Genomic DNA, 56,880 nt, shown 5'->3' with positions numbered 1-56,880 from the left:
GATGATGCTCATGGTCATGATGGTGATGGTGATCGTGGTCATGATCATGGTCGTGGTCGTGATCTCGATCCTTGACGAACAGTGCAAGACCGCCACGCTCGACTTCCGCGTAATGCCGTTCTGCCTCATCGTCCGAATGTCCGACACGTTTTAATGTCTCACGGAGCGGTGGTTCTTTAGAGAACGTTGATTTGACTTGATCAATCCAACTTGCACCCGATGCTTCGTCTGCCGCGTCATCTCGACCGACGACAGAAAAGTCCGAATCATGATGTCCTTGCTGTTTCAATTCTTCAATTTTTCGTTCCAGACTCGATTGATCCTGATAAATCCCAACAAACCGTTTCGCCATCACATGACACCTTCCTTTTTCATATGAATTCAAACTCGCTCTGTTTTTACCCTTGTTCGCTTGCCATCAAACGAGATTTCAGGAACGAAAAAACGGACCACTTCGAAAAGTAGTCCGTCAAAAACTTAGAGTTGTTGCGGTGAATCGACCAATGTGATCGTTCCTTCGTTTTTCTGAACGAATCGCTCGTAGACGAAATCATTCGCAAATAACAGAACGGCATTCTCCCAGCGGTCATAGACAAGAACCGTCCGTGAATCCGTCAATTTTTTGACAGCAGCGACTTCTGCTGGCTTGATCCACTTCGCGACTTGGAAGTTCGCGGCATCCTTCAAGATGTCAACGCCATACTCACCTTTGAGCCGGTGCTCGAAGACTTCGAATTGGAGTTGTCCGATCGCTCCGAGGATGATTTCGTTGTATTCCGTCTTGTAGACCTGGATCGCACCTTCTTGCGCAAGCTGTTCGACACCTTTTTGGAACTGTTTCGACTTCAAGGCGTTTTTCGTGTAGACCTTCAGGAAGAGTTCCGGTGCAAACGTTGGGAGTGCTTCATATTGTAACGATGGATCACCGTTCGTGATCGTATCACCGATTTGATAATTGCCTGAGTCATACAAACCAATGACATCTCCTGCGAACGCTTCGTTGACCGTTTCTCGCTCATCCGCCATGAATTGTGTCGATTGCGACAGCTTCATCTTCTTGCCTGTCCGTGTCAGGACGACGTCCATCCCACGATCGAACTTACCTGTACAGATCCGGACGAACGCAATCCGGTCGCGGTGGTTCGGGTTCATGTTCGCTTGAATCTTGAATACGAAACCACTGAAGAAGTCTTGCGCCGGCTCGACTTTTCCTTTGTTCGACTCACGTGGTGTCGGTGAAGGAGACAAGTTCAAGTAATGTTCAAGAAGTGGTGTGACACCAAAATCGACGAGTGCTGATCCGAAGAAGACCGGAGTCAGTTCACCTTTTGCGATCAATTCTTCATCGTATTCGTTACCTGCGCCGTCGAGTAAGTCGACTTCATCCATCAACGTCTCGTACATTTCCGAGTTGATCGTCGTCGCGAGTTCTTCGTTCGCGAGACCTTCCTCTCCGAGTTCGATCGTCTTACGATCATTTTTGAAGCAGTGGAATTGTCCTTTGACGCGGTCGTAGACCCCTTCGAACTGTTGACCTGAACCAGCTGGCCATGTCACAGCAACCGACGGGATACCGAGGACTTCTTCGAGTTCTTCCATCAATTCGAGCGGATCACGCGCTTGACGGTCCATCTTGTTGATGAACGTAAAGATTGGAATACCGCGCATTCGACAGACTTGGAAAAGTTTCTTCGTTTGCGACTCGATCCCTTTCGCCGCATCGATGACCATGATTGCTGAGTCAACCGCTGTCAGAATCCGGTACGTATCTTCACCGAAGTCCGAGTGACCCGGTGTATCCATGATGGAAACGATTTTTTTATCATATTCGAATTGCATGACCGAAGACGTAACAGAGATTCCGCGTTGTTTTTCAATTTCCATCCAGTCCGATTTCGCGAATTTCGAGTTTTTCCGTGCCTTGACAGAACCTGCCTCACGGATCGCGCCTCCGTGTAGGAGGAATTTTTCAGTTAGTGTCGTCTTACCCGCATCCGGGTGGGAAATGATGCCGAAAATCCGACGCTTTTCGACTTCCGTTTGTAGAATGTTTGTCATGTATGGTAGTTCCTTTCACCGATATATTCAAAAGTCCGATCAATCTTTTTCGCAACTAGTCTATCATACCGAATTTTCAAGGTCTCGTCCATTTCACTTCATTGACTCAATTTTCAGATTTAAAGTTGACAATTCATCACGATCTTCTTTACGATGACTAGGAAGTTCACTATTACAGAAGGAGGAGACGTACAATGGTATTCCATCAAGCCCGGACATCTGTCCACACTGTCTTTGTATCGGCTACAACTGTACGTCACCCAATCGTTTAATTTTTAATTAAGCAGGGTGTGCGTATGCGTATACGTGCATGCTGCCCTCTTATATTTGGACGGGTATGCCCATATTTGTGCGTATCCGTCTTTTCTATTGTCTAAAAACGGAATATAAGGGGTTTTCACTATGTTTAATGCACTCAAACAGCTTGATCGCAACATCTGGATCCGGTTCGTCGGGGAAACGATCACCGGGATCATGATGTTCATGATTGCACCATTTTTAGTTCTCTATTACGCGGATAGACTCGATTCTTACTTTTTAGTCGGCGTCATCATGGCGACTGGACCGATCATGTCACTCGTCGGCGCCGTTCTCGGTGGCCACTTCGCTGATAAATTCGGTCGAAAACCACTGATGGTTCTCTCGATCATCGGTGACGTCATCGCGCTAATCGGTTTCTCGTTCGCCGATTCATTCGGACCGCTGCTCGCTTTGAACGCGTTGCTCGGTTTATCGAGTTCACTGTTCCATCCGGCAGCAAGCGCGATGGTCGCTGACGTCACACCACCAGAACGCCTGAATGAATCGTTCGGTCTGCTTCGGATGGGACATAATGTCGGCGCGGCGTTCGGACCACTTCTCGGAAGTGCTGTCCTGTTCGTCGATCGTTCGCTCATCTTCTACTCCGCTGCCTTCGTCTTTTTCCTATATGGACTCGTTCTTTACTTCTTCATCGAAGAAACGAAACCGGAGTATATCGAAAAGACAGACGAAGTCAAAGTATCACCGCTCACTGTATTGCGGAAGGATCACGTCTTTTTAATCTTCATCGGTGCGGGTGTCTTCATTTCGATGGGGTTTGCCCTCGTCGAAAGTATGTTACCGGTCTTCTTGAAAGAAGCACTGCCAGGATTACCGACGAAACAAAATCCGTTTCCTTACTTGATGGCACTCAACGGAATCATGGTCGTCTTATTCCAGTTCCCGATTGCTGCTCGCTTGTCAGGGAAGGCATTCGGAAAAGTCATGTTGCTTGGTGCCTCGATCTTCGGAATCGGCATGATTTTCCTCGCATTCTTGCCGTCTTACCTGTTCTCACTCGGAACGAGTTATGTCGTGCTCGTGACAGTATTGCTTGCGATTTATGCGTTCTATACGCTCGGTGAGATGATCATGTCCCCTGTGCAGATGACATTCATTGCCTTAATCGCCCCGGAACATCTCCGCGGAACGTACAACGGTGCTGCGAGTCTTCAGTGGTTGATCGGTGGCGTCACCGCCCCACTGCTCGGATCCTTATTCCTTGATTCCGGAAAAGGTGATTTTGCGCTTGGATTCGTCGGACTGCTCTGCTGTGTATCAGGTGGGGTCTATCTCGCACTCGATCGTTCGATTCAACGCGCGAAACGCTTAACGAAATCAGCTTAAAAAAGCGATGTGTCATGCTCCGACTTTTGTCAGAGCGTTACACATCGCTTTTCTCGTTAAGATGGTAATTGATTTGCCGCTACGAACGGACCGAACAGGACCGGTAGCGGATCGAGTCGTTGCTGGATGTCTGCAATGAAGTTCGTCGATCCACTGACGAAAACGATCGGATCATTCGCTGTGATCATCGTCAGGAATTCCTGCATCTGCTGTTCCCATCCTTCTTGACGAATGTGGTGGACGATCATGCCTTTCGTTGTCAAGGAGAGGACATTTGCTAACATTCGTTCTGCCAGTTCTTCAGCTGAGACATGTAATAAGGTCGTTTTCCGACCGCTTAAGAGAGCATGCCTTGCTTCATCAATGACGGCTCCTAGATGATGTTCTTCTGCGATCAATAAGATATCTTGTTGCCGCCAATTTTCAGCACGGCGGTATTTACAAAAATGCCGACACGTATCGACAAGTTGATGATGGACGATGGACCATGCTTGAAGCAAAAGAGCATCTTCCTCAAGTGCATATTCAATCTGAACGGCTTTTAAAATTTCATGACTGATGATGTCCGGGTACGTCAGCAGAAACGATTTCGTCTGATTGATTTCGTTCAATAAAATCAATTTGAACAGTTCACTCGATTCATGCTGATTGGTAATTTGGTTCAGTAATTGACTTAGGCGTAAAATCCGCAGAGCCCGAGTTCCTTCCTGAGCCCCCGCTTCTCGAAGCGCGCGCAATTCTTCTTCGTACGTCGCCTCGAGCGAGTCATAGAAGCGCGTCGCGATCCGCAATCCCTTTTGCTCCATCGATGGACCGAGCTGTTGCAAAAGGTGTAATGCCTGATCGAAATGCATAATTTAACCTACCTTTCACCGTCCATTATGCGTGAATCCATCCGCAAAAACAATCTCTAAAATGCATCTTATTTTTTGCACATTGAGAGTTGCTAATGCTTGTGTCTCCCCCTATATTATGTGTTAAGTAGGTGATGAAAATGCGCATGACACGTTATACGGATTATGCGATTCGGTCCCTGCTGTTCGCAGCAGCCCATCCCGATCGTTTAGTCCGAATCCAGGAAGTAGCGGATTGTTACGACATTTCTAAGAATCATTTAATGAAAGTAGTCTATCGCTTGGGACAGAGTGGTCTGATTGATTCTGTCCGTGGTCATGGAGGGGGGTTCCGTTTAGCAGGTCCTCCGGATGCAATTCATATAGGTGACGTCGTACAACTCTTTGAACCAACCGTTCATTTTCTCGATCCGCAAGAAGGTATTTGTGAAGTTCCTTCGCTCGATCCGGCACGTGATGCTTTCGATGATGCCATTGCGGCGTTCCATCAAGTACTCAACAGTTATACAGTACACGATTTGCTACATCCGACAGCTAATACTCATCCCCAAATACTTGAAATGATTCCGAACCGCGATTGAGCCGGTTCGGAATCTTTTTTTATTGCGTCCTCGCTCAATTGCGATTTCTCAAAACGCTCGTGGTATACTTATATAAGAAAGGAGGGGTACAGATGAACCCTCAAGAAGAACTCCATCTTTTATATCTTCGCTTAAAGGAAGAAGAACCCTCCGTTACACGCGGTGAGGCCTTATGGGCCATCTTTGAGGAAACAGCTGATGATTCACTCCGCTTCCTCTCCTTATGGACGTTTTCACAAAATCAATTTGATCTAGGACACTTCCGATCATTTCTCGTGTCCTTCACGCTCTTGATGGAATGGATCCGAAAAGACGAGATGACACTGACTCCAAAACAAGAACTTGATTTGTACTGGAACTATAAGTCCTATTTGATCTATATGGCAGAACAAGAAGACGTGACGGTATCGCTTCTCGAAGAAGATCTTGACCGATTCATCGATTTTTGTGACGCGCATGGATTCGCGCGCACACGCGACTATATTAGCTTCATGGTTTACAGCAAGCTCGGTGACGAGGAGCAAGCCGATCACTATTTATCGGAATGGGTCGACGCACCAAGCGACGAACTCAGTGATTGCCCATCCTGTGAAGCCTTCAGCCGGATGACATATGCAATCGAACGTGGATTCGAAGATCGCGCCTTACTTCTTTATGCGGCACTGCGACATGAACGCGGTTGTTCACGGATGCCAGATCAGGCTCATCCATACATCCTGCCATTATTCCTTAGTCGCAAAAAAGAACGTTTTGATTGGAGCGAACGCTTGATTGAAGAAGTCAAACGTGGTGAAACACTCTTTACCGGTGGCGATGAACCTTATCATTTATATGCGAAGATGTATTACGACACAAACTATACCTGGTTGATGGAGGAGAAAAAACAGTTGATTCCATTCCTAACCGATCGTGGATATCTCCAGTTCCTACTCGCTCACTATGCATTTGCCCATCGACAATCCCTTGGTGAGGAAGCGTCGTATCTCGCAGCGCTCCGGACGAACTTATATGAAATCGCTCAATCTCTTGATCGTCGGATCGAAGGTGTCTTCTACTTGAATCTTGTTGAGCGTGAACTGAAACGGATCACCCAGTTCGTTGCTTAAATCTCATTCGTAAAGGAAGTGTCTTCATGTTAGATCATGTCCAACTCGCTATGCCGAAAAATGAAGAAGATCGCGCCCGTGCATTTTATGCCGGGCTTTTACATATGAAGGAAGTCGATAAACCTGCTGGTGTTCAAAAAAGTGGTGGTGTTTGGTTCAAAGACCACGGTACAGCGCTTCACCTCGGCATCGAGGAGCCATTCTCTCCTGCCAAAAAAGCGCATCCCGGATTGACCGTCGCTACATTTGAAGAATTGAGTGATCGCTTGCAAGACGCCGGTTATCCCGTTGAGCATGATACACGACTTGCTCCGCGCCGTCGTTTCTTTACAACGGACCCATTCGGTAACCGATTGGAAATCATTTCCGCTCATCTTCCGACCTTAACGCCGAAGAAGCTGACAGATGGTTCTCATGTCCGTTTAGTCGCCCCCGCTTCGAGCCTCTCGACAGTCGAGCTGAAGATCATTGACGGTGCAATCGAGACACTCGAATCATTCGGATTACGCGTCTCAATCAGTCAACATGCGCGTGCTGTCAATCCGTTCGGCTCCAGTGATCCCGAGTTACGCGTTGCAGATCTCCACGCCGCGTTCGCTGATCCGAACGTCGATGCGATCCTTTGCGTTCGCGGTGGGTTCAGTACGAATGAACTCGTCGATTTACTCGATTATGAACTGATTCGGACGCATCCGAAGATTCTTTGTGGCTTCTCTGATATCACGGCGCTCAGTCACGCCATTTTGACGAATACAGGTTTAGTGACATACTCTGGACCAATGTTACGGGCTTTCCGTGATCGTGACGCCTATACGATTGATTATTTCAAACAAGTCTTATTCGCAACGGACCCGGTTACAATCAAGCCGTCGATTCATTGGCGGGATTCGGATCGCGGACATGTCATCACGTTACCGAACAAAGGACCGATACTCTTATCTCCGGGACAAGCGAGCGGTCGTCTGATCGGTGGAAATCTTTGCACCTTGAACCTCCTTCAAGGCACGTCGCACTTCCCTGATTTGCGGGATACCATCTTGTTCCTTGAAGACGATTACGAAGTCCACCCAGCGACGTTCGCCCGTGATTTCGCCTCTTTGATGGCGCAACCAGGCGCGGAGACAATTCGTGGGATCGTCTTCGGACGGTTCCAACTCGCGACGAAGATGACGGAAGAACATCTGCGCTACTTGATTTCACTTTACCCATCACTAAAACAGATTCCGGTCCTTGCGAATGTCGATTTTGGACATACGAGTCCTTTGTTTACGTTCCCGATCGGTGGACAGGTTGACCTTCATGACGAGGTCATCCGACTTCATATTTCTTAAATATCAAAAGAAGGAGACGCGGCAATCCGCATCTCCTTCTTTTTTAATAGTCGAGCAATCTCGAAGCGTCGATTTGACGTTTCGACCCATCCGCGAACATCTCGAGTGTCGCAAAAATCTGGTCATTTGCCCATTCATAGTGAAGTAATGTGAAGTCTTCGAGTGTCGAGACCGTCTTGAACGTTTTCCCGACCGTAAACGCACGCTTCCGGCTCGCATCTTCTGCCGGAACGGTGACGAAGATGACTGTAATCTCCTCACCCTTTGTATCATAATAGAATTCAACGATCCGACCGTCCGCTGTTTCAGGTAAGACACCTTTACGGGGCTGTCCGGTCTCGTCCAATTGTACATATGGTTGCAGCATTTTTTCGCCTCACTTTCTCCGTCATTCATCATAGCACGTCCACCTGATTTATGCTAATCTATATTTGATGTGAAAGGGGGATGAGTCGCGCATGGAATGGTTCATGAACGGGATTCTGCTCTGGGGCTTTATCATGATTACACTCATGGCAATCGGCGGATTTTTCATGTTCCGGAAGTTCCTCAAGAAGTTGCCGAAAGAAGACGGTAAATCGATGATGGACTGGGAAGATGAGTACATCGACAAGACACGACACCTTTGGACGGATGAGACGATGGAGTTATTGAACGCTCTCGTCATGCCGGTCCCATCGGCATTTCGTGATGTCGCACGCCGCAAGATTGCCGGGCGGATCGGACAGTTCGCACTCGAGGAACGGGCGACAGAGATGACATCTGAACTGGTCGTCAAAGGGTATATTTCTGCGACGCCGAAACGCGATCATAAATTCTTGAAAAAAGCTTTGACGGAGCACGCCATCGACTGGCGAGACTACGCATTATATTTCCAAAATTGAAGGATGCACGAAAAAACCGCCGAAGTCACCTTCAGCGGTTTTTTATTGGGGTAAATGTGCTACAGACACGGTGCCCGATTTCACCTTTTTGAATTTGAGATACATCGCGAAGCGCCACGGGGCAATCATACCGAAGGCGACGAGATAAAAGATCCCACCCGTCTCGAAGATGTCGATTTGCCCTCCGATAAAGAATTTCGCAATCGTCCGAATGAATAAGATGCCGAATAAGACGATGAAAAACGCTTTCGAACGTTGCAGATAAATCTGCCCTTCCGCTTCATAAAAATTGGATGTCTTGATCAAAAAGATACTGAAGATGGCTCCAATGAGCAACGCTTCTGCTACCTCCGTCCATGTCAGACGGGAAGCTGGGTATAAAAACTGTAGCATTCCCGTTGACATCGCAAACGGTGGGATCAAGATTTTTTTAGCGTTCGTCGGTTTTGCTGATGCCTTCACGCGAATAAAGCTGATCAGCAAACCCATGACGAGCGCTACCCCAGTTGATATCCAAATCATCCGATCACTTCCTTGATTAAAATCCTGTGAATCCGACGATGTCACTCATCCATGCCGCGAATTTACTGAGACCGTCAAAATACAGCATGACACCGAAGACCATCATCAAAGCTCCACCGAATTTCGTTAATTTCAGACTATACTGCACGAACAGACGCGAACGACCTACGAAAAATGCCATTAATAAGAAAGGAATCGAGAACCCAAGGACGTACGCGAGCATGTAGAACATACCTTGGCTCGGATTGGTCGCAGCTAATCCGATGACTCCTGCGAGAATCGGACCTGTACACGGTGTCCAACCAGCCGCAAAACCGATTCCGACGAGTACCGTTCCGACGTATCCCCCTTTTCGTTCCCCAAGATTCAGTTTCTTTTCACGCATCAAGAATGTCGGTTGCCATAACCCGACGAGAACGACACCGAACACGAAGATGACGAGTGCCCCGACCATCCGTAACGTATCCCGATATGTGATAAAGACATCTGCGAACAAGGATGTCGAGAGTCCGAGCACAGCGAAGACCATCGCAAATCCAACGAGGAAAGCTAACGTGTGAAACAGGGATCGCCTTTCCCGTACCCCTCGTTCCTTCAAATCCGTGACCGACACTCCTGTAATATAGGAGAGAAATACAGGATACAGCGGCAACGTACACGGAGAGACGAATGATAACAAACCGGCTCCGAACGCTAACCACAATGAGAGCTCCATATGAGCATCCCCTTTCTTTACTACTATAGAAGAAGTTCCTTCTCTATTTTGCCAAACTCCTCTGCATTTAGCACCTATTATCTCATAGAAAGTTGCAAAAGATTCGTGTCCGCCAAAATTACAAAAAAATTACATTTCGTCAATTTTACTGAAATCTCGTTGCATCTAGTAAATGGACTTGCTAGAATATGGATACGACACCAATGTAAGGGAGACCGCTATGACGACACAACAACTATTGACGTTAGCCATTGAAGCCAAACGTAGCGAATTATATCATCAAGCTGACCAGTCCAGCATCACCTCCCCGCGTGTTTTGCAACTTAGCCATGAACTCGACGTCCTACTTTTAGAATATTCACGGACGGTCCAAAACTATACCATTCACGGTTCAAACGAACCGCTCTTATCCTAATGCACGATCTAGTCAGCATTCGAGTGCGAATGCTGACTTTTTTATGACTTCTTATTTCTGATGGAGGTGCTTTATGTCTACTCTTACGTTCTTAGCTAGTTCCCGTCCCTTTTATGTACCTGACGATCTTCCTCGATTATACGTAGATGAAGTCGAACCGCTTGAATATGTATCCTTGAAGTAAGGACGATTCACGATGTCTTACCTTTATACGATTGATGGTGCTGATCAATGGGAGTTCATGATTTACTTAGAGCGTTATATGGAAGAAGGAGATGTCCTCGAATTACTCTACATTGAAAATCAAAATGACAGCATGCATGACCATCTACCGTCCGCTCCACTAGTAGAGCCGATTGACATCAATATTCAACAACGAACGTACCAAACGATTCACGGCACGTTTCAGCTTTCCGCTAACGATTGGATGCAGGAATTGTACCATCGTTCCTATCTGACAGCGTTTGGTGTGACGACGATCGTCAAGTATTGATCTGCATATCACCTATTTCACTTTTTCATCACTAGACGATAAAAGGATGACATAGTTTCTATATTTAAGTCTTTTTCCTTTTAAATTGTTCGAATATTTCATCGAAAGTAAGTCAAAAGACCTATAAATGTCTATTTTTCATAATTATTATGTCCTACCGATGACAAAAACCCTTCTTTTGCAATCTTCTTGTCATACAAGCTTAGTTTGTAACTCGAATGACATTGACCTGTAAACGCACAAGTCAGATTTGCCGTGTAAAGTAGGAACAGTAAACACAGCATATGTCAGGAGGACATCAATAATGAAAAAAGCAGTTTTCGCTGCCGGTCTTGCAGCAACAGCTCTATCAGTAGGATTTGCCCAAGAGACAGAGGCTGCCTCAGAAACGGTAACAGTAAATACACCAGTACTCAACGTACGCACAGCACCTACAACTGCATCAGCAGACGTAGGCAATGTATATAAAGGTCAAACATTAAATGTCGAAGGACGTTCTGGCGCATGGATCCAAACACACATTAACGGTCAAAAACGTTATGTCCATGGCGCGTATACGTCTGCAGCAGGCTCATTCGACTTTAAAAAAGCTACAGTTACTACGGCAGTATTAAATGTCCGTACACAACCAACGACAAGCTCGAAAGATGTCGGTAACCTCTACAAAGGTGAAAAAGTCAACGTAGAAGGTAAAGTCGGTGCATGGATCAAAACAACAATCGACGGTAAAACACGCTATGTACACAGTGCATATACAACACTCGGTAGCGTAGCGAAAGCACCAGCAGCTCAACCAGCTGCGAAGCCAGCGGCTCAACCGGCTGCGAAGCCAGCACCAAAAGCAGCAGCTCAACCAGCAACTGCAACAAAACAATCAACACCTGCAAAATCAGGTACAAAAGTGACGATGAACGTCAGTGCTTACACGAACGATCCATCTAACAATGGTAGCCAACTCTACAACGGTCGTGCGTTGACAGCAAGCGGTTATGACGTTACAAATACGATCACGTACAATGGTATGCGTATCGTAGCAGCTTCTTCGCAATATCCAATCGGTACACGTATGCACATCGAAGGCATTGGTGAAGCAATCGTACTCGACCGTGGTGGCGCAATCCAAGGTAACCGTCTTGATCTTCTCGTTGGTTCACAACAAGAAGCACTCAACTGGGGTCGCCAAAACGTCACAGTTACAGTCTACTAATCAAAACAAACAACCTGCCGGGCGAGATCGCCTGGCAGGCTTTTTTTATAGCTATTTTTTTAAGAGACCGTTACATGACCAGATTGCAGTTGATACATCTTCTTATACAATCCATCTTGCGCGATCAATTCTTGATGGTTACCTTGCTCGATCACTTCCCCTTGATGCAATACAAGAATCAAATCAGCATCTTGAATCGTTGATAATCGGTGGGCAATGGCAATCGTCGTCCGACCCTCACGCATCCGTTCGAGCGCCACTTGGACTTTTTCTTCCGTTTCCGTATCAATCGAACTTGTCGCTTCATCGAGAATCAGGATTTTCGGATCCCGTGCCATTGTGCGTGCGAAGGAAATCAACTGACGTTCCCCAGCGGAGAACGTCGCCCCCCGTTCCGCAACGGGACTGTCATATTGCTGATCGAGTTGATTGATGAATCCGTCGGCTTGTACGAATTTAGCAGCCGCTTCGACACGATCAAAGGAAATCGAACTATCGAATAATCGAATGTTATCCGCGACCGTTCCCGTGAACAAGAATGAATCCTGCAGGACGAGTCCGACATGCTGTCGTAGTTCTTCTTCTGATAACTGCTCGAGCGGTTGACCATCGATCAAGATCCGACCCGATTGGTACGCGTAAAAACGCATCAAGATATTGATGATTGAACTTTTCCCACTTCCCGTATGACCAACGAGCGCAATCGTCTGTCCTTTTTTCGCCTCGAACGAAATCCCTTTCAAGACATCCTTCTCTCCGTCATAACTAAAGCGCACGTCTTCAAAGACGATATGTCCTTCCGACACTCGTGCATCCCCTTCAAGTTGTTTCGTTGGTTCTGGCTCATCCGTATCGAGCACCTTGAATACACGGTCTGCTGAGACGACAGCTTGCTGGAACTCGGACAACCGTTGCATGATTTGCTGAACCGGTTGGAAAATTCGCTCCATGTAACTGATGAAAGCGTAAACGACACCGACTTGGACTGTTTGCGAGAATGATAAGACACCAAAGTACGTCACAAGTGTCGCAATCGAAATGGCGAGTAACAATTCGATGATGGGTCGTAGTAACCAGCTATCAAGCTTTAAGTTCTTGTAACGACCGTTTTGATGAGCGACGTTCGTCTCTTCGAATTCTGCCATTAGACGCTTTTCTTGGCGGAACTGCTGGATGATCGCCATCCCGTTGATCGATTCATTCAGTTGGGCATTGATTTTCGACAGTAAATCGCGGACTTCCGCGTAATACTTCGTCGAATACTTCCGGTAAATCCAAATGATGAAATAAAACAATGGTAACAACAATAACGCAATCGTCGCGAGTCGCGGTTCTAACAGATAGAGGAAGATATATGTCCCAATCAACTGGACACCGCTTTGCACGAATGTCGATAAGACACCGATGTAAAGTTCTTTAATCGCTTCCGTATCGTTCGTGATCCGGGAGACAAGTACCCCAGCAGGCGTTCGATCAAAATAAGCGAGTCGTAAGTGCATGACGTGTCGGAATACATCGATACGCAAGCGTTGAATGACTTGTAAGGCAATCTTTTGGAACTCAAATGCTTGCAAGTAATCGACAATGATCCCTGTTGTATGCAATAACAAGTACGCCGTAAACAAAAGTGCAACTTCCTTTACCGGATACGTACCCGGTGCGACATATTCATCGATAAAAATCTTGACGAGATACGGTCCCCCGAGTTTTGCCGCTGTCGTAATGAACAGCAGGATGAAAGCGATGCTGACTTGCTTTTTGAACGGTTTGACGAAATCAAGCAATCGTTTCAGGACGGCTTTTTCATTGATATCATGATTCATTCAGAACGCCCTCCTTGTTCAACGAGTGATTCTAGTTGCTGGCGATCGTACGTCTCTTTATACCAACCGTCATGAGCGAGTAATTGCTCATGTGTTCCTCGCTCGATGATCCGACCGTCTTCAAGGACGATGATCTCATCGGTATGCGACACAGCCGATAATCGGTGGGCAACGATGATTTGCGCTTGATCGTGATCCGCCGTACGGAAGTGGTGGATGATCGCTTCTTCGGTTTTCGCATCGACCGCAGACAAGGCATCATCGAGTACTAAAATCGGACAATCCGCTAATAATGCTCGGGCAATCGAGATCCGTTGTTTTTGACCGCCAGATAACGTCACCCCACGCTCCCCGACCATCGTCGCGTATCCTTCCTTAAATCCAAGAATATCCTCATGGACTGCTGCAATACGTGCCGCTTCCATGATGTCTTCCATTGATGCATCCGGTTTTGCAAAGGCAATATTATCGGCAATCGACGCGGAGAATAAGAAATGATCCTGTGGAACGATCGCTACTTGACGACGGACGGTGTCACGCGTCAATTGTTTGATGTCTCGTCCACCAATCGTGATGGCGCCTTGTTTAACGTCATATTCACGCGATAACAAACGAACGAATGTCGATTTCCCGGCACCCGTCTTCCCGACGATTCCGAGCGATTTACCGGGCTTCAACGTCACATCGATCTCTTGAAGGACCGGTTGCGTGTCATAGATGAATCGTTTAATCCCGACATGAAGTTCTGATGATGAGACACTCGTTGCTGCTTCCTTCGCATCTTTAATTTCTGGTTCGATCGCAAGCATCCGTTCGATCCGGTCATAGGAAGCACGACCCCGTTCAACGATGTTGAACAACCAACCGAAGGCGAGCATTGGCCACGTCAATAAACCAAGATATGTAGTGAAGGAAACGATATCACCAATCCGGATTTCGCCTTGTCGTAACAAGTAGGCGCCATAGCCGACCGCGATGATATACGATAGACCGACTAATCCAAAAATCGTCGGATCAAACAGTGCATCAATTTTCGCCACACGACGATTCTTTTGAACGACGTCATCAGACAGATCGGTAAACGTCTGCACGTCGGATTCGACTTCCCCTGTTGCTTTTAAGACACGGATACCACTGATGCTCTCCGCGACCTTATCGTTCAAATCAGAGAACGCTTCTTGCGCGTCATGAAAACGGGAATGTAACATCTTACCGTAGCGTGACGTCAAATAGACCATCAGTGGCATTGGCAAAAGTGACACGAGCGTTAATTTCCAGCTGATCGTCGTGACCATCGTGATGATGACAAAGCTCCCCATCGTCACCGAGTCGACGAGCGTTAGAATGCCGGCCCCCGCTGTCATCGAAACAGCTTGTACGTCGTTCGTCGCATGTGCCATCAAATCTCCACTGCGATATTTCTTATAGAACGATTGATCCAAATCTGAAAAATGACCATACAGTTGACTGCGTAACAATCGCCCGAGGCGAATCGATGCACCGAAAATGTGAAAACGCCAAAAATAACGAATGAAATACGTCGCGACCCCGATGAGTAACAATGTACTAGCTAGACGAATCAAATCATTCTTCGTCAAGCTTCCTTCACTCAGACCATTGACTGTCGTTCCGATGACCTTCGGTGGAATAAGTTCTAACCCTGCCACAAAAATCAAACAGATGACCCCAAGACTATACGCTTTCCATTCTCGTCGGAAAAACCAACCGAGTTTCCTGAAGACTCCCATTCAAGTCTCCCCCCTTTTTTAAATCCTATGATTATTTGAAATAGTCTCACATTTTAGATTAGTTCTCTTTCTAAAAAATAGCAAATAAAAAGGAGACCATTTAGTCCCCTTTCGTACAGCTTATTTTTTAGGTGATTTCATTGAACCACTCATTGAACGCATCACTTGGTTGACTTTCTTTTGTGATGGCTTTTGACCCATTTGCATCATCAATGTCTTAATCATATCTTCGTTGATTGGTGGGTTTTGCTCCAAGTAGTTCATCATGTATCGACGAGCGATATAGAAACCAAGGGCGACACCTGCTACCAAGCAAAGAAGGGCAATTAAAATCCAAATCCATGTAGCCAAGTTGCTTCCTCCTCTAACTTAAAACGTCGCTTTTTACTATACTATAATTCCAATTGTTTGCATAGATGATAATAGATGAAAAACGAGTCCGACGTAAGATCGGACCCGTTTTTCCGGAAATGATTATCCGAGTTGCTTGACAGTCGCTAAAACGTTCTCAACAGACATGCCGTATTCTTTCAAGAGGAAGTCTCCAGGAGCAGATGCGCCGAAACGATCGATTCCGATGACCTGTCCTTCTGTTCCTACATATTTGTACCAACCGAGTGAAGCCCCTGCTTCGATTGCTACACGTTTCGTGATGTGTTTCGGAAGAACCGATTCTTTATACTCTGCTGATTGTGCTTCGAATACTTCCCATGATGGAAGTGAAACGACAGCTGCTGATTCACCAAGTTCTTTTTGTGCTTCGACAAGAAGGTGAACTTCTGAACCAGTACCGAGCAAGAGTGTATCAGCTTTCGTAACGTCACCAGCGATGACATAACCACCTTTTTCAGCACCCTCTGTCGTCGTACCTTCAAGTTCAGGAAGACCTTGACGTGTCAAGACGAGGAGTGTCGGTTTATCTTTTGCTTGAACTGCTGTTTTCCATGCTGCGATCGTCTCTTTTCCGTCTGCTGGACGGTAGATCGTGACGTTCGGCATTGCACGGAAGCTCATCAAGTGTTCGACTGGCTCGTGTGTTGGACCATCTTCACCGACAGCGATCGAGTCGTGCGTCAAGACGAAGATTGATGGAAGTCCCATTAATGCTGCTAAACGAACAGCTGGACGGAGGTAATCCGAGAAGACAAAGAATGTCGCGCCGTAAGGAATGACGCCGCCGTGAAGTGCCATACCGTTGACAGCTGCTGCCATTGCGAATTCACGTACCCCGAACCAGATGTTGCGACCGCTTGGATCGATATCGAAGTCTGCTTCGCCTTTAAGCATCGTGTTGTTTGATCCTGCAAGGTCAGCTGAACCACCGAACAATGTCGGAACGTTCTTCGCGAGACCATTCAAGACTTCACCGCTTGTTTGACGCGTTGCTTTTTTCGACGACAAGTCGTATGTCGGAAGGTCTGCTTCCCAGTTGCTTGGCAATTCGTTTGCGATTGCGCGAACGAGTTCAGCATGCAATTCTGGGTGCGCTGCTTCGTATTGTTTCATCGTCTCGTTCCATGCGTCTTCTGCAGAAGCACCACGTTGGACGACCCGCTCGTCAAACAATGATTTGACTTCTTCAGGAACGTAGAACTCTTCGTGATCCCAAATGTAGCTTGCTTTCGTCAATTTGATTTCTGCTTCACCAAGTGGTGCACCGTGAGAAGCCGACTTCCCTGATTTGTTCGGTGAACCGAAACCGATGACTGTCTTGACTTCAATCAATGTCGGTTTTGTCGTCTCTGCCTGTGCCGCCGCGATTGCTTTCGAAATCGAATCGATATCCGTTCCGTCTGCTACGCGAATGACTTGCCAGTTGTACGCTTCGAAGCGTTTCTGGACGTTTTCAGAGAATGATTTATCGAGATCGCCATCAAGTGAGATATCGTTTGAATCATACAATACGACCAATTTACCAAGACCAAGGTGACCTGCGAGTGAAGCCGCTTCAGCTGAGACACCTTCCATTAAGTCTCCATCTCCACAAATTCCGTATGTGAAGTGATCAACGACGTTGAGATCGTCACGGTTGTATTTTGCTTCAAGATGACGTTCTGCCATCGCCATACCAACTGCCATCGCGATCCCTTGACCAAGTGGACCCGTTGTCGCATCTACACCAGCCGTGTGACGGTATTCCGGGTGACCTGGTGTTTTTGATCCCCATTGACGGAATGATTTAAGATCATCCATCGATAGATCATATCCCGATAGGTGGAGGAGTGAGTAGAGAAGCATAGAACCGTGTCCGGCTGAAAGTACAAAACGGTCGCGGTTGAACCATTCTGGATTTTTAGGGTTGTGGTTCATATGATCCGCCCAAAGCGAGAATGCCATCGGCGCTGCTCCCATTGGCATACCTGGGTGACCCGAGTTCGCCTTTTGTACGGCATCAATCGATAAGGTACGAATCGTATTAATTGCTAATTGTTCTACTGTCGTCATGTTCGTCAAAACAATCATCCTCTCTCTTTTTCACAAATTCCTACTCATTTTAGCATACTCTTAAATGTGATACAACTTTTCTAAATAGTATGTCACATTAAAATGAATGCGCTATCTATAGCCGTTCTATCGACTCATACAGGATGTCTGAATCGATGAATGTCCTCTATTAAGATGTATTGCTATCGTACAATGTTTCCTCACCTACTCACTCTAAACAAAAAAGATACTCGCTCTAAACAAAAAAAGAGGTCCGCTTGACGCGAGACCTCTTTTTTCTATAAAAGAAACGAACGATTATTGTTTATTCCGTTCTTCTTCTTGTGCTTGTTTCAATTTCTCTGGTGTTACGTCCGTTCCTTCTTCATCGACGATTTTCATGCCCATGAGTTGGTTTTTGAACGATCCACGGAATGCTGCGAGATACGCTGCACGTAATTCTTTTTGCTCTGCCGTTTCCGCTTCTGATAACGGCTCGACTTTTGATTTATTCGCTAATGCATTGATTCGATCTAATTGTTCTTGTGATAACATGGAATCCCTCTTTCTTTATGACTCAAACTTGAGTTGTTCAATTGTATTCTTACTGTAAAAGAGCTTATAAAAAAAAGCAAGTTAACCGCGTCAGTCGACGGGTTACTTGCTTCTCATTCCGGGCTAGGTGTCAGTTCGCGGTATTCAAGATATCGACGATTGACCGTTGCTTTTGAAATATCATGCCCCATCCCCCGCAAGGTGATGGCGATATCAGAAAACGTCAATCCGAGTTCTCGAAGACGTACAATTTCTTCGATCGGTACGTCTTTTCGACTACGTCCTGCGTTCTCTCCTTGACGATTGAGATTTCGTTCCGGGCGAAAACCTTGTTCGACTGCTCGCCGCATGCCACGGGCGATTTTTGCATTATGCAGTTTCCGTTGGTATTCTTCCACGAGTGAGACGATCTCAAGGACCATCGCTTCTGCATCCGCAAGTTGATATTCTCCATCTGAATCAAGCGTCATCAAGCGGACCCCATGTTTTTTGAATGTATGCAAAATAGCGATTTTTGCATTCCCTCGACCAATCCGTGTATCATCTGTCACCAGGACCGCATCTACCGTATCGCGTGTCACATAATCAAGAACTGTTAGCATCCCTTCCCGATCAACATCATATCCACTCTCTTTTTCAGAGACGATGTCCACGACATCAAATCCCTTTTGAGAAGCAACCTTCGAAAGCTCCATCCGTTGGCGTTCAATCGAACTATCTTGTGCTTCTTTTTCGGTCGATACTCGACAATAAATCACGACCTTCATCGTACCTCACATCCCTGTTCGTTCTTTCACAACTTTTCCATTTTGTCATTGCTGTGCGATTGGTACAACGATTTTGCTTTTTGAGATGACATGTTTTGTCTCAACATCATTATTTTTGATCAACCAGTTGACGTATTCCTCATCTGACATCGAACCGTCATTGTAGACTTCAGCAATTTGTTCGACTGTAGCGTTCTCATCGACCGTAACGGAAGCCGTCATCAATTGCGCTACTTTTTCATCTGGGCGTGGTGTGAGTAAAAAGATCACGAAGGCAATACTTAATGCATAGAAGAGAATAGAAAAAGCATGAGTACGAATCGTATGAATCATCATGAATCCCTCCAAATATGAAATGAATGAGTTAGAATAAACGTTCGCGGAACAATTGTTCGCATAACTCATAATAAACACAGAACCCGTGTTCGGTCAACACAAAATGTCGAACAATTGTTTGTACGCTCATTTGTTCTATGTTATAGTGAATTTAGAAACATATATTCTTACATTTCAAAATTCAATCCAGAAAGAGGTGGCAATTCGTATGCGGAAAATGTCTAAGCGTCAACAAGAGATTCTCGACTACATCGTCTCTGAAGTGAAACTGAAGGGGTATCCCCCATCAGTTCGTGAAATCGGAGAAGCAGTCGGACTCGCGTCTAGCTCGACGGTACACGGTCATTTGGATCGACTCGAGAAACGGGGAATGATTCGCCGTGACCCGACGAAACCACGTGCGATTGAGATATTGCTTGATAAGCCTGAAGAAATCACGGAAGCCATCGTTCATGTTCCCGTCATCGGGAAAGTCACAGCTGGTCTTCCGATTACAGCGATTGAAAACATCGAAGAACAATTCCCGCTTCCTGCACATTATGTAGGAAACGAAACGGTCTTCATGTTGACGATCGATGGGGAATCAATGATTAACGCAGGTATTCTTGACGGCGATCGTGTCATCGTACGCCAACAAAACACAGCAGAAAACGGAGAAATCGTCGTAGCTATGACCGAAGATAGCGAAGCGACGGTGAAACGGTTCTTCTTAGAAGATCAACAGGTACGTCTACAACCAGAAAATGACTCGATGGATCCGATGTATTTCGATAATGTCTCCATTCTTGGTAAGGTAATCGGCGTGTATCGGACGATTCATTGACGGAGGGACCAGTTACGACTGGTCTTTTTTCATGCCCTCAGGAAACGTACATGATACCGTCAATACCGTCGCACTGACGGGTTACGTTGCGTATTCGGTCGCAACGCAACAAACGGATTGGTTACCGACTGCCATCGGAATCGCTGTCGGTACGCTTTGGTTGTCACCTGACCTCGATTTAAAGTCAGAACCGTATTATCGCTTTGGACCATTTCGAGTCCTGTGGATGCCTTATGTGAAGATCATGCCCCACCGCTCGATCTGGTCACACGGATTGATCATTGGGGATGTCATCCGACTCCTTTATAGTGCTGCACTTGTGATTCCCTTATTATTTCTCAGCTTGTATTTTCAAGTCATCGCGTCAGAGACCATTGATTCCTGGTTCGCTTCCCTACCCGCTTTTGTCATTGGTATCATGGTGGCGAGTACAATTCATATCCTACTAGATTATTCCAGTAGTTGGTTTCGACCTAAAAAAAGAAAAAAGCGTCGTCGTTAACACCTCTTTTGCTTGCTTGCAGGCAAGACGAGGTGTTTTCTTATCCAATTTTTCGTATCTTTAAACATTAAAATAAAAAATTTCCATTCCTATATTTCAATTATATGTATTGAAAACGTTATCAAATCGGAGTAATTTAAAGTAGAAAGACCATTATTTGCTTTAATCCAAAGGGAGGGTTTTTGCATGAATAACTTTGTACTAGAAATGATCGGTACGATGATCCTCATTCTGCTCGGGGATGGTGTCGTCGCCGGTGTCGTCTTGAGAAAGACGAAGTCCGAAAACAGCGGATGGATTGTCATCACGTTCGCTTGGGGTCTTGCCGTCATGACAGGAGCATTCGTCGCTGCTGAGAGTGGAGCGCACTTGAACCCTGCTTTAACAATTGCACTTGCTTTAAACTCTGATTTACCGTGGGCAGACGTTCCTGTCTATATTGCCGGACAACTTGTCGGAGCTTTCATCGGCGCCATTCTCGTTTGGCTTCATTACATGAAACATTTTGAAGCGACTGATGATCAAGCTGCAAAACTCGGTGTGTTCGCAACAGGTCCAGCGATTCGCCATACGCCGTCGAACTTGATTTCTGAAATCATCGGGACATTCGTTCTCGTCTTCGGTATCTTGGCGCTCGGTTTAACGACATTCGGTGACGGCTTAAAACCACTTATCGTCGGTTTACTCGTCGTCGTCATCGGTCTATCACTTGGTGGTACAACAGGATATGCCATCAACCCGGCCCGTGACCTTGGACCGCGTATCGCACACGCTATCCTACCGATTCCGAATAAAGGTTCATCTGACTGGGGCTACTCATGGATTCCAGTCGTCGGTCCAATCATCGGTGGAGCGCTTGCCGTGTTCATCTATCAATTGATCTACTAAGATCACGTCTCACTAACACATACCGCTCAAGGGGGATTTCGAAATGGAAAACAAGTATATCCTAGCACTCGACCAAGGTACGACAAGCTCACGTGCGATCATCTTCGATCACGACGGGAAAATCGTCAACTCGGCACAACGGGAATTCAAGCAATACTTCCCACAACCAGGCTGGGTCGAGCATGATGCAAACGAAATCTGGGGTTCAATTCTTGCTGTCATGGCTGAAGCACTCGGAACAGCAGATATCAAACCTGAGCAAATCGCCGGAATCGGAATCACGAACCAACGTGAAACGACAGTGGTCTGGAATAAAGAAACAGGTAAACCGGTTTATCACGCACTCGTTTGGCAATCACGTCAAACGTCTGGTATCTGTGACGACTTAAAAGAACAAGGTTTGAATCAGAAGTTCCGTGATAAAACAGGACTTTTGATTGATGCCTACTTCTCTGGTACGAAAGTCAAATGGATTCTCGACAATGTCGAAGGCGCACGTGAGCAAGCAGAGAACGGTGAATTACTCTTCGGTACGATTGATACGTGGCTCGTTTGGAAATTGTCTGGTGGAAAAACGCATATCACGGATTACACGAACGCTTCACGGACATTGATGTACAACATCTATGAGCAAAAATGGGATGAAGAGTTGCTCGATATCCTCGGTGTTCCTGCATCGATGTTGCCAGAAGTACGTCAATCGAGTGAAGTCTACGACAAGACGGTACCGTATCACTTCTTCGGTTACGAAGTGCCAATCGCTGGGATCGCTGGTGACCAACAAGCTGCACTCTTTGGTCAAACATGCTTCGAAGCGGGTGAAGGAAAGAACACATACGGAACAGGTTGTTTCATGCTCATGAATACGGGTGAGAAAGCCGTTTCTTCTGACCACGGACTCCTGACGACAATTGCTTGGGGCGTTGATGGAAAAGTCGAATATGCGCTTGAGGGTTCTATCTTCGTCGCCGGTTCTGCGATCCAGTGGCTCCGTGATGGACTCCGTATGTTGAAACACGCGAAAGATTCAGAAGGCTATGCAACGAAAGTCGATTCAACAGACGGTGTTTACGTCGTTCCTGCTTTTGTCGGTCTTGGTGCACCGTATTGGGATTCAGATGTTCGTGGGGCGATCTTCGGATTAACACGCGGAACAGATAAAGAGCACTTCGTTCGGGCAACGCTTGAATCACTCGCTTATCAAACACGCGACGTGTTGACAGCGATGGAACAAGATTCTGGAATCGAACTGAAAACACTTCGTGTCGACGGTGGTGCTGTAGCCAATAACTTCTTGATGCAGTTCCAATCGGACATCCTCGGCGTTCCTGTCGATCGTCCAGAAATCAACGAAACGACTGCACTCGGTGCAGCATATCTTGCTGGATTAGCCGTCGGTTACTGGAAAGATAAAGCGGAAATCAAACAACAATGGAAGCTCGATCATCAGTTTAAACCAGAGATGAAAGAAGACGATCGTGAACAACGCTATGCTGGATGGCAAAAAGCAGTGGAAGCGACAATGGTCTTTAAACCATCGAAATAAGTTAATTAATAACCCGATCCCTTTTACAGAGGGACCGGGTTTTTGATATCTTATAGAAAATATAGCGTGAAGTGCCTCATGAATACCATTTATTCTGATCAACAGCTAAAAGAATACATTCAGTTCGCGCTTGATGGCAACATCACGCATGAAGAACTGGCAGCTGGCAGATTGGTGTTACCGGTATATGATCAATGTCTACCATAATGATTATTATCATCTTGCAACTGACGGACGTGGAACTTATCCATTAAGTGAACAAGCGACTGAAGTAGCAAACGATATCGATGCACAATGGGATCTCTATCTTTATAACACGTATTCTTTGGATGCATTACAAACACTTGATTTAGCTACAGTTTGCTTACCTAGAGAGTGGTTAGAAGAGTGGCTCCGGTCGTTTTGATTCATGAGAGTCTCTACTAAGTTTTAATATGAATAGAAGTAATTGAAATAAATCCCCCTCGCCTATTCGCGATGGGGGATTTATTACTTATTTGCCAAACTCATTTTTTAATCCGTCTTCAATCTCATCGACGGATTTCGACTGTCCACTTAAAACAGCTGCTAGAAAAGCACCTTCGACGAGTGGTGCGTCGATAAAACGTACCGTCCGTTCGCCACTGTATAATTCAAGTGCTAATTCCGTGTTCATCGTCGCAGAACCGATATCCGTTAAGACGACTCCATCGTCGTCTAGTGTATTCAGTGTTTCTTCGATTCGTGTCGCGTCCGTTCCAATGCTACCATTTTCAAGACCGGCTGCTATTAAGACTGGTGTATCCGGTGCCATCTCTGCCAACAGTTCCTTCAGTCCAGCCGCGAGTTTTTCACTATGAGAAACAAGTACAAGATTAACCATGAAGCACCTCCGCAATTTCGCTGAGTAGCAAAGCACTCGATAAACTACCTGGGTCCTGTACGCCTTCCGTCGCTTCACCGAAGTAGGACGCGCGCCCTTTCGTTGCGATACGCGCTTTTGTATCAGCAAGCGCTTGATCGATTGCCGCTTTCAAGTCCCCTTCTTGCGAGAGCGCTTCTTGGAACGGTGTCCAGATATCAACCATCGTCTTTTGACCGAATTCCGATTTCCCACGCGATTTGATCCCTTCCGTCGCTTCGCGGAAAGCGTCTGCAAGATCCGCACCTTCGACTTCTGTTTTCCCTTTGAATGCACCGGCGAACTTAACAAATGCTGTCCCGTATAAAGGACCGGATGCCCCACCAATCGTTTTGATCAGCGTCATCCCGACTTCTTTGGATAAAGCTCCTAAATCCTCATATTCGCCGTGTTCTTCTAGCGTCTTCTGGACTGCTTGGAAGCCACGCGACATGTTAATTCCATGATCTCCATCACCAATTTCCCGGTCAAGGTCCGTCAATTCATTCTTATGCTGTTCGATCTGTTCCGCTGCTTTGAGGAGCGCGCTTTGCAACTGTTCCGTCGTCAACTTCATGTTTTTACACCCCGTTTATTTGAATTAGAATCCAATCGCTTTCGTTTCTGCATCGAGATATCCGAGCAGTTCATCATCCACTGGTAAGAGCGTGATTGAGAACCCGTGCATCTCAAGCGATGTCATATAGTTTCCAACGAATGAGCGGGCAATCTCGTAACCATGCGCCTCAAGTTCTTCCGCGACATATTTATACGTGATGTACAGTTCGGATTCTGGTGTTCCGCCCATCCCATTCACCATGACGGCGACTTTTTTGTCTGGTACTTCTTTCGTCAAACGATCGAGCAACTCTTTGACGATCGCATCAACGGAAGCGACTGCTTTTCGTTCAAGTCCTTTTTCACCGTGGATCCCGATTCCGATCTCCATCTCGTCATCATGCAACTCAAAGCCTGGCTTGCCGCTCTCCGGCATGTAACATGGTGAGAGTGCCATTCCAATCGAACGAACGCCCTTGATGACTTTTTCCGCAACTGCTTTGACTTCACTTAGTGATTTTCCTTCTGCCGCTGCAGCACCGGCAATCTTATGGACGAAGACAGTTCCTGCGACCCCACGACGATCCTCTTCCTTTTTGATCGCGATGTCATCATTAACGACGACCGTATCAACTTCAATGTCCTCGAGTTCAGCAAGTTCCTTCGCCATATCGAAGTTCATGACGTCACCTGAATAGTTCTTGACGACGAGTAGGACACCTTTTCCCCCATGAGCTGCCTTGATGCCTTCAAGCACCATGTCGGGTGTCGGTGAAGTGAACACTTCCCCACAAACAGCCGCAGCAAGCATACCGTCCCCGACGAATCCAGCGTGTGCCGGTTCGTGACCGCTTCCCCCACCAGAGACAAGACCGACTTTTCCGTCCAGTGGTACTTTCCGCGCAACGACGTTAACACCTTCGACTTTTTTATACATATCAGGGTGAGCAAGTACGAGCCCGTCGACCATGTCTGAAACGAACCGGTTTGAATCTTTCATTAATTTGTGCATGAAAAACGCTCCTTTACCTAACTGATTTTGCCGTACCACTTACTCTTTACCACCAAATCAAGTCGAGTATGTCGAAAAAAATGATGAAAATATTGACCAGTTGGTGACGATATACCGCACGAATGCTATGCTCTTAAAAAAGAGGAGGAATCGAATGTCATCAGCCTTTCAAGCAGGTGTCCGCGCCTGTCTACCCACCGTCCTTGGCTATATCGGCATCGGCTTTTCCGCAGGGATCGTCGGTCGTGCCTCCGGCTTATCCCCTCTTGAAGTCGGATTCATGTCCGTCTTCATCTATGCCGGCGCCGCTCAATTCATCATCACGAGTCTCTTGCTGTTGAATAGTCCCGCCTCTGCCATCATTCTGACGACATTCATCGTCAATCTCAGGCACTTGTTAATGAGTCTGACGCTCGCTCCGCACGTCGAGACACGCCACCTTCGTGATCGACTCGGTACCGGGACGTTACTGACAGATGAATCGTTCGCTGTCGCAATGAATACTGCGCAAAAAGGGAAGATCTCACCGTCCTTCATGCATGGCTTAAATCTGACCGCGTATCTTAGCTGGATTATCGCAACCGTTCTCGGTGCACTTGTCGGTAGCTGGTTTCCTGATCCCGAACGCTTCGGTCTCGACTTTGCTCTGACGGCGATGTTCATCGGTTTATTGTACTTACAATTTGAAGGAGAACGTACCCGCATTGCCGTGAATAGTTGCCTCTTATTGATCGTCTTACTTTTGCTTTACATCACCATGCGCTACTTTTCTGCGGAAGTCGCCGTTCTTTGCGCGACACTCGGTGGCGCTAGTATAGGAGTCGTGATCACACGATGGAAATCCGCCCAGAATTAATCGGTCTCTTTTTAGCTTGTGGACTCGTCACTTGGATTCCACGTATCTTACCGTTTCTCGTCCTTCATGGACTGACGTTACCGCGCCTTGTAACGGAATGGCTCTCGTTCATTCCCATCTGCCTGCTTGGCGCCCTCTTCTTTCAAAATTTACTTATCGCGCAAGACAACGCGTTCCCGACGATTTCGACGCTTCATGTCTTCGCCGCCCTACCGACGATGGCAGTCGCGATTTTTAGTAAAAGTCTTTCTTGGACGGTCATCACCGGTGTCGTCACGATGGCGTTTCTACGGATTTATCTGTAAGCAAGTTATTCATCTTTAACATATTTCGGTAAATATTTTATGTTATCCTTAAAATAGAAATACATGGATAGTGAAGGAGGTGCTGATGTGCCGAACAAGTGGCTAATACCCTTTTTAATTTTATCGTGCGCTAGTTTTCTACTTGCGAATCAAATGGATCTACCTTATATGCTAAAACAAGGACTGGTCGCGTTGTACATCATCGCCTATTTCGGTGCGATGGTTGTTTCTCGCAAAATGAAAGTCAGAGATCACAAACAATGACTCGAAAAAATCTCCTCTAGTCTTGAGAGACCGGAGGAGATTTTTATGATCACGTATTTGCTTGTACGTCCTGATAATCCGATTGATGTTCGAACTCTTTTTTCGCAAACGGACATAACGGCAGTAGCTTGACGTTTGCTTCCCGTGCCCAGTTGACGATCTCGGCAACAAGTTGTTCCCCAATCTGTTGGTTCCGGTGCGCGGGATCAACATACGTGTGATCAATGATCCACATGCCGTTGTTCGTATCGCTGTAAGTGATTTCTCCAATCACTTCACCTTCCTGATGGGCTTCGATTTTACGTTCCGCTCGTTTCAGCTCCATTTGCTTCCCTCCGTTCGTAAGATAAGGCGCCGCTTGGACAACCATCGACGACGCGCATGACGTCTTCCACCGGCGCCCCGTCCCCTTCAATCCAAGGACGCCGTTTGACATCAAAGACGGTCGGTAGACTTCGTACACAATGACCGGAATGAATGCAGACTTCCGAATCAAAATAGACCGTGATCTCTTTGCCTTCATATCCTTTTTTCATGATATATCGTCTCCCTTTCTTTGTACTCTTGTATCTTTCCATATCCTTGACTCAATCCCTGTCGACGACATGAAAAAAGCACTTCCAGACAAAAGTCCAGAAGTGCTTGAGTTGGATTAGAACAAGACCATGTACTGATCGCGTTCCCATTCCGTGACTTGCGTCCGGAACATATCCCATTCGATTTCTTTCAATTCAACGAAGTGCTCTGCGATGTGATCGCCGAGAGCGTGCATGACGACGTCATCCGCTTTCAAGACTTCGAGTGCGTGGCTGAGTGTTGATGGAAGATCATCGATTCCGTTCGCAACGCGTTCCGGTTTGTCCATGACGTAGATGTTACGGTCGATTGGAGCCGGTGCTTTCAAGTTGTTCTTGATTCCGTCGAGACCTGAAGCGAGCAATGTCGCAAGCGCGAGGTACGGATTCGCTGCTGGATCGACTGAACGAACTTCGATACGAGTCGAGAGTCCACGTGCTGCAGGAACACGGACGAGTGGTGAACGGTTACGGGCTGACCATGCGACGTAGCAAGGCGCTTCGTAGCCAGGAACAAGACGTTTGTATGAGTTGACTGTCGGGTTACAAACCGCTGTGAAGGCACGTGCGTGTTTGAGGATACCTGCTGTGAAGGCACGTGCATCATCCGACAATTGCATGTCTTCGTTGCCTTCATCGAAGAAGACGTTCTCGTTGCCTTTGAAGAGCGACATGTTCGCGTGCATTCCTGATCCGTTGACTCCGAAGAGTGGTTTTGGCATGAATGTCGCGTGCAAGTTGTGCTTCGCCGCGATCGTCTTGACAACAAGTTTGAACGTTTGGATGTTATCCGCTGTCGTGATCGCATCCGCATATTTGAAGTCGATTTCGTGCTGACCTGGAGCGACTTCGTGGTGTGATGCTTCGATTTCAAAGCCCATGTTCTCGAGCTCGATGACGATTTCTTTACGGCAATTTTCACCAAGATCGACTGGTGCGAGGTCGAAGTATCCACCTTGGTCGTTCAATTCAAGTGTCGGACGACCTTTTTCATCTTTCTTGAAGAGGAAGAATTCTGGCTCTGGTCCAACGTTGAATGATGTGAAACCGAGTTCTTCCATATCTTTAAGTACCCGTTTGAGCTGACCACGTGGGTCTCCTGCGAACGGCGAGCCATCCGGATTATGGATGTCACAGATTAAACGTGCAACTTTCCCTGTTCCATCTTCTGTCCATGGGAAGACGACCCATGTGTTTAAGTCTGGGAAGAGATACATATCTGATTCTTCGATCCGGACGAATCCTTCGATCGATGAACCATCGAACATCATTTTGTTATCAAGTGCTTTTTCCAATTGGCTTACTGGAATTTCAACGTTCTTGATCGTTCCGAGGATATCTGTGAACTGTAAGCGAATGAAGCGTACATCCTCAGCTTTAGCGATTTTCAAAATGTCTTCTCGTGTAATGTTGCGACGTGTCATGTGACAAATCCCCTCTCCGATTCGTTTTTATATGGTTACAGGTCCTTACTTGAAGAAACGCCCGAGCTCACCTTGGATGAGCGACGTCTTTCCATGTCGTCCTGCTTCCTTCAATTCATTTTTCAGGAGTTTATACAATTCGCCGTCAGATAGTTCCGGACGCGTCTCGACGACGCTCTCCGCAACGCGTTCGCGTTTGACGAGATCGTTTTCAAAAATCAATTTGATCCCTGCGATATTCAGTCCCTGATCCAGGTATTCCTTAATCGACAACAGGCGATCGACATCGTTGAACGAATAGAGGCGACGCTTCGTCTCTGTCCGCTCCGGCTTAATCAGTCCCTGTTCTTCGTAATATCGGATCTGGCGGGCAGATAACGCGGTCAACTCTTGAACGACTCCGATGGGAAATAGTGGCTTGGACTGGCGTGATGAGTCTGCCATGTGGTTCCTCCTTTTTCCTTACTCCATGAGAATAAACCTCTGTCAGGCAACTTGTCAAGCGATGTAAGAAAAGTTAACACAACTTTTTTAATCACTTTACTCGAAGTCGTTCAGAGGTCGTTTTCACGAGATATGCTAGTATTAAACGTTTTTTTCTGGAATTAATTGTTTTTCCATCAAGTGATTGACGGCTGAGATGATCGCGATCTTGACGTGGCTATACGTTAAACCACCTTGGACGTATGCAGTATAGGGTGCACGGATCGGACCATCCGCTGACAACTCGATCGATGAGCCTTGTACGAACGTTCCTGCTGCCATGATGACATCGTCCGCATATCCCGGCATATAATCCGGAATTGGTAACGCATGTGCATTGACGGGTGAAGCAGCTTGGATCGCCTGACAGAAAGCAATCATCGGCTCCGGCGCATGGAACGAGACCGATTGAATCAAATCCGTCCGTTCTGCCGTATGGTGCGGTGCCGTGTCAAAGCCGAACTGACCGAGCATGCTTGACGTGAACATCGCACCCATCAACGCTTGGCTAACCGTATGTGGTGCCATATAGAAACCTTGATACATATCCGGAAGTGCGGATAACGATGGACCGGCTTCGGCGCCAATCCCTGGCGTCGTCATCCGGAACGATGCCCGTTCGATCAAGTCCGTTCGACCGACGAGATAACCGCCAGTCTTCGCAAGACCACCACCTGGGTTCTTGATCAACGACCCTGCCATCAAGTCTGCCCCGACGTGCGTCGGTTCGATCGTCTCGACGAATTCACCGTAGCAGTTATCGACGAAGATCAGTACGTGCGGATGGACGGCTTTGATGGCGGCGATTGCTTCACCGATTTCATTAACCGGCAGACTGCGTCGCGTCGCGTACCCTTTTGAACGCTGTATCCCGACTACCTTCGTCTGCGGTGTGATCCGTTCGAGAACGACCGGTACGTCGATCGTCTCGGCGTTTTTCATCTCGACGACATCATAGTGGACGCCCAATTCCTTTAATGAACCGCGTCCATCACCACGAATTCCGACGATCTCTTCGAGCGTATCGTATGGTTTTCCTGTGATATAGAGCAGTTCATCGCCCGGCAACAATAAACCGAACAACGCGATACCGATTGCGTGGGTGCCGCTGATGATTTGTGGACGACAAAGACCGGCTTCCGCACCGAAGACGTCGGCATAGATGCGTTCGAGCGTATCGCGTCCTTCATCGTTGTAGCCATAGCCTGTTGACGGCATGAAATGAAAATCACTGACCTTGTGACGTCGGAACGCATCGAGGACACGGAATTGATTGTATTCCGCGACCTCTTGCGCCTTCTTGACGTACGGAGCGATCTGTTCCTCCGCCCGGTCAATGAGCGGACGAAGCGTTTCGTAATGGGTTAATTCTGAAAACATGTTTACACCTCGTATTGTTTCAATGTCGCGTATAGACGCGTATCTTTACGCAAGTAACCTTTTAGAATGACAGAACCATCTTCTTCGAACGATTCCTTCAAGTTCATCATGACTTCCTTTGCCGGATTGTAATGAGCAAAACCATCAACCGGGATGCGGATCTCGAGATACTCGAGGATCTCACTGATTGAACGTTCGATCTCTTCAATCAAACGCTCGATGTCCTGCGGATCAAGTGCAGAGATCAACAGTTTCCCGCCTGTAAACAAGCGGTTCAGCTGATCCTTCTTGTTGTAGACTTCTAGCTGCGGGATGTCACCGGCACCGAGTTCATCGAGAACATCGTTCGTCGTCTGCATCTGATTCAAATAATGCTCACTCGATGCATCGACGACATGGAGGATCAAGTCCGCTTCCAGCACTTCCTCGAGGGTCGAGCGGAACGCTGCGATCAACTTCGTCGGAAGATCTTGGATGAAACCGACCGTATCCGTCAGGAGGATTTGCCCACCTTCCGGCAAATCAACTTGACGTGTCAACGGATCGAGCGTCGCGAACAACTCATCCTTTTCGTATGTGTCGGCTTGAGTCAACCGGTTGAAGATCGTGGATTTGCCAGCATTCGTATAACCAACGAGTGCGATTTGGAACGTCTGGTTCTCTTTGCGACGTTCCCGGTAACGAGAACGGTGCGCGACGGATGTCTCGAGTTGTTTCGAAATCTCATCGACGCGGCGCCGGATATGACGACGATCCGTCTCGAGTTTCGATTCACCTGGTCCACGTGTTCCAATTCCGCCACCAAGACGTGACAGTTGTGTTCCCTGCCCGGCAAGACGTGGCAACAGATAACTCATCTGTGCCAGTTCGACCTGCAATTTCCCTTCGCGTGACTGGGCACGTCCAGCGAAGATATCGAGAATCAACTGCGTCCGGTCGATCAACTTGATCGCTTCCGGGTCTGATAAGGCAATCCGGATATTTTTCATTTGACCCGGCGTGACTTCAGCATTGAATATGATTAAATCAGGTTCAAGTTCGTCTGCTAACGCAACGAGTTCCTCAACCTTTCCTTTTCCGATGAACGTTCGGCGGTCAATCGCTTGTCGTTTTTGATCCAAACGACCGACGACGACACCATGCGCAGTCGTTACGAGTGCTTCGAGCTCCGCGACCGATTCTTCATAGACATGATCCGGGACACCGGGGAGCTGGCAACCAACGACGATGACGCGTTCTGACATAATATCATTCCTTTCACGAGTAAAGACGTACTGCGCCCCTTATCATACCACAGCCACCGGTTCGTCTGAACTTTTTTGGACAGGAAACATCCGTTCGGTTTATGATGGAAGAAACACCATTACGAAAGGGAGGAAAACGATGGCACGCGAACAGTCGTATACGCTTCCAGAATTCATTGAACGCTACCTATTTTATTTAACGACAAGCGGACGACAACTTTCGACCGTCCGGCGCTATCGGTACGATTTAATCGAAGTCCACCGCTACATGACGGATGTCGATCAACCACTTGAGACGATCGATGATTTCAAGGCGATTTCGATTGAGACGTGGAAGACGTTCATCAATGAGTACTTGATCGAAGAGAAACTCTACCAACAAGCGACGGTCGCCCGAATCGTCACCGTCATCAATCAAGTCAATTATCAAATTCGACAAACGAAGGCGAAGCTGATCGAATACGCACAACCGACACATGAATTGACGGCAAAACACGTCGCTTCCTTTAAGGAATACGAGCAACTCGTCCGAACGAATCAATCCGATCGCGGCTTGACGGAACATCAATTGAAAGCCCGTCCGTATTTGATCGATCGAAACGAACTCATTCTCCGCCTGTTTTATCGCTACGGTTTACGCGTCCATCACATCATCGGCTTAAAGATGCACGATCTCAACTTCGCCCAGCAAGAGATGACCGTCCACGATCGACTCGGCAACCGCTACCTGCTCCATCTCGAGCGGGAAGATCAAGATATCATGTTGCGTTACTTGAAGACGATTCCGGAGCCCGTCCGCCCACGTTATCACAGTACTGACCCTTTTTTCGTCGCCTTCGACTTCGCCCGGATGACATTCCGCTGGGTTTACAGTAAGAATGCACCGAAGCAATTGTCGATTGTCATGATCACGAAGATGATGCGTCAGCTGAATGAACGGTCGGACAACAAGCGGGTCTTGACACCGTCGATGTTACGCAACAGCTTCATCCTAAAAACGTATCAGGACGAGATGACGAAGGAAGAACGCCTGCAGAAGACGTGTCTTTATAAGGATGTCTCGCTTCGACGTTATGAAGAGGCGGTCGAGGAACTGACACCATTACTGTAATGACACATTTACGCTGAAAGTGAAGTAGCTGTCATTTTTCACTTCACTTGCGAAGCGTCATTCTTCTTTCGTTATTCGTCTCGAATTTTTAATACGACCCACACCTGAATGAAACCTAAAAAAAGACGACCCCCCGGTCGTCTTTTTCATTAGCGAGAAACTTCTTGCGTCTCTTCTTGCTCATATAACGTCACGTTGCGCGCTGGTGCGAACGTCGAGATCGCGTGTTTGTAGATTAATTGCTGTTTGCCTTCTGACTCCAAAATGACCGTGAAGTTATCAAATGACTTGATCAGCCCCCGTAATTGATACCCGCTGATTAAGAAAACCGTCGTTGGGACTGCATCTTTCCGTAATTGATTTAAAAAGACATCCTGAATGTTGTATGTCGCTTTCATGATTCCCCGTGCCCCCTCTTTTTATCTGTTTCTGTCTTCGGGCAACTCTTATTTAACCGCTTTCAGAAACTCTACAGTTCTATCATAGATAATTTTGAACGTTTCTTCAAATGAAAACTTTCCCATATCTACCCAAACGCCATCAAATTGATGACGGAACCAGGTCAATTGACGTTTGGCGAAGCGTCGTGTGTTCCGTTTTAGCATGTCAACAGCAGGATCGAGTGGTGCTCCGTCAAGAACAGGTAACATCTCTTTATAACCAATCGCTTGCAACGCCTTCGTCTGTCGATACCCGGCAGCGTCCAGACGCGCCACTTCCTCTAGAAGGCCACTGTCGACCATCATGTCTACCCGCTGATCAATCCGGTCATACAAACGATCCCGGTCTTTCATGTGTAAAACGAACAGCAAACTCTCGTAAAGTGCGGGTTGACTGCCAGTCGTTTGCGTCTGACCAGTCCGCGCGACCTCGATCGCCCGAACGACCCGCTGGATGTTATTCGGATGAATCGCTTCTGCGCGCACCGGATCGAGTTCCTTTAACCGATCATGTAGTGCAGTTGCTCCATGTGTCGCCGCATACGCTTCGAGTTCAGCCCGTAAGGCTGGATCTTCTGCCTGCTCAGTAAACTGGTAGTCATATAAAATCGAACGGATGTAAAGCCCTGTTCCGCCGACGATGATCGGCAACTTACCACGGCTCGCGATCTCATCGATCGTTGCTCGGGCAACCGTTTGGAAACGGGCTACACTCATCTCGTCGTCCGGTGTAACGAGATCAAGCAGATGATGCGGCACTCCTTCCATCTCTTCGGTCGTCACTTTTGCCGATCCGATGTCCATCCCTTGATAGACTTGAACCGAATCTCCGGATAAGACCTCTCCGTTTAGTCGTTTTGCGAGTTCAATGCCTGTCTTCGTTTTTCCGACTGCCGTCGGTCCGACGATGACGATAACTGGTTGTTTCTTCATTCTGCTTCACCCATTCTTTATCTTTTTCATTTTTGATTCGAGTGTACCACAGCCACTTACTCGGATTAAAAAAATCCACAAAAAAACCGCCCTCCTTGGACGGTTCCACACTTACTTGTCTTATACGCGACGGATGAAATCGTCATAGATGGCACTAAAGATGCACCATCCACAAATGACGACGCCTGTCAGCATGATGCCCCAATCTGCCATGGTCGTTCCTCCTCTAATCATCGTTATTCTCTCTTTTGACGGTTTGAATGGTTTGTAAACCCTTTCGAGCAGGTTTGACACCAATTCTTGGAATCAGTATGATAAAAGTACGATTGGTACGTAGCGCGGAGGCTGACCTGCATCAGCTTCCCATAGAGGCACTGCCTCTCGATTCCATGTCTTGTGCTGGCACGAGGCGACATAGGAAGATTTCTTTCTTTCACAGAACAGGTCCGGCATCATGCCCGGGCCTGTTCTGCGTGCTAGTAGATTATTTCAAAAGGAGCTGGTTCTCGTGCGCATTCAAATCATTGGTGGGTCTGGTACAGGAAAAAGTACACTAGGTGCATTCGTCGGACAATCGGAACGTATTGCGTGGATCGATACCGACCATTATCTCTGGAAAGATACGAAGTTCACTGAAAAACGTGACGTCTCCGAGCGATTTTCCATGTATGAAGCAGATATACTGTCTTACCGTGATTACGTCGTCTCCGGTTCCGTCTTCGCCTGGCACCCGGATGGTTTCACCAATCGGGACTTGCTCGTCTTCCTGTCGCTCGACGAATCGCTCCGGATGGAACGGCTCATCGCACGCGAAGCAGCACGTTATCCTGACTTTTCAGGATCAAATGAGTTCCTCGACTGGTGCCGGACGTATCATACAGCGACGGACCCGAAGATGATCGGCACGTTCGCGGAACACCAACTGCAAATGGAACGGTCGGTTTCCCCCGTTCTAAGATTAGACGCTTCCATACCGACACAGCTTCAGTATCAAAAAATAATGGAAACATATGACAAATCGCCTCATAAATCATGACAAACGGGTCCCCTCTTCAGGTGGACCCGTTTGTCTTAATACATATCTTTTTGCGTGAAGTTCCAGAAGGCAACGATTAGTGCCGCGGCCGTCCAACAACCGAGGACAGCAAGCGAAAACGGAAGTGTCATCCCTTCGATCGGTGGCGCTTGACCATCAAGGTAGTTAATCAGTCCAAAGTTGACGTTGACGAGATACTTCGAACTCGTCCAGCTCGAACCGAGCGTCGTCAGTAACGTACCGGAAATCAAAACTGCCATCATGATCCCGATGCCTGTCGCCGTATTCTTGACGAGAACGGAGACCATCAAGGCAATCGTCCCGACGACCGCCGTGACGATCCAGGCTAGACCGACCGCCATCAACAGATACTCCCACATCGGTAACGTATGCACGAATTCAGTCGAGAACGTTCCGCTCGGTGAAGCTTGGAATCCGGTCAAGATCGGTGCGGTCCAGCCGTCATAACCGAGGACGATTCCGGATATCGCATAACAGACGACGACGGTCAATGCCATCAGCATCGATGTATAAAGTAACACCGTCAACCATTTCGCCATGAGGATCTTCCAACGCCGGACCGGTCGCGACAGCAACGTCTTGATCGTTCCGTCATTTTGTTCCCCGCTGACGATGTCCGCCATGATGACGATGATGAACAGCGGTAAAATCAACGTCAATCCTTGCGAGAAGAAAATCCGGATGAACGTCGGGGCTCCCGGATAATTCGGATTGATGTCGTTATCGAGATAGTATTGGTTTTGTTTTAGGTCGAATTCAAGGAACTGACGGAACTCATCTTGAATACTGCTAGAAGCAAGACGGTTCTGTGTATCGACGATATCTTGTTGAAGTTCAACCCGCCAATCGAGTGTTCCTTGCTTTTTGATCTGTTCTTGAATGTCTCGATACTGTGCGTACGTAAACATTGAGACGAGGACGATGAGGATGATCGCAACGACAGCAAACCGACGTTTTGAAGCGATTTTTGTCACTTCATTTCGGACGAGACCGATCATGTTCGGATTACGCAATGTGATCTCCTCCCGTCAACGTGATGAACAGATCTTCAAGCGTCTGGACTTTCCGTTCGATCGTCCAAACTTCAACACCTGCTTCAAGCAACTGCTTGTTGAGTGCCGGCGTCTTACTAGCATCCATCAAGGTATGGACCGTATTCGCATCGACGACTTCGGATACTTGGACTAAATCAGAAGCCGATAAAATCTCGTTCGCCTTGAAGGCATCGTCGACACGCCAATCAACACCAGGAGCAAGCGACTCGACCAGCTCCTTGACCGTTCCGACTTGGACGATTTTACCGTAACTCATGATCGCGACACGATCGGCGAGCATCTCGATTTCAGCGAGAATATGACTCGAGACGAGGACCGACAGTCCCGTTTCCTCGACGAGCCGGCGGATGAATTGACGCAAATCCCGAATCCCCATCGGATCGAGACCATTCGTCGGTTCGTCGAGAATCAAGACGCTTGGTCGTCCGAGTAGTGCTTGGGCGATACCGAGACGCTGACGCATCCCGAGTGAGTATGTCCGGACTTGATCGTCGACCCGCGCCGTCAAATCGACGAGATCGATGACTTCCTGAATCCTTGCCTCGTCGACATTCGGTAACATCCGGGCGAAGACTTGTAAATTTTCACGACCTGTCAAATATTTATACAACTCCGGGTTCTCAACGATCGAACCAATCCGCTCCATCGCTTGGACGAACTGTTTGCGGACATCGAAGTCACAGACTGTGATTTTACCGGACGTCGGTTTGATCAGTCCGACGAGCATCCGGATCGTCGTCGTTTTCCCTGCCCCGTTCGGTCCAAGGAATCCGAAGACCTCACCCGGTTGAATTTCAAACGAGATATTATCGATGATCGTTTTTTTTCCGATCACCTTTGTTACACCTTCTAATTTAACTGTTGGTTTCACGTCTCTCACCTCTTATTGTCTATTCTAGCGGAATAATGAATCATTTGACTTGTCAGAACACTTCATTTCCGCACATTCTTTCTACATTTGCTACAATCAGGATAGAACCTAGAAGGAGGAACGTTCATGAAGCGATTACGCTGGTCCCTGTTTTTAACCGTTTCACTCTTACTGACCGCGCTGTTTGGTTACGGTTTCGTCAACGCCTATAGTGATGTCGTCAATCCACCGAAGCGTACCGTCCTCACACCAACGAAGGAAGAACCTGTCAAAAAAGGCGGAACGTACGTCGCGCTTGGTGATTCCTTGACGCGTGGTGTCGGAGCATCTAACGGAAATAGTTATGCTGCTCTTGTCGGACGTGACCTTGTCAAAGCGAACACGGTCGAGCGTTTTCAGAATCTTGCCGTCAGTGGTGCCCGGACGGAAAATTTATTAAAACAACTCAAACAAAAAGAAGTCCTACGCTCAGTCAGTCAAGCGAAAGTCATCTCGGTGACGATCGGCGGAAATGACTTGTTCAATCGTGGCGAAGGTGTCACGAATTTCGATGCAAAGAAAACGGCCGCGACGATTACGACGGCTCAAGACAACTTAAGAAAGACGTTCCGGATTCTGCGCGAACAAAATCCGGATGCTGTCATCTTCTACGTCGGACTTTATAATCCTTTCCGGGCAACGGAAAACGGTGAGGCGTTCGATGCGATCGTGCAAGACTGGAATGCTAAATCCCGGACGCTCGGGATTGAATATGACGTCGAAATCATCGACACATTCAATCTCGTTCGCGACGTCAAACGTGATTTATCAAGCGATCAGTTCCATCCGAACGACTCTACCTATGAAGAGATCGCAAAAGCCGCATTACTTGCTGTCAATAAACGTTTCTAAAACAAAAAGCCGCCATTTCGGCGGCTTTTTGTTCCGATTCATTTCAGGCGTTTGGCCAAGGCGATCAGTCCCCATTGAAGCGGCAAACGTGTCCAGAGCAACCATGATGGAAGGCGCTTCCCATTGACCGGCTTCGGATTGACGGCCATATTGACGTTTGCCGGTAAGACCGCGTACAAAAAGGCCGGAAGCGTCTTACGAACGAGATGTACTCCTTTTCCTGTCAACAGCATGAGACCATAAGCGATCTCGATCACACCCGTTACTTGGACGAAAAAGCGCTTAAACGGAATGAACGACGGCATGATGCTGACAAACCCTTTCTCGTTGCGGAAATGACCAACTCCCGCAAACAATAATCCTGCTCCATAGACTAGACGTAATAGCATGATCATTCACTCTCTCTTTCCACTTTACGGATTCATTCGAAACAGCTTCAGTGTATCGAACTGATCCGATTATCTCAACTTTTAGAAATTGTCGTCGAATTATGGGGAATGATGAGTCATTTCGGAATGTCTCCCGTAATCAGGTGACAAGTCACTTCATTTGCTATGATGAAGTCAGAAATCATACAGGAAGGGATGACGACTTATGGCTGGAAAAACAAAAGGACTTTTACCTGGATTGACTGGAGGAATCATCGGTGCCGTTCTGACGGCAACGATCGCGTTTCCGATTTTACTCGATCAAGAGCAACAGGTCGCGGACACACCACTCTCAAACGGAATGCCAAAACAAGTCTCGACGACGTCGAATGATCCAGTGACGAATGCAGTCGCCACTGCTCAAAAATCCGTTGTAACGGTAACGAATTATCAAACCGGTAATGCGATGTCGCAAAAAGAAGCAGCTGCCGGCTCGGGATCTGGTGTCATTTATAAAAAAGAGAATGGAAAAGCATACATCATTACGAACCACCACGTCGTCGATGGCGCATCAAAACTTGATGTCACACTTAACAACGGTAAAACACTGCAAGCCAAATTACTCGGTAGTGACGAAACGTATGACTTAGCCGTGTTAGAAGTCGACGCAAACGACGTTCCAGGCGTCATCACACTCGGGAAATCGGCTGACTTAAAAGCCGGACAGACTGTCCTTGCGATTGGTAATCCGCTTGGTGAATTCCAAAACTCCGTTACCCGTGGAATCGTCAGTTCGAAAGACCGGACTGTACCGGTCGATACGAATAACGATGGACAAGACGACTTTAATACAACGGTCATCCAGACGGATGCCGCGATCAATCCTGGTAACTCAGGCGGTGCCTTGATCAATGAACAAGGACAACTCGTCGGTATTAACTCGATGAAAATTGCCGAGTCGGGTGTTGAAGGTGTCGGTTTCAGTATTCCAATCGATGATGCATTACCAATCCTCAAACAACTTGAGACGAACGGTAAAGTCGAACATCCGACACTCGGTGTTTCCTTACAAGATGTGGCGGCGTTCCCTGCTGGTTATTTAAAAGATCAAGTTAACTTACCAGACAGTCAAAAAACAGGTGTCGTCGTCATGTCAGTCGAACCGAACAGTCCAGCCGCTGCGGCTAAACTGAAAACAGGTGACGTGATCACGAAAATCAACGACTCCGAGATTAAAGGATTCGTCGATATCAAAACGGCACTCATCAAATCAGACGGTCCACTCTCACTGACAATCATACGTGACGGAAAAACGATGACGGTCGAGACAAAAACAACGACGACCGACCAGCTGTAAACTTCAGCCTGACGTTTCGTCCGCCTTCCTTTTCGGGTATTGTTTTAGAACAATATCGAATTGGGAGGCTTTTTCTATGTATGACTTAATCGGCATCGGCATTGGTCCGATGAATTTAGGATTGAGCGCACTGGCTCATCCGACAGATTTAAAAACGTTATTTTTTGACGAAAGCGAACAATTCTCATGGCATCCCGGCATGATGATTCAGGACTCGATGATGCAGACAAGCTTCATCTCCGATCTCGTCACACTTGCTGATCCGACGAGCGCATTTTCTTACCTTAATTACTTACGATCGATCCAACGTCTCCACACGTTTTACTTCTATGAAAAACTTCTGATTTCAAGACAAGGTTACAATGATTACTTACGCTGGGTGGCGACACAGCTTAATGATTTACGATTTTCAACTCGCGTCGTCGATGTGCAAGATACCGGTGATAGTTTTGAGGTCCTCGTCGAAGATGTCACAACTGGTAAACGGGAAACGTTCGAAGCACGGAACGTCGTCATCGGTACTGGCTCAAAGCCAGCGATTCCAGACACGTTTGACGAGCGTGTCATTCACAATACACAGTATGTCATGAACAAGGCAGAACTGTTGCAGCGCAAAAAAATCAGTATCGTCGGCTCCGGTCAAAGTGCTGCCGAAATCTTCCTTGATCTTTTGACGACACCTGCTCCAAAGCGTCCTGAACTCGAATGGATTGCGCGTTCGACACTGTTTGAGACACTCGAGACCGGTAAACTCGGAGAAGAAATTTTTTCACCGAGCTATGTGACGTATTTCAACCAACTCCCACTCGAAGTAAGACAAGAGTCGGTCAAGAAATTCGCCCGGTCTCAGAACGGCATCAGTCCAGAGACCCTGCAATCAATCTATGCCCATCTCTATGATTTGACGGAAGAAGAACAGCAACAAGTCGCGATTCGCGCGAATCTTGAAGTGAAAAAGATTACCTATGACGAACGGTTCACGATCGCGATGCAACATCAAGAGCTCGAAGATGAACGCTCGTCCAAAACAGATGCTGTCATCGCGGCAACCGGCTTTTCGCCATCCCTTCCAAGCTTCATTGATCGACTCGATATCGTGTTCGAAGCACCCAACGCTTGGAAAGTCGACGCGGACTATCAAATCGTGCGTTCCGTCGAGACGGCGCATCATCTTTACGCAACCGCTAATTTAGAGTTATCACATGGTCCAGCAGCTGATAATCTCGGCATGTCTGTTTCGCGGAATCAGTTGATCTTGAACGCTGTCGCCGGTACGGAACTTTATCCGGTCGAACAACATGCGACGTTTACGACGTTTGATTAAGTCAGATGAGCATACAGTAAAACGGACGAGGTATGGTGCGCGCCATACCTCGTCCGTTTTGTCTATTTCAATGCTTCACGTCACGGTTTTTTCGTTAGTTCTAGTGCAGCCAGTAACAATAACGTAGCTTGCACCCGTGTCACTCCTGATTTAGCCAGTAACAGATGAAAGGCAATCAACCAGTTGACTTCGTCTGAAAAACGATTCCGTGCCCGCTCCCGGTCGACGATCCGGGTCACGTAAATCCAATCAACACGTTCCATCGATGGTAATAACGCAAGAAGCGGCATTAAACGATCCCAAATAATGATTTCTCTTCGCTCTAACAGTTCCCGCCAAGCAACGATTCGTTCTTGTTGCGCTGACGCATCCGGATGCGCTGCTAAGATCTGCGCCGTAATGACACGTTCACTCGTCCGTTCCATATATTGCGCAAGCCACTCTTCAAACGTATCAACGCGTTCTAAAAACGTATCTGGTAGTGGGTGCTGTTCAAGCAAGGTCGATGTCACGACGTATTGTTTCGCGGCATTTAGATGAGGTCGTGTCGCATGCAAGCGCTCCATGTAAGGGAACGCATCAATCACTTGTCGCCGGTTCAGCACTTCGTTGAGTGCAAAAAATGGGCGGACTCCTTTATCACGAATCAAGCGATGTTTAATCTTCTTTTCCGCGACGATGATTTCTTCGATGAGAACATCGGGATCCGTGCTATTCAATTGAACATGGGCGACAAGTAACGGTGTATAGCGGCTCCGAAGTGCTGAAAAACGCGACGTCTTATGTTTGATCGTCCGCATCAGCCGTTCGTAGACATTCTGTTCAAAAACGGTATCATGAATCGTGTAGGACAGCGCAAAAAAACGATGGAAATCATGTGACGATTCCTCCCGTAAGACGGGATAACTCTCATCATAGTTCTCACAGAATTGACCGTACATCCTTCCACCTCGCCTTCTTTTCTATAAATCGTTTTCCCTAAAATTGGTTTGTACAACCTTATTTTTAGACGAACAAAAAAAGGCGACAGAACATGTCCGTCGCCTCTCATTCTTTCAATTTGATTCAAACTCGTTGTCTCTCTAACAGACGGGAGAAGTAACCACCTTGATCCATTAGTTCATCATGCGAGCCTTCTTCGACGATGCCGTCCTTCGTGACGACGAAAATCTTATCGGCATTTCGAATCGTTGCTAAACGGTGGGCGATAACGAGCGTCGTCCGGTTCTCAGACAGCTCGGCAAGCGATTCTTGAATCAGTGCTTCCGTTTCTGTATCAAGGGCAGACGTCGCTTCATCAAGAATCAGAATCGGCGGGTTCTTCAGGAACATCCGCGCGATGGCGAGTCGTTGCTTTTGTCCACCCGACAATTTGAGTCCCCGTTCGCCGATTTGTGTCGCATACCCATCAGGTAGATCCGCGATCACCGGACCGAGATGGGCACGTTCTGCCGCTTGCACGATGTCTTCGTGCGTCGCATTCAAATCACCGTAGGCGATGTTTTCAGCGATCGTCCCTGAGAACAAAAAGACATCTTGCTGGACGATCCCGATTTGTTGTCGCAGAGACTCCTTCGTCATCTGCCGGATATCGATTCCGTCAATCGTGATTGCGCCATCTAGAACATCGTAAAAACGTGGAATCAACGAACAGATCGTCGTCTTCCCTGCCCCGGACGTTCCGACGAATGCGACCGTCTGACCAGGTTCGACCGTCAGATTGATGTGTTCTAAGATTAGACGATCCGCTTCATATCCGAATGCGACATCCTTGAACGTGATGCCACCGTTCAAGCGATCAACAACGAGCGCATCTGGCGCATCAGGTAAAGATGCATCTTCATCAATCATCGAAAGGAACCGCTTAAAGCCAGCCATCCCTTTCGGATACATCTCAAGCAATGCCGTAATCTTATCGATTGGCTTCAATAAGATATTCATGTAGAGAATGAAGCCGACGAGTTCTCCTGCCGTTAAGGCTTCGCGATGTGTCAAGTACGCACCGACGACTAAGACGGCAAGTGTCATCAAACGAGTCATCAAGTAGATGCCGGACAGGCTCTTACTCATGACCTTGTAGGCATTGATCTTCGACTGCCGGAACGTCGCGTTGTCTTTTTCAAAACGCTCGATTTCGTAAGCTTCGTTCGTGAACGACTGGACGACACGGACACCGGAAACACTGTCCTCGACGCGTGAATTGACTTCCGCGATATTACCGTACATCCGGTCCCATGATTTATTCATCCGGACGTTCGCATAGCTGATCAGCCAGATCAGGAATGGTACGGCAATGATTGTCACGAGCGCGAGTGGCACGTTGATCGTCAACATGATCGAGAATGCACCAAGCAAGGTCATGACGGCAATGAACGCATCTTCCGGACCATGATGGGCTAGTTCCCCGATATCAAACAAATCATTCGTGATCCGGCTCATGATATGACCCGTCTTCGTATTGTCAAAGAAACGAAACGACTGTTTCTGGACATGACTAAACAACTGACGACGCATATCGGTCTCGATGTTAATCCCGAGCTTATGTCCGAAATAGTTGACGACGAATTGCATCAGCGTACTGATGACGTAGAGCGCTAATAATCCGACGCTGACGAGGATGATCCAGTTCATCTCACCGTTTGGCAACAAGGAGTCGATGAACCACTGGACTGCGAGTGGAAAAGCAAGTTCTAACACCCCGACGAATAAGGCAGATATGAAATCGAGCCAGAATAAACGTTTATGTGGGATATAATATTGATAAAAACGGTGTAACATGTGTAGCCTCCTTCCGAGTACTTCTAGTGTACTTGAACTTTTTTGAAAATACTCCTTCTACCTATTCATTTTTTGAAAAACGGTATTACAGTTTTCCAGACAAAAATTATATTTTTAATTCAGGGGAATCAGCACTTTTTATGACAAAATGGTAACAACGATTTTTACCTATCTCTTGGAAGGAGCTATGTCACGTGAAAAAGACCGTTCTCGCCCTCACGACGCTCGCTTTGGTCGGTACCACAATTCCGGTTTCAGCCGCGTCAACGACACTGACTTTGACGGATAACGTCAACATTCGCACGGCTGCCTCGACTTCCGCGAAGGTCATCACGACGCTAAAAAAAGGTACGAAGCTGACAGCTGTCAAGAAAGTCAACAGCTGGTATGAAATCCGCTATCAGTCGAAACCAGCTTTCATTACTTCAGCATACGTCAAAGCAACGACGGAAAAGGCTCCGACAACTACGACCTACATAACGAACACCGATGCCGTCAACGTCCGGCAAAAAGCAACGACGAGTTCGAAATCACTCGGAAAACTGGCAAAGAATACTGTCTTGACTGTTCAGAAACAATCAGGTGATTGGTACCAAATCACATATAAGAAACAAACGGCCTATGTCCATGCGACGTTAGTCAGCAAAAAGACGTCGAACGTCACGACAAATTCAAAACCACCCGCAACGACTCCCGTCAAAAAAGTCGTTAAAGCGGTTGATCGATCAAAAGTCTACACGGTTAATGCGAAGGAAGGCTTGAACGCACGGACTGCTGCAGCGACGAACGCAAAAATCTACAAGACATTACCGCATCAGACGGTGCTCGATGTCACAGGTGCGGTTGATTCGTGGTACCAAGTCAAGCTTGACGGAAAAGAAGCATATGTCGCTTCGACCTATGTCAAAGCTTCAACAAAAGCATCACCACCAACAACACCGACGACTCCTGGAGTCTCTTTGACGCCAGTTGATGCCTCGAAGACGTATCGCGTCAATGCCCCAACCGGTCTGAATGTCCGTACGTTGCCTTCGACGTCGTCTAAAGTTTTCACACAAGTCGGACACGGTTCGACAGTCAATGTCACGGGTGAAACGACAGGTAAAGATAGCGGCTGGTACCAGATCAAGATCGGAACGTGTCTCTACTATGTCGCGAAGAGTTACATCACGACGGGATCCGTCACGACGACGCCTCCGGTCACTCCGACGACACCACCTGTGACGACCGTTCCCGGTTCGACATTGATGGAACGTGCCATTTCGATTGGGCAACAATATCTCGGAACACCATACGTTTGGGGATCTAGTAATCCAGTCAACGGTGGCTTCGACTGCTCTGGCTTCATCAACTACACGTTGAATGCCGCTGGCTATTCTGTCGGACGGACGAACGTCAACGGTTACTGGAATGATGACCGGTATCTTGGGGCGAAGCTCTCGAAACTGCGTCAACCGGCACGCGGCGATATCATCTTCTTCGAAAACACGTATGCCGCTGGTCCAACGCATATCGGCATCATGTTGAACAACGATCAGTTCATCCATGCGAACACACCATCACTCGGCATCAGTCGTCTTTCAGAACGGTACTGGACACAAAAACTGTTAGGCTTTAAATCACTTTAAGACATTTTTCATCCATCCCTTGGGGTGGATGTTTTTTTGTCTTACCGCTTCTCTTTTGGATATACTGGATATGGAAAGGATGTGTCCGCATGTCTTACAAAACACTTTATGTCCGACTTCTCTTTCTTGCCTTATTGATTTTTGGTGGCTCGATGCTCTTATTATATCCAGACGGGAGACGTCTATATCGGTCACTTGATCGTTTCCGTCGCCGCATGCGTCTTATTGATTTTCAGAAGAACGACATCCTCACACGAACAGGCATGAAGCGCACTCGCTTCATGCCTGTTTTTTCGTCATTGAACATTAACCAATGCTTGTATCTCTCGCTCAAGATCGCCTTTGAGCCGTTCACTTTGAAGGTCATCCTTCAATCGTAAAACATCCTCCAGTCGTTCCTGACCAATCCCTCGTTGCATCGCCAGTACGAGAGTCTGTAACATCATCGCTTGGTCGAATCCACTCGCGGCAAGCCACGCATCTTGCATCTCCCATATCTTATCGACGCTCTGCTGCAGCGTCTGATTCGATAATTCGATGCCGTTGACAAGGAGATGGACTTCGAGTTGTCCGATGTAATGCTTCGCGTCATCGATCGCTACAGTGACGAGTCTTTCCCACGCCATCTGCATGCCGTTCGTATCATTTTCGAAAATCGCGATGAGTCCTTTCGTCAAATCGACTTCGATCCGTCCAACGGCAGTCGTTTCACTAAATGCAAAAAACTGTTCCAATCGATCAAACTCCTGCTGTGATTGTTCGATTTCTCCTTCCAGATATAAAAACAGTCCGAGGAAACGTTGAAACGAAACGACATGATAATAGACATCTTGCTCTCGCATGTACTGAACCCCTTCACGCAATAAGGCGATCGCTTCTGTATAATGATCATCGAACAAACTTGCTCGAAGTGCACGCAAGATTTGGAAATTTAAATAGGTTTTTGGCGCCAGTGGAATCTCACGTGGTACATCCATTGCTTCGATCAGCTCGTACGCTTCCTTCGTCCGTTTGAGATTGAACAAAAAATAGACTGTCGAGATCTGAACGAGCAACTGCTCATCTTGGCGACCGAGCTGTTGAAAAATTCGCTCTGCTTTCTCGTAATATGTCAAACCAAGCTCCGGGTCAGACGCTCGGAGGGCATCGCCGTATTTATGGTAGACCTGCCCTTGCCAATAGGAAGTCGTTTTTGGAACCAAGTAAGGTTCTAGAAGTTCCTGAATTTTTTCGTCTGAAAAATATGGGGTATGCCGTGAACGGATTGTTTCGATGAGTTCCCGCATCTGAACATCGCGCGGATCGAGCATTAATTCTTCGACTGTCACCTGTAATCGCCTAGCAATCGCCTGTAATGCGGGTACAGACGGTGTCGCTTTCCCGTTTTCGACCATACTGAGCATTGACTTCGTGATGATGCCGGTCGCAACGTCCGTTTGCGTCATTTTTTTCTGTTTTCGGATCTGTTTGATACGTTCCCCTAACACACCGGTCACTCCTTTTATCATAAAAGTTAAATTATATTGAACTTTATCTTTACATTTTTCTTCCACTCCTTTATTCTACACTAAAGTTCAATATAATTTAACTCTGAAGGAGTGAACATGATGTCATTTAATTTAAAACGTGTCTTATTCGGAAAGTTTTGTTCGTTGTTCGCAGCTAGTCTATTCACGTTCGTCGCTGGACTGACCGTCTTACGGGAAACGTCATCTGGTCTTCAGTTCGCGCTCGTCCTGCTTGCAGGATCGGTGCCACGGATTTTGCTCTCACCGGTTGCTGGTGTCCTTGCTGATCGTTGGAACCGGAAACGAATCATCGTCATGACCGAAAGCTTAAGTGCACTCGTCTTGTTTGGACTTTTGCTCTATTCGTTACAAGCCCCTCTACATACCGTTCATTACATCGTCGCGAGTGTGCTCTTGACGAGCCTGTCGACGTTCCTGTCCGTTACCTTATCAAGCTCGTTACCGCGACTCGTAGCAGAAGAGGAGTTACAACGCGGGAACGCGCTTTTCTCGACGATTCAATCGACCTCAACGATCACTGCACCACTCGTTGCGGGATTGCTTATCGCCACAGTCTCCATCACGCAATTCTTGATCTTACCGTTTCTCCTGTTTGCTTCTGCTGCCTGGTGGAATAGCCGTCTCCGCTTTCTTGCAGTGGATACCTCTCCTCTGGCTACTACTAATACTCCGTCTTTCGTCTCGGAGTTTAAAGAAGGCTACCGCTATCTGTTCCGTCAACCGGTATTGACGACACTCGTCCTGATGGCGATCGTCCTGAACTTCTTTTTTGTCGCTTTCGAAATCTTGTTACCAATCGTTTTGCTCGATCGACTGCAATTCACGCCATTTCGGTTTGGATTAGTCGAGTCCGCACTGGGTGCTGGTCTTCTTGTCGCTTCGTTGCTTCTTGCCTTACCTCGCTTTACCGTGAAACGTCCGTTACGGACGATATTCGAGTCGCTCTTTTTAATCGCCTCTTGTTATGCGCTTCCTGCACTTGCCCTACTCGGCTATGTTCCATCTGCTCTACTATTACCTTTTTTCATGATTCTATTGTTCATCGACGGCATGCTCGTCTTACGGATGAACATCCCACTACAGCTCATCGTTCAAAAACAGACCGATCCGGCTTACCTCGGACGTGTCATCGGTGTCCTTGAATCGGTCGCCATGGCGATGATGCCGATTGGTACCCTATTATTTGGTTTACTGAGTGATCATGTGTCTATCATCGTGCTACTTGCAGTCGGTACAGTCGGCTTGTTCGGTGCAGCGTTATTCGGATTCTTCCGATTGCGTAAAGACATCGTATCCGAACGCATTCCAGTAGTAGACGCAAAAAACACGTCCTCCCTCACTTCGTGAGAAAGGACGTGCGTATAAATCAGACTGTCGCTTTGACAGCGTCCATGATTAATTTTAATGATTGTTGTTTTGCTTGTTTGTCTGCGATCATCGAAGCAATCATCACTTCGTCCGTTCCATATGAATCGGCAAGCTCTTGTAATTGTTTCGCAACGGATTCCGGGTTACCGACGATCATCCGTTTCCGATTTTCAGCAATCCGGAACTGATCTTGGAACGTATACGGATACGCTGCTGCTTCTTCCGGTGTCGGCGTTCCTGTTGACGAGACCCCTTTTTCGAGTAAGAGCAGAGATAAATCAAGGCTTGACGCCAAACGTTCTGCTTCTTCCGTCGTTTCGGCACATGTCACGAAGATCGAAACGAGTGTTTGTGGTGTCTCATTAAACGACGTCGCCATGAAATTATGACGATAGTAATCCATTACTTCCTGACCACCCTGTCCATTGATGAAGTGAGCAAAGGCAAATCCGAATCCGCGTTGTGCGGCGTTCAAGGCACTACCACCACTTGATCCGAGCAACCAGCCTTCTGGTGTCGTATCGACTTCTGGTGTTGCGACGAGTCCCGCGAACCGATGTCCGGCAGGTGCCCCGTCTTTCAAGTAATCAACGAGATCATCAAGTTGCTCACCATAATCAGCTCCACCAAACCGTGGCGACGAACCTTCTTGTAACGCACGCGTCGCAAGCGGCATACCGCCCGGTGCCCGACCGAGACCGAGATCAATCCGGTTCGGAGCAAGTCCTTCGAGGACACGGAAGTTCTCCGCAACTTTGTAGGCACTGTAATGTGGCAACATAACACCGCCTGAACCAAGGCGAATCTGTTTTGTCACGGCTGCCATATACGCGATCAAGACTTCCGGACTCGAACCGGCTAGTGTTTTTGCAAAGTGGTGCTCGGATACCCACAGGCGATGATAACCGAGTTCGTCCGCGATTTTCGCGAGCTCGACCGTTTCGTGTAAGGCATCAGATGGGGATTGTCCTTTAGAGACCGGGGATTGGTCTAAAATACTAAGTTTCATATATGTCTCTCCTTTTTCTTTCGAATGCGTACTTACACTGTACGCCTCCACGTTGTACCGTGCAACGAAACTGCTTCTTTCCGTCATGGGGACGTTTTCATTTTGAAATTCAGGGAACAATCCTTACGTGAGCATAAAAATCTAACGAATGAGGTGGAGCTACATGTCAACGCATACTACGAATCAAGAAGCAGTCGAAACGGTCAAGAAACTGATCGATAAAATCGAGACAGCGATGCTGACGACGATTTCAGCAGAAGGACTCGTATCGCGTCCGATGCAGACACAGGATATCGAATTTGATGGCGACCTCTGGTTCCTCACTTCAAAAGAAACGGACAAGTATCAAGAATTACTTAAGAATCCGAGTGTTAACGTCGCGTACGTCGACAAATCATACGTCTCGATTCGTGGGACAGCAGAACTCGTCGAAGACATCGAACGAAAAAAAGAGCTCTGGAGTCCACGTTACGAAGCATATCTTGGAACGACATACGAAGATCCGAAAGTCGTCTTGATCAAGGTCAACACGGAAGCTGCTGAGTACTGGGAAACAGGAAACACGACAAAGTCCGTCAAACAAGTTTTGAAGAAAGTCGTCGGCAAAGACGATGAGAACGAAATCAATAAAACAATCGACTTGTCTTGACCAGTTAAACCCGCGCAGCTTGCGTGGGTTTTTTCATGTGAAGATAGTCGTTTTTCTCAAAATGATGTAACATAATAAAATGAACTAATACGTAACTTAACTAAAAGGAGTACAATCATGGGAGAATTTTTTACGTTATTACGCCGGGGTAACCGGTCTGCGTTGACGGCAGGCATCGTCAACTCTATCATCGCCATCATCAAGGCAATTGCCTACGTCCTGACGGGAAATGTCGCGATGTTCGCCGAAATGATGCACACGCTCGGGGATGCTGCCAACCAATTTTTCGTCTTCATCGGTTCTGCCCTCAGTAAAAAGGCACCGACGAAACGGTTCCCGAACGGCTTTGGTCGTCTCGTCAATCTCGTCTTGCTCGGTGCCATCCTCTTCGTCGGCATCATGGCCTACGAAACGATTCATGAAGGGATTGCCCACATCATCGAACCGACAGAATCGACAGGCTTCTGGATCACGTTATCTGTTTTATTCGCAGGTGTCGTCTTAGAAAGTGGTGTGTTCTTTAAAGCGATGCAGGAAATCGCGCATGATGCGAAACTGGACTAAAAAGGACCACGCCTCATCCTCGACAGCTTCCGGTCACTCAAACAAGCAAAACCCGCGACACGCCTTGTGTTCCTTGAAGACTTAGTCGCAACGGCTGGCGGGATCGTCGCGATGATCGCCGTCATCATCTCGCATGTGACACCGTTTCATCAGGCAGAAGGAATTGCTTCGATCCTGATCGGGCTGATGATGTTTTACGTCGTCGGAAACGTCTTCCTGCAAAACGCAGCTGGTGCACTTGGTGAAGCCGATGAGACGATGGCAGCACGTCTCGGCGGACTGATCATGAAAGACCCAGACGTCAAGGACATTAGTAAACTGGAAGTTATTAAGGAAGGCGATCATTTCCACGTCGAAGTTGAAATCGAAGTTGATCCAACGTTGACGATCGCTCAAGCAGACGACATCAAGGACCGCCTTGAACTTCAGATTCGACTACAACAAGGCATCATTGATGTGACGATCGGCTTTGACGAAGACGATAAGATTCAACAATATGTCATCGCTTCTGACGAGTCATGACTCCGTTTACGCAAGATGTTCTGACGATCATTCGCTCGATTCCTGCTGGTCAGGTCATGACGTACGGGCAAGTCGCCCGACTCGCTGGTCATCCGCGTAGCGCACGACAAGTGGCGCGGATTCTTCACAGCATGAGTAAGACGGAACGTCTACCGTGGCACCGCGTGCTTGCTGCTGGTGGAAAACTATCACTTGAAGGCGATGAACAGCGACTTGCGCTTGAAGCAGAAGGTGTCGAGTTCCTCACCGCCCGTCAACTTGATTTATCGCGTTATCAAGTAAGAAGCGAATAGATACAACAAGAGAGGGATGACCGGTTCGCAGACCAGTCATCCCTCTCTTTTTATCGTAATGAATCAAGCTTTTGACGTACTCGAAGCCGCAGCAATTTGTCGACGTACTTCTGCTTCAAGCTGTGGTTCCGGTGGTTGCCAGCCTTCTGGTTTCATGACCTTTTGGTCAGATTCTCGGAAGATTGGTTTTCCGTCCGGTCCAAGCTTCGCCATGTTGGCACGTTGAACGATCTCGAACAATGGAGCCGGATCAAGCCCGATCTCAACAAAGCTTCCCATGATGAAGTAGAGCGCGTCCGTCAAGGCATCCCCTTGTCCAACGAGTCGTTCGACATCTGTTTCAGGTTGTTTCATCTGGAGCGATTTTTCGACCGCTGTATCAAGCCCTGACTTGAAACGTTCGATTGCCTCGAGGAACTCTGCTTCACTCGTCGCCGTTTGATGCAAGAACTCAACGACCGCTTCTTCCGCCGTCCAGGTCGAGCGTTTAATCCCACGATCAACCGTCATTGGTGTTGGCGTCGTTGCACCAGGGTGTGAAAACACACGGTGGAATTCCTTTACGTCTTGATAATAGTTTGTCATACCGATCATCCCCTTTTACCGAATGTCTCCATTCTAACAGGTTCAGAACCGGAGTTCGACTCATTGATGAACGACGTCGAGTAATGCCATCCCGCGCGTGATTAATTCATCTCGCTGTTCGGACGTTGCTTTTAAGCGTTCGAGATCAGCGACAAGACGTGGTTGGTCGACTTCATCCGCCAACTCAAGTAATTCGAGGCGGAGTAACCAAGCGTCCGGTAACTGGACGAGTGTCTGGTCGATCAGTTGCGGCAACCGTTCCCGACCAGCACGTCCTTCGCGAATCTCACGAATAACTTCGAAGATTGGATCAGCCGCTGTCAACGGACGCTCGATTCGTTCGAACTCGATCGTTTCTGGAATCGGCTTCAGTGCTTCAACTTCCGTTCCCGGGAATGCTGACGTGATGTCACCGACGATCAATTCCATCCGGTCCATCGTCATCGTTTTCCCGTCGTTCGAGAGCGTTGCTGCTTCTAAAACGACGAGTGCCCGGTGACCATTGACGTTTTGAATTGCTGAGATGTCACCTGTGACATGAACATTTCCTTCCGCCCAGTCGAGACGTTCACCGACTTTGACTTGCATCAATACTTCGTTCAATTCCTTGCCGTGAAGGAGTGTAAAACCTTCCGGATGATCTGCAAGTCCTTGACCTGTCAACACTTCATCGTTCGCAGCAAGCGCTGTCGGTCCAGTCAGTTTGATGATATGCAGCGAATCGTGAATCTCTTGCGTTTCAGGAACACCGACGAGTGAGAGACCGCTGTCGAAGACGAGCGTTGACAGATTGCCCGATTCAACGGCTTTCGTTAGTCCGTGGATGCCACCGCGAATGTAGGACATCGATTGAGCGAATTCTTCGAGTGCGTCGCGGAGTTGTTCAAACGATTCACAGACGAAGAGTTCTTTTTGCATGCTCGTCACGTCATGTTTCGTCGCAAGTGCTTTCTCAAGCGAGAATGGATGTTTAACGACCGCGTTCGTCAAACAATGGCGACTTTCACCGACTGATGATAGAAGACCTGCCCCGTAGATTTGCGGGTTGTCGATATCACCAATCAGACCGAATTCAACCGTCCACCAGAACAGACGTGAGATTTCGTTCGCTTCCGAAATCCCTTTGACGTGTGTCCGTGTCTCCGCAAGCTCAATTTCAGCTTGCTCGATATCGGCTGGCGTCGAGAATGGACTCTCTTTAACGATCGTCAATTTCTTGAGTGCCTTGAACACGTCATGCTCGGCTTTATGGTTAAAGGCATGTGCCCCTATCTCACCGAAGCGACGAACGAATTCCGCGTAGACAGGATTCATCAAGATCGGTGCATGCCCCGCTGCTTCGTGCAGAATATCCGGTGCTGGTGTATAGAGAATGTTATCGACCTTCCGGATGTCGGTTGCAATCGGTAATAAACCATGTCCTTGGAAATCGAAGAAGGCGACGCCAGGAATGAGACCATCAACAGCGACTGTTCCCCAGCCTCCACGGCTTAGGTTCGCTGTCATCTCACATACATCTGGAATCCGTTCCGGGCTGATGCCCGATGCAGCAAGCCCTTCGAGGTATGCTGGATGTGCTGTATCTTGTAACGTATTTAAATTCAGTCGCATGACGTATCTCCAAACGGCATGATCCGTTGGCGTGTAGTCTTCGTAGTGCTGTGGTGCGACATGTGGACGTAAGTGACTTGGAATGATTGGTGTAGACATATAAGTTCCCCCTTGAATGAATGTAAGATAACAAAAAAGCCCCTGCCGAACGTATCGTTCGACAGGGGCGACGAAAGCCGCGGTACCACCCTGATTACCCAGTCATCGACTGAGTCACTCATGATTGGGTTAACGGTTTGCTCCGCTCGCTTACGCAAGAAGCTCAGAAACTGTAATTCAACACCATCTGTGTACACGTTCGCAGCGCCACGTGCTCTCTGAAACAGGGAGATGGTCTTTACTTCGGTTTCATCATCGCTTAATCTTTCGTTCTGTTATGCTGTTATACTGTTATGCTTTTAGCAAGTAAAGTATCGTTAAGGAGGACTATACGCTTACTTTTTACTTTCGTCAATGGCTTTTTTACGTTTGAATCGATTAAATGTTTTATCACGGACTGATTTTTGTTCGATCGTCAGTGATGTGATATGGCGACGAAGCCCACCATTGAGCCGTTTTTCAAAGGATTCGAGTTCTTGTATCCACTCGTTCATCGAGACGACGATCGGTAAAATTTCCATGATGACTTCTTCCTCGAGTTCATCACGATCGAGAAAAGAGTGCTTGACGAAGGCAATGTTCTCTTTGACGAGATCCTCCATCGCGAGCGGTTCTTCCGTCAACAGGAGATCGTATGTCAGCAAGACTTTCTCTTGTCGCTGGGCGATATGCATCAAGTGATAGAACAGTTCACTTCGAAGATCGTCTGCAATCGAATCAAGTGCCTTCTCTCGTTCTCTAAAGCGCTCTGCCGTCGCGACGCCACGTTCGAGGCACGATTGCATATGTTTGAGGATCAGCAGGTTCCGTAGAAGCGAGGCATGCTTCTGACGCGTTCCTCTAATTTCTTCCTTGTGTAGGTTGAACAGGTTTTGTGTCTCAAGGAGCGAACGCCCCATCTTATCGATTGCTGCCCGATATGGGGTGACCTTGCCTTCAAAGGCAATTGCTCGCGTGACGACGAGTAGTTTCTCAAAGAGTTTCGTCGCTTTCTGGTAATAGACATTGCCGTAACGTGGCGGGAAAATCAACGCATTGATGCCGAGTGCACAACCAATCCCGAGCATGACGAGCAAGTAGCGGATCAAAACGACTTGCCAAAGTGGTTCGGTCGCAGTCGCGACACTTTCGAGAATGACGATGATCATCAAGACGACGTGTGGAATCGTCCGCCCGAAACCAAAAGCTAGCAAGATCGAAATTGCTGCCATGATGACGATCCCGATCGCAAGCGGATTCGCCGGGTTATCGCCTAAAATCCAAAGTGCGAGTAACGTCAAAAAGGCACCAATCAAGTTGGCCTCTGCTTCCTCGAGAAATTGTTTCCATGTCTGATAGACCGAAGGCAGGAGTGTCGTCGCTGCCGAGATCGCAGGCAGGATTGGGCTGAGGTTGAACAGATTACTGATCAACAGCGCCAAGATGACCGCGAGACCTGTCTTTATGGTCCGTGGTCCGATTTGTAAGGATTGTCCACCCATGTCCATCCCTCCTTCTTATTCAGTATGCCCTCTATTCTTCACCGTTAGCCGTCAAAATTCAACAAAAAATCCCCTCCGCTTAAAAACGGAGAGGATTTAGTTGAATTATGATGCTTTCGTACCTGTTCCTTCTGTCATTTCCGCTTTCGCGACCGATTGGTCAACAAGCGGTTTTTTGAGGAAGGATAGGATTGCCGCACCGACGAGTGAACCGATGAGGATCGCACCCGCGTAACCGACGATTGCCATGACCGTACCTGATGGACCATCAAGTAACGGGAAGACGAAGATACCGCCGTGTGGTGCAGGGAGCAAGACGCCGAAGACGATCGTCAACGCACCAGCAATCGCTGAACCGATGACGCTTGACGGAATGACGCGCAGTGGATCGGCTGCAGCGAATGGAATCGCACCTTCTGTGACGAACGATGCGCCCATTGCGTAAGCAGCAATTCCTGCTTCACGTTCTTGCGGCGTGAATTTCTTACGTGCGAACAATGTGGATGAGAAGGCAACGATGAGTGGTGGAACCATACCACCTGCCATGACAGCTGCCATGACTTCCGTGTTACCTGCTGTAAGAGCAGCTGTACCGAAAACGTATGCTGTTTTGTTGATTGGACCACCCATGTCGATTGCCATCATCGCTGCGACGAGCATACCGAGGAGGATTGCGTTTCCACCACTGAGTCCGTTCAATGAATCTGTGAGCCATGTCATGAACTTCGCAATCGGCTCATTGATGACGAGCAACATGATCATTCCTGTGATGAATGAACCAAACAGAGGATAGAGCAAGACTGGTTTGATTCCTTCAAGTGCTGCTGGAAGACCTTTGAATACTTTAACAAGCAAGAGTACGACGTACCCGGCAAGGAAACCGGCAATCAATCCGCCGAGGAAACCAGCGTTACCGTTGCTTGCAAGGAAACCAGCGATTAGACCAGGAGCAAGACCTGGTTTATCAGCGATCGACATCGCGATAAATCCAGCGAGGATCGGAATCAAGAGACCGAACGCGGCTTTCCCGATCGTCATCAATTGCGCAGCGAACTCATTGTACGATGGATCTTTTGGGTTAGCAGAGTTGATACCCCAGAAGAAGCTGATTGCGATCAAGAGACCACCTGCAACGACGAGTGGTAACATCG

At 47.6% G+C, this 56,880-nt stretch carries 60 protein-coding genes, 1 pseudogene and 1 other annotated feature (2 of these 62 only partly in view); of the genes and pseudogenes, 26 read left to right on the top strand and 35 right to left on the bottom strand.

The window, feature by feature from the left end:
- Both Q9R23_RS02340 and Q9R23_RS02335 read right to left on the bottom strand, forming a co-directional pair.
- Positions 1-352: the 5' portion of a YflT domain-containing protein gene (locus tag Q9R23_RS02340; protein WP_311246334.1), read on the bottom strand. It extends 134 nt beyond the left edge of the window; the window shows 352 of its 486 coding nt (coding positions 1-352); the start codon lies at positions 350-352; its stop codon lies off the left edge, out of view.
- 125 nt (positions 353-477) lie between these two features.
- Positions 478-2,058 carry a peptide chain release factor 3 gene (locus Q9R23_RS02335; RefSeq protein WP_290772404.1) on the bottom strand — a complete coding sequence of 527 codons (1,581 nt, stop codon included), beginning with the start codon at positions 2,056-2,058 and terminating at the stop codon, positions 478-480.
- 402 nt (positions 2,059-2,460) lie between these two features.
- Between Q9R23_RS02335 and Q9R23_RS02330 the strand changes: the two genes are divergently transcribed.
- Positions 2,461-3,705: an MDR family MFS transporter gene (locus Q9R23_RS02330; RefSeq protein WP_214855393.1), complete on the top strand. Its 1,245-nt coding sequence runs from the start codon at positions 2,461-2,463 to the stop codon at positions 3,703-3,705.
- Between the two features lie 56 nt (positions 3,706-3,761).
- Here the strand turns inward: Q9R23_RS02330 and Q9R23_RS02325 are convergent, their stop codons facing one another.
- Entirely contained in the window at positions 3,762-4,559 is a 798-nt protein-coding gene (locus tag Q9R23_RS02325) for a hypothetical protein (RefSeq protein ID WP_214855391.1), read from the bottom strand.
- A 140-nt stretch (positions 4,560-4,699) separates the two neighbouring features.
- Between Q9R23_RS02325 and Q9R23_RS02320 the strand changes: the two genes are divergently transcribed.
- From Q9R23_RS02320 to Q9R23_RS02310, 3 genes are all read left to right on the top strand, one after another.
- Positions 4,700-5,140 carry an RrF2 family transcriptional regulator gene (locus Q9R23_RS02320; RefSeq protein ID WP_311246333.1) on the top strand — a complete coding sequence of 147 codons (441 nt, stop codon included), beginning with the start codon at positions 4,700-4,702 and terminating at the stop codon, positions 5,138-5,140.
- A gap of 92 nt (positions 5,141-5,232) precedes the next feature.
- Positions 5,233-6,246 carry a hypothetical protein gene (locus tag Q9R23_RS02315; RefSeq protein WP_290755537.1) on the top strand — a complete coding sequence of 338 codons (1,014 nt, stop codon included), beginning with the start codon at positions 5,233-5,235 and terminating at the stop codon, positions 6,244-6,246.
- Between the two features lie 26 nt (positions 6,247-6,272).
- The gene (locus Q9R23_RS02310; protein ID WP_311246332.1) at positions 6,273-7,577 is read left to right on the top strand and encodes a VOC family protein; all 1,305 of its coding nucleotides are present in this window, start codon (positions 6,273-6,275) and stop codon (positions 7,575-7,577) included.
- A gap of 43 nt (positions 7,578-7,620) precedes the next feature.
- On the opposite strand, the gene Q9R23_RS02305 is transcribed toward Q9R23_RS02310, so the two are convergent.
- Complete coding sequence (locus Q9R23_RS02305) at positions 7,621-7,944, bottom strand: hypothetical protein (protein WP_023467783.1); 324 nt, start codon at positions 7,942-7,944, stop codon at positions 7,621-7,623.
- A 91-nt stretch (positions 7,945-8,035) separates the two neighbouring features.
- Between Q9R23_RS02305 and Q9R23_RS02300 the strand changes: the two genes are divergently transcribed.
- The gene (locus Q9R23_RS02300) at positions 8,036-8,461 is read left to right on the top strand and encodes a DUF2621 family protein (RefSeq protein ID WP_035408684.1); all 426 of its coding nucleotides are present in this window, start codon (positions 8,036-8,038) and stop codon (positions 8,459-8,461) included.
- A 42-nt stretch (positions 8,462-8,503) separates the two neighbouring features.
- On the opposite strand, the gene Q9R23_RS02295 is transcribed toward Q9R23_RS02300, so the two are convergent.
- Positions 8,504-8,983 carry a CcdC family protein gene (locus Q9R23_RS02295; protein ID WP_214855384.1) on the bottom strand — a complete coding sequence of 160 codons (480 nt, stop codon included), beginning with the start codon at positions 8,981-8,983 and terminating at the stop codon, positions 8,504-8,506.
- Between the two features lie 16 nt (positions 8,984-8,999).
- Positions 9,000-9,698 carry a cytochrome c biogenesis CcdA family protein gene (locus Q9R23_RS02290; RefSeq protein ID WP_035408688.1) on the bottom strand — a complete coding sequence of 233 codons (699 nt, stop codon included), beginning with the start codon at positions 9,696-9,698 and terminating at the stop codon, positions 9,000-9,002.
- Positions 9,699-9,918: 220 nt separating this feature from the next.
- Between Q9R23_RS02290 and Q9R23_RS02285 the strand changes: the two genes are divergently transcribed.
- The 3 genes from Q9R23_RS02285 (at position 9,919) to Q9R23_RS02275 (ending at position 11,813) form a co-directional block, all read left to right on the top strand.
- Positions 9,919-10,113, top strand: a complete 195-nt coding sequence (locus Q9R23_RS02285; protein ID WP_290755531.1) for an aspartyl-phosphate phosphatase Spo0E family protein — start codon at positions 9,919-9,921, stop codon at positions 10,111-10,113.
- Positions 10,114-10,309: 196 nt separating this feature from the next.
- On the top strand, positions 10,310-10,606 hold the full coding sequence (locus tag Q9R23_RS02280) for a hypothetical protein (RefSeq protein WP_290755530.1): 297 nt from the start codon (positions 10,310-10,312) through the stop codon (positions 10,604-10,606).
- A 304-nt stretch (positions 10,607-10,910) separates the two neighbouring features.
- A complete protein-coding gene (locus tag Q9R23_RS02275; protein ID WP_035408692.1) occupies positions 10,911-11,813 on the top strand; it encodes an SH3 domain-containing protein in 903 nt (300 codons plus the stop codon).
- 59 nt (positions 11,814-11,872) lie between these two features.
- Here the strand turns inward: Q9R23_RS02275 and Q9R23_RS02270 are convergent, their stop codons facing one another.
- The 7 genes from Q9R23_RS02270 to yneA form a co-directional block, all read right to left on the bottom strand.
- Positions 11,873-13,636, bottom strand: a complete 1,764-nt coding sequence (locus Q9R23_RS02270) for an ABC transporter ATP-binding protein (RefSeq protein WP_290755528.1) — start codon at positions 13,634-13,636, stop codon at positions 11,873-11,875.
- Positions 13,633-15,384, bottom strand: coding sequence for an ABC transporter transmembrane domain-containing protein (locus tag Q9R23_RS02265; protein WP_290782066.1), 1,752 nt, complete (start codon positions 15,382-15,384; stop codon positions 13,633-13,635). Before Q9R23_RS02265 ends, Q9R23_RS02270 begins: the two co-directional genes overlap by 4 nt.
- A gap of 120 nt (positions 15,385-15,504) precedes the next feature.
- The gene (locus tag Q9R23_RS02260) at positions 15,505-15,735 is read right to left on the bottom strand and encodes a YneF family protein (protein WP_012370001.1); all 231 of its coding nucleotides are present in this window, start codon (positions 15,733-15,735) and stop codon (positions 15,505-15,507) included.
- A gap of 123 nt (positions 15,736-15,858) precedes the next feature.
- A complete protein-coding gene (gene tkt / locus Q9R23_RS02255) occupies positions 15,859-17,847 on the bottom strand; it encodes a transketolase (protein WP_311246331.1) in 1,989 nt (662 codons plus the stop codon).
- A gap of 279 nt (positions 17,848-18,126) precedes the next feature.
- Positions 18,127-18,363 (bottom strand): DUF896 domain-containing protein, encoded by a 237-nt coding sequence (locus Q9R23_RS02250; RefSeq protein ID WP_035398122.1) that lies wholly within the window; start codon positions 18,361-18,363, stop codon positions 18,127-18,129.
- A 113-nt stretch (positions 18,364-18,476) separates the two neighbouring features.
- The gene (locus Q9R23_RS02245) at positions 18,477-19,130 is read right to left on the bottom strand and encodes a YneB family resolvase-like protein (RefSeq protein WP_035408704.1); all 654 of its coding nucleotides are present in this window, start codon (positions 19,128-19,130) and stop codon (positions 18,477-18,479) included.
- Positions 19,131-19,175: 45 nt separating this feature from the next.
- Positions 19,176-19,463, bottom strand: a complete 288-nt coding sequence (gene yneA, locus Q9R23_RS02240; RefSeq protein WP_023467771.1) for a cell division suppressor protein YneA — start codon at positions 19,461-19,463, stop codon at positions 19,176-19,178.
- Positions 19,464-19,674: 211 nt separating this feature from the next.
- On the opposite strand from yneA, the gene lexA reads away from it, so the two are divergent.
- The 5 genes from lexA to Q9R23_RS02215 all read left to right on the top strand — a co-directional run bounded on the left by lexA (position 19,675) and on the right by Q9R23_RS02215 (position 23,631).
- The gene (gene lexA / locus Q9R23_RS02235) at positions 19,675-20,289 is read left to right on the top strand and encodes a transcriptional repressor LexA (RefSeq protein ID WP_023467770.1); all 615 of its coding nucleotides are present in this window, start codon (positions 19,675-19,677) and stop codon (positions 20,287-20,289) included.
- Between the two features lie 31 nt (positions 20,290-20,320).
- Complete coding sequence (locus Q9R23_RS02230) at positions 20,321-20,791, top strand: metal-binding protein (RefSeq protein ID WP_035408706.1); 471 nt, start codon at positions 20,321-20,323, stop codon at positions 20,789-20,791.
- Positions 20,792-20,977: 186 nt separating this feature from the next.
- Positions 20,978-21,679 carry an MIP/aquaporin family protein gene (locus Q9R23_RS02225; RefSeq protein WP_035408708.1) on the top strand — a complete coding sequence of 234 codons (702 nt, stop codon included), beginning with the start codon at positions 20,978-20,980 and terminating at the stop codon, positions 21,677-21,679.
- Between the two features lie 43 nt (positions 21,680-21,722).
- Positions 21,723-23,225, top strand: a complete 1,503-nt coding sequence (glpK, locus tag Q9R23_RS02220) for a glycerol kinase GlpK (RefSeq protein ID WP_214855371.1) — start codon at positions 21,723-21,725, stop codon at positions 23,223-23,225.
- 133 nt (positions 23,226-23,358) lie between these two features.
- A complete protein-coding gene (locus Q9R23_RS02215) occupies positions 23,359-23,631 on the top strand; it encodes a hypothetical protein (protein WP_290755524.1) in 273 nt (90 codons plus the stop codon).
- Positions 23,632-23,718: 87 nt separating this feature from the next.
- On the opposite strand, the gene dhaM is transcribed toward Q9R23_RS02215, so the two are convergent.
- Genes dhaM through dhaK form a run of 3 tightly spaced genes read right to left on the bottom strand, consistent with a single transcriptional unit; the run spans position 23,719 to position 25,675 of the window.
- A complete protein-coding gene (dhaM, locus tag Q9R23_RS02210) occupies positions 23,719-24,087 on the bottom strand; it encodes a dihydroxyacetone kinase phosphoryl donor subunit DhaM (RefSeq protein ID WP_290755522.1) in 369 nt (122 codons plus the stop codon).
- Positions 24,080-24,682, bottom strand: coding sequence for a dihydroxyacetone kinase subunit DhaL (gene dhaL, locus Q9R23_RS02205; RefSeq protein WP_290755520.1), 603 nt, complete (start codon positions 24,680-24,682; stop codon positions 24,080-24,082). The genes dhaM and dhaL overlap by 8 nt, the downstream gene beginning before the upstream one ends.
- Positions 24,683-24,706: 24 nt before the next feature.
- Positions 24,707-25,675 (bottom strand): dihydroxyacetone kinase subunit DhaK, encoded by a 969-nt coding sequence (dhaK, locus tag Q9R23_RS02200; protein ID WP_290755518.1) that lies wholly within the window; start codon positions 25,673-25,675, stop codon positions 24,707-24,709.
- Between the two features lie 154 nt (positions 25,676-25,829).
- Between dhaK and Q9R23_RS02195 the strand changes: the two genes are divergently transcribed.
- The 3 genes from Q9R23_RS02195 (at position 25,830) to Q9R23_RS02185 (ending at position 27,100) form a co-directional block, all read left to right on the top strand.
- Complete coding sequence (locus Q9R23_RS02195; protein WP_035408725.1) at positions 25,830-26,531, top strand: AzlC family ABC transporter permease; 702 nt, start codon at positions 25,830-25,832, stop codon at positions 26,529-26,531.
- Positions 26,510-26,836, top strand: a complete 327-nt coding sequence (locus Q9R23_RS02190; protein ID WP_290755516.1) for an AzlD domain-containing protein — start codon at positions 26,510-26,512, stop codon at positions 26,834-26,836. Before Q9R23_RS02195 ends, Q9R23_RS02190 begins: the two co-directional genes overlap by 22 nt.
- 87 nt (positions 26,837-26,923) lie before the next feature.
- Positions 26,924-27,100, top strand: a complete 177-nt coding sequence (locus Q9R23_RS02185) for a hypothetical protein (protein WP_311246330.1) — start codon at positions 26,924-26,926, stop codon at positions 27,098-27,100.
- A gap of 49 nt (positions 27,101-27,149) precedes the next feature.
- Here the strand turns inward: Q9R23_RS02185 and Q9R23_RS02180 are convergent, their stop codons facing one another.
- The 6 genes from Q9R23_RS02180 to hflX form a co-directional block, all read right to left on the bottom strand.
- Positions 27,150-27,425: a GNAT family N-acetyltransferase gene (locus Q9R23_RS02180; RefSeq protein ID WP_035398130.1), complete on the bottom strand. Its 276-nt coding sequence runs from the start codon at positions 27,423-27,425 to the stop codon at positions 27,150-27,152.
- Entirely contained in the window at positions 27,400-27,636 is a 237-nt protein-coding gene (locus Q9R23_RS02175; protein ID WP_290755514.1) for a (4Fe-4S)-binding protein, read from the bottom strand. Before Q9R23_RS02175 ends, Q9R23_RS02180 begins: the two co-directional genes overlap by 26 nt.
- A 116-nt stretch (positions 27,637-27,752) precedes the next feature.
- Entirely contained in the window at positions 27,753-29,099 is a 1,347-nt protein-coding gene (gene glnA / locus Q9R23_RS02170) for a type I glutamate--ammonia ligase (RefSeq protein ID WP_290755512.1), read from the bottom strand.
- A gap of 45 nt (positions 29,100-29,144) precedes the next feature.
- Entirely contained in the window at positions 29,145-29,543 is a 399-nt protein-coding gene (locus Q9R23_RS02165) for a MerR family transcriptional regulator (RefSeq protein ID WP_023467758.1), read from the bottom strand.
- A gap of 141 nt (positions 29,544-29,684) precedes the next feature.
- Positions 29,685-30,962, bottom strand: a complete 1,278-nt coding sequence (locus Q9R23_RS02160) for a methionine gamma-lyase family protein (protein ID WP_214855359.1) — start codon at positions 30,960-30,962, stop codon at positions 29,685-29,687.
- A gap of 2 nt (positions 30,963-30,964) precedes the next feature.
- The gene (gene hflX, locus Q9R23_RS02155) at positions 30,965-32,206 is read right to left on the bottom strand and encodes a GTPase HflX (RefSeq protein ID WP_214855357.1); all 1,242 of its coding nucleotides are present in this window, start codon (positions 32,204-32,206) and stop codon (positions 30,965-30,967) included.
- Positions 32,207-32,345: 139 nt separating this feature from the next.
- On the opposite strand from hflX, the gene Q9R23_RS02150 reads away from it, so the two are divergent.
- A complete protein-coding gene (locus Q9R23_RS02150) occupies positions 32,346-33,317 on the top strand; it encodes a tyrosine-type recombinase/integrase (RefSeq protein WP_056060521.1) in 972 nt (323 codons plus the stop codon).
- 149 nt (positions 33,318-33,466) lie between these two features.
- On the opposite strand, the gene hfq is transcribed toward Q9R23_RS02150, so the two are convergent.
- Together hfq and miaA are read right to left on the bottom strand one after the other, a co-directional pair.
- Complete coding sequence (gene hfq / locus Q9R23_RS02145) at positions 33,467-33,715, bottom strand: RNA chaperone Hfq (RefSeq protein ID WP_023467753.1); 249 nt, start codon at positions 33,713-33,715, stop codon at positions 33,467-33,469.
- A gap of 48 nt (positions 33,716-33,763) precedes the next feature.
- A complete protein-coding gene (miaA, locus tag Q9R23_RS02140; protein ID WP_290782036.1) occupies positions 33,764-34,690 on the bottom strand; it encodes a tRNA (adenosine(37)-N6)-dimethylallyltransferase MiaA in 927 nt (308 codons plus the stop codon).
- Between the two features lie 508 nt (positions 34,691-35,198).
- Here miaA and Q9R23_RS02135 point away from each other — a divergent pair.
- Complete coding sequence (locus tag Q9R23_RS02135) at positions 35,199-35,726, top strand: P-loop NTPase family protein (RefSeq protein WP_311246329.1); 528 nt, start codon at positions 35,199-35,201, stop codon at positions 35,724-35,726.
- A 35-nt stretch (positions 35,727-35,761) separates the two neighbouring features.
- Here the strand turns inward: Q9R23_RS02135 and Q9R23_RS02130 are convergent, their stop codons facing one another.
- Both Q9R23_RS02130 and Q9R23_RS02125 read right to left on the bottom strand, forming a co-directional pair.
- Positions 35,762-36,760, bottom strand: coding sequence for an ABC transporter permease (locus tag Q9R23_RS02130; RefSeq protein ID WP_214855351.1), 999 nt, complete (start codon positions 36,758-36,760; stop codon positions 35,762-35,764).
- The gene (locus tag Q9R23_RS02125) at positions 36,753-37,673 is read right to left on the bottom strand and encodes an ABC transporter ATP-binding protein (protein ID WP_023467748.1); all 921 of its coding nucleotides are present in this window, start codon (positions 37,671-37,673) and stop codon (positions 36,753-36,755) included. The genes Q9R23_RS02130 and Q9R23_RS02125 overlap by 8 nt, the downstream gene beginning before the upstream one ends.
- A gap of 126 nt (positions 37,674-37,799) precedes the next feature.
- On the opposite strand from Q9R23_RS02125, the gene Q9R23_RS02120 reads away from it, so the two are divergent.
- Positions 37,800-38,564 (top strand): SGNH/GDSL hydrolase family protein, encoded by a 765-nt coding sequence (locus tag Q9R23_RS02120; protein ID WP_311246328.1) that lies wholly within the window; start codon positions 37,800-37,802, stop codon positions 38,562-38,564.
- A 38-nt stretch (positions 38,565-38,602) separates the two neighbouring features.
- On the opposite strand, the gene Q9R23_RS02115 is transcribed toward Q9R23_RS02120, so the two are convergent.
- On the bottom strand, positions 38,603-38,953 hold the full coding sequence (locus tag Q9R23_RS02115) for a DoxX family protein (protein WP_035408747.1): 351 nt from the start codon (positions 38,951-38,953) through the stop codon (positions 38,603-38,605).
- Positions 38,954-39,158: 205 nt separating this feature from the next.
- Between Q9R23_RS02115 and Q9R23_RS02110 the strand changes: the two genes are divergently transcribed.
- On the top strand, positions 39,159-40,289 hold the full coding sequence (locus Q9R23_RS02110) for a S1C family serine protease (protein WP_035408750.1): 1,131 nt from the start codon (positions 39,159-39,161) through the stop codon (positions 40,287-40,289).
- A gap of 76 nt (positions 40,290-40,365) precedes the next feature.
- Positions 40,366-41,613 (top strand): lysine N(6)-hydroxylase/L-ornithine N(5)-oxygenase family protein, encoded by a 1,248-nt coding sequence (locus Q9R23_RS02105; RefSeq protein ID WP_311246327.1) that lies wholly within the window; start codon positions 40,366-40,368, stop codon positions 41,611-41,613.
- Between the two features lie 80 nt (positions 41,614-41,693).
- On the opposite strand, the gene Q9R23_RS02100 is transcribed toward Q9R23_RS02105, so the two are convergent.
- Entirely contained in the window at positions 41,694-42,554 is an 861-nt protein-coding gene (locus tag Q9R23_RS02100; RefSeq protein WP_311246326.1) for a DUF4003 family protein, read from the bottom strand.
- Between the two features lie 124 nt (positions 42,555-42,678).
- Positions 42,679-44,391: an ABC transporter ATP-binding protein gene (locus Q9R23_RS02095; RefSeq protein ID WP_290782029.1), complete on the bottom strand. Its 1,713-nt coding sequence runs from the start codon at positions 44,389-44,391 to the stop codon at positions 42,679-42,681.
- Between the two features lie 194 nt (positions 44,392-44,585).
- Here Q9R23_RS02095 and Q9R23_RS02090 point away from each other — a divergent pair, with 194 nt between their 5' ends.
- Complete coding sequence (locus tag Q9R23_RS02090; protein WP_311246325.1) at positions 44,586-46,019, top strand: C40 family peptidase; 1,434 nt, start codon at positions 44,586-44,588, stop codon at positions 46,017-46,019.
- A gap of 296 nt (positions 46,020-46,315) precedes the next feature.
- On the opposite strand, the gene Q9R23_RS02085 is transcribed toward Q9R23_RS02090, so the two are convergent.
- Positions 46,316-47,506, bottom strand: coding sequence for a helix-turn-helix domain-containing protein (locus tag Q9R23_RS02085; RefSeq protein WP_290782024.1), 1,191 nt, complete (start codon positions 47,504-47,506; stop codon positions 46,316-46,318).
- Between the two features lie 120 nt (positions 47,507-47,626).
- On the opposite strand from Q9R23_RS02085, the gene Q9R23_RS02080 reads away from it, so the two are divergent.
- Positions 47,627-48,895 carry an MFS transporter gene (locus Q9R23_RS02080; RefSeq protein WP_290782022.1) on the top strand — a complete coding sequence of 423 codons (1,269 nt, stop codon included), beginning with the start codon at positions 47,627-47,629 and terminating at the stop codon, positions 48,893-48,895.
- Positions 48,896-48,914: 19 nt separating this feature from the next.
- On the opposite strand, the gene Q9R23_RS02075 is transcribed toward Q9R23_RS02080, so the two are convergent.
- Positions 48,915-49,925 carry an LLM class flavin-dependent oxidoreductase gene (locus tag Q9R23_RS02075; protein WP_035408770.1) on the bottom strand — a complete coding sequence of 337 codons (1,011 nt, stop codon included), beginning with the start codon at positions 49,923-49,925 and terminating at the stop codon, positions 48,915-48,917.
- Positions 49,926-50,088: 163 nt separating this feature from the next.
- Here Q9R23_RS02075 and Q9R23_RS02070 point away from each other — a divergent pair, with 163 nt between their 5' ends.
- The 3 genes and pseudogenes from Q9R23_RS02070 (at position 50,089) to Q9R23_RS02060 (ending at position 51,953) form a co-directional block, all read left to right on the top strand.
- Entirely contained in the window at positions 50,089-50,574 is a 486-nt protein-coding gene (locus tag Q9R23_RS02070) for a pyridoxamine 5'-phosphate oxidase family protein (RefSeq protein WP_290782020.1), read from the top strand.
- Positions 50,575-50,691: 117 nt separating this feature from the next.
- A pseudogene (locus tag Q9R23_RS02065) lies at positions 50,692-51,660 on the top strand (cation diffusion facilitator family transporter).
- Positions 51,657-51,953, top strand: a complete 297-nt coding sequence (locus tag Q9R23_RS02060; protein ID WP_214855320.1) for an MGMT family protein — start codon at positions 51,657-51,659, stop codon at positions 51,951-51,953. Before Q9R23_RS02065 ends, Q9R23_RS02060 begins: the two are co-directional and overlap by 4 nt.
- A gap of 63 nt (positions 51,954-52,016) precedes the next feature.
- Here Q9R23_RS02060 and Q9R23_RS02055 read toward each other — a convergent pair whose 3' ends face one another.
- The 4 genes from Q9R23_RS02055 to Q9R23_RS02040 form a co-directional block, all read right to left on the bottom strand.
- Complete coding sequence (locus Q9R23_RS02055; protein WP_214855318.1) at positions 52,017-52,547, bottom strand: pyrophosphohydrolase domain-containing protein; 531 nt, start codon at positions 52,545-52,547, stop codon at positions 52,017-52,019.
- Positions 52,548-52,598: 51 nt separating this feature from the next.
- On the bottom strand, positions 52,599-54,248 hold the full coding sequence (locus tag Q9R23_RS02050; RefSeq protein WP_311246324.1) for an aromatic amino acid hydroxylase: 1,650 nt from the start codon (positions 54,246-54,248) through the stop codon (positions 52,599-52,601).
- A 60-nt stretch (positions 54,249-54,308) separates the two neighbouring features.
- Positions 54,309-54,513, bottom strand: a binding site (T-box leader).
- Between the two features lie 70 nt (positions 54,514-54,583).
- Complete coding sequence (locus Q9R23_RS02045) at positions 54,584-55,729, bottom strand: FUSC family protein (protein WP_035408788.1); 1,146 nt, start codon at positions 55,727-55,729, stop codon at positions 54,584-54,586.
- A 105-nt stretch (positions 55,730-55,834) separates the two neighbouring features.
- Positions 55,835-56,880: the 3' portion of a PTS fructose transporter subunit IIABC gene (locus Q9R23_RS02040; protein WP_035408791.1), read on the bottom strand. The gene runs 889 nt beyond the window's last position; 1,046 of the gene's 1,935 nt are visible here — the last part of the coding sequence; the start codon falls outside the window, past its right edge; the stop codon is at positions 55,835-55,837.

This window comes from Exiguobacterium sp. BRG2, assembly GCF_031844245.1.
In the GTDB taxonomy this organism is placed as follows: domain Bacteria; phylum Bacillota; class Bacilli; order Exiguobacteriales; family Exiguobacteriaceae; genus Exiguobacterium_A.
This window is presented reverse-complemented; position numbering and strand designations above follow the sequence as displayed.

Bases quoted from the DNA above. Each gene is read 5' to 3' on its own strand.
- Q9R23_RS02275 (WP_035408692.1), top strand. From the start codon at position 10,911: ATGAAAAAAGCAGTTTTCGCTGCCGGTCTTGCAGCAACAGCTCTATCA.
- miaA (WP_290782036.1), bottom strand. From the start codon at position 34,690: ATGAAGAAACAACCAGTTATCGTCATCGTCGGACCGACGGCAGTCGGA.
- Q9R23_RS02290 (WP_035408688.1), bottom strand. From the start codon at position 9,698: ATGGAGCTCTCATTGTGGTTAGCGTTCGGAGCCGGTTTGTTATCATTC.
- Q9R23_RS02335 (WP_290772404.1), bottom strand. From the start codon at position 2,058: ATGACAAACATTCTACAAACGGAAGTCGAAAAGCGTCGGATTTTCGGC.
- hflX (WP_214855357.1), bottom strand. From the start codon at position 32,206: ATGTCAGAACGCGTCATCGTCGTTGGTTGCCAGCTCCCCGGTGTCCCG.
- Q9R23_RS02230 (WP_035408706.1), top strand. From the start codon at position 20,321: ATGCCCTCAGGAAACGTACATGATACCGTCAATACCGTCGCACTGACG.
- Q9R23_RS02075 (WP_035408770.1), bottom strand. From the start codon at position 49,925: ATGAAACTTAGTATTTTAGACCAATCCCCGGTCTCTAAAGGACAATCC.
- Q9R23_RS02270 (WP_290755528.1), bottom strand. From the start codon at position 13,636: ATGAATCATGATATCAATGAAAAAGCCGTCCTGAAACGATTGCTTGAT.
- Q9R23_RS02305 (WP_023467783.1), bottom strand. From the start codon at position 7,944: ATGCTGCAACCATATGTACAATTGGACGAGACCGGACAGCCCCGTAAA.
- Q9R23_RS02070 (WP_290782020.1), top strand. From the start codon at position 50,089: ATGTCAACGCATACTACGAATCAAGAAGCAGTCGAAACGGTCAAGAAA.
- Q9R23_RS02100 (WP_311246326.1), bottom strand. From the start codon at position 42,554: ATGTACGGTCAATTCTGTGAGAACTATGATGAGAGTTATCCCGTCTTA.
- dhaK (WP_290755518.1), bottom strand. From the start codon at position 25,675: ATGCACAAATTAATGAAAGATTCAAACCGGTTCGTTTCAGACATGGTC.
- Q9R23_RS02215 (WP_290755524.1), top strand. From the start codon at position 23,359: ATGGCAACATCACGCATGAAGAACTGGCAGCTGGCAGATTGGTGTTAC.
- Q9R23_RS02055 (WP_214855318.1), bottom strand. From the start codon at position 52,547: ATGATCGGTATGACAAACTATTATCAAGACGTAAAGGAATTCCACCGT.
- Q9R23_RS02265 (WP_290782066.1), bottom strand. From the start codon at position 15,384: ATGGGAGTCTTCAGGAAACTCGGTTGGTTTTTCCGACGAGAATGGAAA.
- Q9R23_RS02320 (WP_311246333.1), top strand. From the start codon at position 4,700: ATGCGCATGACACGTTATACGGATTATGCGATTCGGTCCCTGCTGTTC.
- Q9R23_RS02080 (WP_290782022.1), top strand. From the start codon at position 47,627: ATGTCATTTAATTTAAAACGTGTCTTATTCGGAAAGTTTTGTTCGTTG.
- Q9R23_RS02285 (WP_290755531.1), top strand. From the start codon at position 9,919: ATGACGACACAACAACTATTGACGTTAGCCATTGAAGCCAAACGTAGC.
- Q9R23_RS02110 (WP_035408750.1), top strand. From the start codon at position 39,159: ATGGCTGGAAAAACAAAAGGACTTTTACCTGGATTGACTGGAGGAATC.
- Q9R23_RS02300 (WP_035408684.1), top strand. From the start codon at position 8,036: ATGGAATGGTTCATGAACGGGATTCTGCTCTGGGGCTTTATCATGATT.
- Q9R23_RS02095 (WP_290782029.1), bottom strand. From the start codon at position 44,391: ATGTTACACCGTTTTTATCAATATTATATCCCACATAAACGTTTATTC.
- Q9R23_RS02325 (WP_214855391.1), bottom strand. From the start codon at position 4,559: ATGCATTTCGATCAGGCATTACACCTTTTGCAACAGCTCGGTCCATCG.
- Q9R23_RS02195 (WP_035408725.1), top strand. From the start codon at position 25,830: ATGTCATCAGCCTTTCAAGCAGGTGTCCGCGCCTGTCTACCCACCGTC.
- Q9R23_RS02045 (WP_035408788.1), bottom strand. From the start codon at position 55,729: ATGGGTGGACAATCCTTACAAATCGGACCACGGACCATAAAGACAGGT.
- Q9R23_RS02150 (WP_056060521.1), top strand. From the start codon at position 32,346: ATGGCACGCGAACAGTCGTATACGCTTCCAGAATTCATTGAACGCTAC.
- tkt (WP_311246331.1), bottom strand. From the start codon at position 17,847: ATGATTGTTTTGACGAACATGACGACAGTAGAACAATTAGCAATTAAT.
- Q9R23_RS02105 (WP_311246327.1), top strand. From the start codon at position 40,366: ATGTATGACTTAATCGGCATCGGCATTGGTCCGATGAATTTAGGATTG.
- Q9R23_RS02180 (WP_035398130.1), bottom strand. From the start codon at position 27,425: ATGGAGCTGAAACGAGCGGAACGTAAAATCGAAGCCCATCAGGAAGGT.
- Q9R23_RS02225 (WP_035408708.1), top strand. From the start codon at position 20,978: ATGAATAACTTTGTACTAGAAATGATCGGTACGATGATCCTCATTCTG.
- Q9R23_RS02160 (WP_214855359.1), bottom strand. From the start codon at position 30,962: ATGTTTTCAGAATTAACCCATTACGAAACGCTTCGTCCGCTCATTGAC.
- Q9R23_RS02310 (WP_311246332.1), top strand. From the start codon at position 6,273: ATGTTAGATCATGTCCAACTCGCTATGCCGAAAAATGAAGAAGATCGC.
- Q9R23_RS02280 (WP_290755530.1), top strand. From the start codon at position 10,310: ATGTCTTACCTTTATACGATTGATGGTGCTGATCAATGGGAGTTCATG.
- Q9R23_RS02050 (WP_311246324.1), bottom strand. From the start codon at position 54,248: ATGTCTACACCAATCATTCCAAGTCACTTACGTCCACATGTCGCACCA.
- Q9R23_RS02175 (WP_290755514.1), bottom strand. From the start codon at position 27,636: ATGAAAAAAGGATATGAAGGCAAAGAGATCACGGTCTATTTTGATTCG.
- hfq (WP_023467753.1), bottom strand. From the start codon at position 33,715: ATGAAAGCGACATACAACATTCAGGATGTCTTTTTAAATCAATTACGG.
- Q9R23_RS02330 (WP_214855393.1), top strand. From the start codon at position 2,461: ATGTTTAATGCACTCAAACAGCTTGATCGCAACATCTGGATCCGGTTC.
- Q9R23_RS02250 (WP_035398122.1), bottom strand. From the start codon at position 18,363: ATGTTATCACAAGAACAATTAGATCGAATCAATGCATTAGCGAATAAA.
- Q9R23_RS02190 (WP_290755516.1), top strand. From the start codon at position 26,510: ATGGAAATCCGCCCAGAATTAATCGGTCTCTTTTTAGCTTGTGGACTC.
- Q9R23_RS02315 (WP_290755537.1), top strand. From the start codon at position 5,233: ATGAACCCTCAAGAAGAACTCCATCTTTTATATCTTCGCTTAAAGGAA.
- glpK (WP_214855371.1), top strand. From the start codon at position 21,723: ATGGAAAACAAGTATATCCTAGCACTCGACCAAGGTACGACAAGCTCA.
- lexA (WP_023467770.1), top strand. From the start codon at position 19,675: ATGCGGAAAATGTCTAAGCGTCAACAAGAGATTCTCGACTACATCGTC.
- dhaM (WP_290755522.1), bottom strand. From the start codon at position 24,087: ATGGTTAATCTTGTACTTGTTTCTCATAGTGAAAAACTCGCGGCTGGA.
- dhaL (WP_290755520.1), bottom strand. From the start codon at position 24,682: ATGAAGTTGACGACGGAACAGTTGCAAAGCGCGCTCCTCAAAGCAGCG.
- Q9R23_RS02165 (WP_023467758.1), bottom strand. From the start codon at position 29,543: ATGGCAGACTCATCACGCCAGTCCAAGCCACTATTTCCCATCGGAGTC.
- Q9R23_RS02295 (WP_214855384.1), bottom strand. From the start codon at position 8,983: ATGATTTGGATATCAACTGGGGTAGCGCTCGTCATGGGTTTGCTGATC.
- Q9R23_RS02060 (WP_214855320.1), top strand. From the start codon at position 51,657: ATGACTCCGTTTACGCAAGATGTTCTGACGATCATTCGCTCGATTCCT.
- glnA (WP_290755512.1), bottom strand. From the start codon at position 29,099: ATGACACGTCGCAACATTACACGAGAAGACATTTTGAAAATCGCTAAA.
- Q9R23_RS02115 (WP_035408747.1), bottom strand. From the start codon at position 38,953: ATGCTATTACGTCTAGTCTATGGAGCAGGATTATTGTTTGCGGGAGTT.
- Q9R23_RS02120 (WP_311246328.1), top strand. From the start codon at position 37,800: ATGAAGCGATTACGCTGGTCCCTGTTTTTAACCGTTTCACTCTTACTG.
- yneA (WP_023467771.1), bottom strand. From the start codon at position 19,463: ATGATTCATACGATTCGTACTCATGCTTTTTCTATTCTCTTCTATGCA.
- Q9R23_RS02245 (WP_035408704.1), bottom strand. From the start codon at position 19,130: ATGAAGGTCGTGATTTATTGTCGAGTATCGACCGAAAAAGAAGCACAA.